A 56,817-nucleotide genomic window follows, 5' to 3' on the forward strand; every position below is an offset into this window, starting at 1 on the left:
CGACGCCGTCACCACCGCCGCCGACCCCAACACCATCGCAGGCGACCTCCTGGACTGGATCAACCAACGCTGACCCATTCCGAAACACGCCCTAGTCGGCCAGGAGGGCGATCTCCTCGTCGACGTACTCGTCGCTGGTGCCTAACGCTTCGTGCTCCGCCTTGAGCCGCTGCTGGATCTCAAGGGCTTCGGCGCGACGTCCGAGGTTGCGCAGAGCCCACGCCACCATCCACCTAGCGACGCGCGTGCGTCGGTCGTCACCGATCCGCTCCCGGGCGTCGAGGGCCTCCTCGAACGCAGCCAGTGCCTGGTCCCAGTTGCCTGCGTCGGCGTGGACCATGCCGATGTTGTTGAGGATTGAAGCGTCCCAGTCGCGGGCGGCTGGTTGTGTGGAGGAGCGCGCGAGATCGAGTGCGGCGTGGTTGGCGTCGAGCCGGTGTTCGTCCTGCACGACAAGCGCCACCATGTGCAAGGCGTCGACGGCAAGCGCGTCGAGCCCTGCGGCCCGAGCCGTCCTTGCCGCGGCTTCGAAGAACGATCTGGCCTCGTCTGGTCGCCCGGAGGACCGGATCACACGGCCGCGCTCCAAGCCTGTACGAACGACCGCCTCGGGTGTCCCGGGAGTCAGATCGTCGAGCACCGCGTGGGCTGTCGCGAATGCCTCCTGAAGCCCGAGCGCGCGCGCCACCTGCGTCAGCCAGATCACCCGCTCGTCATCGGTCGCGAGGCGGGCGGCCTCACGGAACCGTCGCCCGTCGTCGTGGTGAGCCTCGGTACCTCACCGAACGTTGTGCTCAGCCGGTCGCTGCCGGCGCCTGTCGAGCTAGAGCCGACGGCGCTTCCGCTGTCGCCCGCCACCAGACTCGGGAGGCCAGCGCGCCGAGGACGGCGCCGGACGTGTTGAGCAGCACGTCGTCCACGGACGACACCCGATCCAGTCGCAGCACGTACTGTGCCGTCTCGATCAGGATCGAACAGCCCAGCGCGAGTGCCAGGATCCGAGGCAGGGACGCCAGGGCTGTGAACCGCATCGGGGTGAAGAAGCCGAGGGCCGCCAAGATCAGTAGGTTGCCGATGATCCCCCCGGCGCCCATCGTCGCCAGGTCTTGCAGCGGTACCACGCTCAACCGACCTGGGACTGTGCCCGCACCGGAGCCTGGCATGAGGGTCAACCACACCAGCGGTACGGTCCCGTAGACCATGCCCACCTCGGCCAGCGACATCCGCCACGCGGAGGTGACACCTGCGGCGAGCCGACGACGCGCCAGGGCCCACACCGTCAGGGCGGCCAACGGCAAGGCGACCAACAACATGAGCATCACGCCGTTGAAGGTGTCGAAGCATCCGTGCCACCGGCCGGCCAGGCACGCCGGAGCGGACATCATGAGCGGGCGCCGCAGCGCGTACACGAAGCTCGCCAGGGCGAGGAGAGCGAGGCAGAAAAGCGCGATCCTCAGTGGGCGAGGAGGCGGTCGTGACGCAGAGAAGTGCATGCGCACATTGTGGACCGACGCCTGTAGCAGCGGCGTGAGTGGTTCTCGATACTTCCGCGCCTGGCCGAGGACCTGATCGAGGAGTTCTCGATCCGCTCGCACGCGATCAAACAGGCCAAAGACCGTGGCGGGCCGCCGGCAAGCCGACGGCAACCAGAGGGACCGATCGCACAGCGGATCGATCCCCGGCGAGCCCCCTATCCGGCTTGCGGGCGGTAGGCGCGCAGGAACGCCTCCGCCCCGGCAGTGGCGCGCTGCTCGACGCGCCGGACTGATGGCGGGGGCGCCCCGAACATGCCTCGGTCCAGGTCGGCGCCCATCACGAGGTACGCGAAGTGCTCCGCGGCGACGTCGGCGTCGGACACAATGAGCGTGCCCGTGGCGGCAAGGCGCGCGAGGAGGCGCGCGATCGCGCCGAGCATGCGTTCGGGGGCGCGACGGCGGTACTCGGCGACGAGCTCGGGGAACCGGTCGGCCTCGGCGATCAGCATGCGGCGTGTCGGGACCGCGGGGCCGGTGAGGACGGCCCGCGCCATGCGGCGCGCGAGGGCGGGAAGCTCCGCGACGTCGTCGTAGGAGGACAGCTCCTCGTCCAGGGCGGCCGCGAGCGCCTCGGCAACCTCGATGGAGCGGGCCACGACCTGGCGGAACAGGGTCTCCTTGTCGCCGAAGACGTTGAACACGGTGCGCTTGGCGACTCCGGCGCCGGCGGCGACGTCCTCCATGCTGGTGGCGGCGTAGCCCTGGGCGACGAATCGGGCCGCCGCCGCGTCCAGGACCGCGGCACGGGAGCGGAGCACACGGGGGTCGGGCTGCTGCCGGGGCATGCCGGATCTTAACCCGGCCGATGTACTAATGCACCGATGAGTGCAAGAGTGGTTGCTCGTCTACCGGGTGACGGCGCCCTGCAGAGGGGCGCCCCGGAACGAGGAGTACGAGATGCCTGAGAACGAGACGACACCGGCCGGCGACTTCGACACCGGCGCGGCAGTCACCCGATCACTGCTGGGCTGGGGTGTTGTCGCCGGCCCGTTCTACCTCGTCGTCGGACTCGTTTTTGCGCTGACCCGGCCCGGGTTCGATCTGGGCCGCCACGCGCTGAGCCACCTCATGCTCGGAGAGCACGGCTGGTTGCAGACCGCCAACCTCGCCCTCTCCGGGCTGATGACCCTCGCCGCCGCGTACGGGTTCCTCCGAGCGATCCGCTCCGGGCGTGGACTCGCGCTCGGTGCGCTCACCGGGGTCTACGGGCTGTGCCTGGTGCTCTCGGCGATCTTTCCTCCGGACCCCGTGCCTGGCTTCCCACCCGGGTCGGCCGGCGACACCTTCACCACGAGCGGCATCCTGCATCTGCTGTTCGGCGCGCTCGGGTTCGCCGCTCTGGGAGCGGCCGCGATCACCCACGGGCTATGGGCACGCCGCCAGGGCGACCGGCGCCGCGGGACGCTGTCGATCGTGCTCGGCATCCTGACCATCGTGACGTTCTTCGCGGGCGCGGGAACCGGCGCCGTCGGACTGATCTGGATCGGCGTCGTCATCGGATGGGCATGGCTCGCGCTTGCGTCGGCGCACGTGTACACCGTGGTGCCGCACCCCGTGCTGAGCCGCCGATAGCGGCTCAAGTGCTCATTGCGACATCCCGCCGCGACGAACGTCCGGTCCATCCCAGGACCGGTCGGGCGTCGCGTGCGGGCTGGAGCCCGCGGACACCGGACAGATCAGAACGCTCTCAGCTGATCCGGTAGAAGCGGAAGAACGAGAAGTCGTCGATCGGCAGGATCTCGAGCTCCTCGAAGCCGGCGGCCTGGGCGTACTCCTGCAGGCGGGACGGACGCATCACCGTCCCGGTGGCCATGCTCGGACGGCTGGAGCGACCGTCGGGCAGACAGACGAAAAGGCTGAAGCCGTACATCAGGCGTTCGACCTCGTCACCGTCCGGAGCGAACGAGTCGGCCACGGCCTCGTCCATCACGATCAACGGAGCGCCGGGCGCCAGCGACTTGCGGACGGCCGCGAGCACCTCGACCGGTCGGGGCATGTCGTGGACGCACTCAAAGGCGAAGGCCACGTCGTATTGGTCGGCCGGAAGGTCGGCGGCGTCACCGTGGGAGAACCGAATCTGGTCCGAGACGCCGGCGGCTCGGGCGTTGTCAGTGGCCATCGATACGGACGGTTGGTCGATGTCGATCCCGTGGACCGTGGCGGTGGGGTACGCACGGCTCAGCGCGATGCTCGACCAGCCGCCACCGCAGCCGACGTCGAGGATGCGGACGCCGGGACGGGAGAGCAGGGCGTGCAGGTCCCCGATGCCAGTGAGCGCGTCGGCCAGCTGGTGCTCGAACCACGGCCGGTTCGCGTCCGCCTGTCCCTGTCGTGCGTCATCGCCGAGCTCGTCCCAGCTCACTCCGCCACCGGTGCGGTAAGCCTCGAGCAACTGGGGGAGTGCGGGACCGACCGCGCCGAACATCCGGCCGATGGGAGCCAAGAAGTTGAGGCTGTTCTGATTGGTCAGCACCTCTGCGGTGCCCGGCGGGATGCTGAAGACGCGTTCGTCGGCGGAGCCATCCGAGTCGAGGTGCAGCAGGCCGGTGACAGCTTGCTGCTCCAGCCATTCGCGGGCGTAGCGAGCGTCCGTGCCGGTTCGTGTGGCTAGCTGGGGCGGCGTTGCCGGACCATCCTCGGCCAGTGAGCGGTACCAGCCCAGGCGATCTCCCAGGAACGTCGACAGCAGGTCGACAGTGCCGAGGACAGCGCCGACGAGGCGTTGGGCGACCGCATCGGCTGAAGCCGAGCCCATGCTGGGTTCCATCGTTCCACGGTCCACCTGCCTGGTCTGCCGCACCACCCCGAGAGCGGGGGATCTTTCGGACGGACCGCGGCGAGTTGGTCGGCTGTCGCGCCGAAACGGGGCCGGGCAGGCCGACTGGATCCTCCTGGATGACGTCGTCGTGATGTCCGCCGGTGGGCTTGTCATGTACTCGGCACGGAGCTCGCAGGCCGCCGCGGCGTTTCAGGAACGGTTCGCTGCGGACTGGTTTGACGGCTGAGGTCCGCCAGGCCCCTGCGCAGGACTGCAAGACAGAAATGGGCCATGGAGACCTGTCCTGCCCCTCTGGGTTCGGGTCGTGCGTGTTGATCGTGGCCTGCCATCGTCTGGGAGAGAGTCCCGCACGGAGAGCCGGGCGCTATCGTTCGGGCGTGACCGACGCCGAGCGCCCGCTGCTGTTTCTCGACGTCGACGGGACGTTGCTTCCGTTCGGTGGCACGGGGATGCTTCCGCTGCCGTGCAAGTACGACCCGTCCGAGACGGCGCGTCCCGAGCTGGACCTGATCGATCCGACTCTCGGGCCGCTGCTGATGGCCTTGCACTGTGATGTGGTGTGGGCGACGGCGTGGATGGGCGACGCGAACGACGTCGTCGCAACGCGCGCTGGGCTCCCCGTGTTGCCGGTGGCCGACCTGCCGGATTACGGCGACGGTGATCCGGACGGACTGGGCTGGAAGACTCGGGCCCTGGTCCGGGAGGCGGCGGGCCGCCCTTTCATCTGGGTCGACGACGACATCAGCGAGATGGACCGCTGGTGGATCGAGCTTGAGCACCCCGGACCGGCCCTGGCGTTCCGGGTCGAGCCCGCCGTCGGACTGACCGCCGCCGGTATCGAGCAGATCGCCGCCTGGATGCAGAGCCTGGGCAAGGCATGACCTCGTTCAGCAGCGGATGCGCGGAACTGGAGTGGGGTTCAGGATGACGATCGGCAGCGCTGGCTCGTCGGTGGTCCGGGTTCGTGGCTACTGGGACGAGGAGGACGAGTGGCACTGGCTTGAGCTCGACGGCGAGGGGTATGCCGTCCGGCATGCCGTCTTCCGGAACGGCGCTCCGGTCACCGCCGCGGTCCGAGCCGATCTGGAGAAGGCCTTCCAGCGTGCCGGGGTGCTCGGGTTCAGGTTTACGAGGCGTCCTACGGTGTGCTCGCAGAAGGCATCTGCACCCCGCATCAGCACGACCCGGCAGTCATCCCCGTGACCCGTCAGGAGTTCGACCAGGCCTTCCGCGCTGCCGTCAGGCACCTGAGCTTCCAGCCCGTGACGACCGGCCCTTACCCGGACGGACTGCGAGTCGAGGGCACACCATGACTGGTCGACACCATGAGCCCGCGTAGCCCGCAGCGGCCGTGGCTCGGCAGCGTCGAGATGCGGACCTTCCTGCCATCCGGCCAGGGTCACCTGACACCGATCGCGGAGGCCCGTCCGCCTCGCCACTGGAACCCCCACCAAGGCGGCAGCGTCGAGCTGGTCGTCAACGGCCGCACGCTGATCTCACGCGAGTGGTGGGACGACGTCGAGAACCTCTGGCTGCTTCTCGCCGGACTGATCGGCTCGCTAAATCAGGGCTGGGCGTACAGCACCATGTCCTACCCCGGTCAACCGATCCCGGTCGGACTGGCGCACCAGGCCGACGACATGGTCGTCCTCATTGCGGGAAGCGGCGAGGACCGCCGCCGGGCCGTGGCGGACAAGCACACGTTATTCGAAGCATTCTGCCGGGCCGGGATCGAAGCGTTCGACCACTTCGAGAGGCTCGGGGGCGGCTGGCACGCAGCAACCTCCAGACAAGCGCTCGTCGACTGCCTCGACGGCCTCTACCAGGGCGCATGGCCATCTTCCAGGCAGCATGCGTGCACGGGATCGGCACGCGAACGAGAGATGACGCAGCTCTTCGGGGTTCACCGTTTGGCCTGGTAGGCACGATGAGAGGATCGTCAAGCTACCGCACCACCCAGTGGGGCCGATGGAGGCGATCTTCGAGCTGAGGTGGGTGAGGCGCAGGATCTTGGCGACCTGCCGATGCTCGGGATCAGGGACCAGCCCGGTCCAGTCCCTGTTCATGCTGCCTACTCCTTCACGAAACGATCGGCGATGACGGCACCCAGTGGTCGGCTCAGATGGACACGGCGAGGCGCTGGTCGGGTGTGGAACCAGGGCCGAGCGGGATCCGGGACGCCACGAGGACGCCCCCGATCATGAGACTCACGGCGGCGCCGGCGACGGCGAGCGCCGGATAGCCGGCGGTCCCCGACACGGCGCTGGCGCCGAGCCCGCCAACGACGGCCGCCACGCCGGCGGCGATCTCTCCCACGCCCTCCCGGTGTGGCCGCGACGGCGCGGGGACTCCGTGCGTGAGCAGGGCGCTGCCGGAGACCAACCCGAGGTTCCATCCCACTCCCAGGCCGACCATCGCAACGCCCAGCGCCGGTCCGTCGGTGAGCAAGGCCGCCGACACGCAGGCCGCGACCAGCACGGCTCCGGCGATCAACCCGGTGTTGCCGGCCCCCAGCCTCGTTGCCAGCCAGCCACTGACCGGGCTGGGAGCGAACATGGCTGTGATGTGGGCGCTGACCACGGCGCCGATCGCCCCCAGGCTCGCCCCGTGGTGGTGCATCTGGATCGGCGCCATCGTCATCACTCCGACCATGACCAGGTTGGAGAGAGCCAGGGTCATCAATCCGCAGAAGGAGGTCCGGTCGGGTCGGCGCGACCGTGGCGAGCGGGGCTTCCGGTGTCGGTCCGGTGGAAGCGACCGACGCGTCCGCCAAGCGGCGATGCCCGCCAAGACGTAGGCCGTCCCACTTATCGCGTAGGCCCCCGTCACCGGCGCCACCCCATCGCCAGCCGCGAGCAGCGGGGTCAGTCGAGCGGCGGGCGCCAACAGGTTCGGTCCCAGGACGGCGCCGATGGTCGCGACCGCGAGGACCCTGGCCACGGCACGTGCCTGGTCGAGGTCCGGGCGAAGCTGCTGGCCGGCGTACCGCGCGAGCATCACCGCCGTGTTGCCGGCACCCAGCAGCAGGCTGCCGAGCAGCACACCGACGAGGGCCAGAGCCGGCACGGCACCCAGCGGCGTGGCAACCGCGCCGACGACCACGGCACAGCCGAGCGCCCCGACGACACACCCCCCGGTGAGCGACGCCGCCCGCCCGGCGCGTGCGGCCAGCCTCGCCAGGGGCAGGACCGAGGCCGCCGCCCCGATGACGAGCATCGTCTGGGGAGCTCCAGCCAGCACGGCGGAGCCGCTCACCTCTTCGGCAAGCAGGCTGCCCGCCGCACCGGCCAGCGATTGCGCGGTCGCTCCGAGGGCCACCGCGCCGAAGAGAGCCACCGTCGGAGGGTGCCCGCGTTGCAACATGAGGACTACGGTAGAGAGGCAAATGTCCGTATGGAATGGGCTATGAATGCCGTTGAGCCCCTCCCGCCTTCTGATCGGAAAGTAGACGTCGCGATGACCCTTTCGCCGACCGATCTCGACGAAACCGACTGGCTGATCCTCTCCGAGCTGCAGAGCGACGGCCGACTCTCGTTCAAGGAACTCGGGCGCCGCATCCACATGTCGGCACCCGCGGTGGCCGAACGAGTACGACGGCTGGAAGCCTCCGGCGTCATCACCGGATACGGCGCCCAGGTCGACGCGGCCGCCGCGGGCCTACCGATCCTTGCCTTCCTACAGCTGAGGTGCCGGCCCTCCGACTGTCTCCTCCGCACCACCTCGGCCGAGGACTACCCGGAGATCATCGAGGTTCACAAGCTCTCCGGAGAGTTCTGCACGATGCTCAAGGTGAGGGCGGCCTCCCTGCGCCACTTCGAAGGGCTCGTGGAGCGGCTCGGTCAGCACGGCGACATGCGAACCCACATCGTGATGTCGACCCAGTACGCCGGACGACCGGTTGCACCGGTCGTGGAAGACCGTCCAGTGACACGCCCCGAGGGCTGGGCGAGCCGCTGAATACCGGACCCCGGAGAACCGCTCGCGGCTCTGACCAGCCAGGATGCGCTTGACCTGGGCAGAAAAATCACCATGAGCGACCAGCGGGCGCGGGTCAGGGGCGAGGACTCCGCGTCGACAGGCACGGACGGACACTATGCGCCGGGCCGGGCGCGGTGACGTGCCCGTTCGTGGGGTGAGCGGTCAGGCGAAGCCGTCGATGGCCTCGACCATCAGGCGGACGGTCGTGGGGCCGCCGTGCCCCTCGTCCTCGACGATCGTCAGGCGGCTCGCGGGCCAGGCCTGGTGCACCTGCCACGCGGTCACCGCCGGACCGCTGACGTCACGACGACCGTGGAGCAGGACAGCAGGCAGCCGGGCGAGCCGGTCCATGCGGTCGAGGATGCCGTGGGGGCCGAGGAACGCGTCGTTCGACCAGTAGTGCGCCACGAGGGTCGCGAAGTCCAGCAGGCGTTGCGGGTCGGTGAACAAGGGTCCCGGCTCCCGCGCGAGATCGAGAGACACGTGCGTGGTCTCCCAGTCCCCCCACGCGGCGGCTGCGCGTTCCCGCTCGGCGCGGGTCCCGTTGCGCAGCACGCGGGCGTAGGCGTCGACGACGCGTTCGCCGTCGTGCCGTTCGACGGTAGCAGCGAACCTGTCCCAGGCTTCGGGGAAGATGCGCCCGACGTGCTCGGTGATCCAGTCCACCTCGGTCCGGCTCGTGGTCGTGACGGCGAACAGCGCGATCTCGCTCACCCGTTCGGGGTGCGCCTGGGCGTAGGCGAGGGCAAGGGTCGAACCCCACGAGGCGCCGGTGACGAGCCACCGTTCGACGCCGAGATGCTCGCGCAGCGCCTCGAGGTCGTCGATCTGAGCCTGGGTCGTGTTGGTGGCCAGCGTCTCGGGGTGGTCCGACACGAGCGGGCGCGAACGCCCGCAGCCGCGCTGATCGAGCCCGACGACGAGGTACTTCTCGCCCGAGCGTCGGGCGCCGAAGGTGGGTGAGCAGTGCGGGCGGTGCCGGCGGCCGATCCCCTGCCTACTCAGCCTGTCAGGGCGACTCGGAGCGGGTGGCAGTCCCGGGTGAAGCATGCGGGTGAAAAGGGGACAATGGGTTGGCTGTCCGGCAGTTGCCTCGGCCGATGCGCGTATCGTCGTGCGCGGACATTCACCGGACCCTGACCAGCGGAAAGCGGCTCAGACGCTGTGCGCAATTCCATGGCCGTGCGTCAGCGACGGATGTCCCGACAGCCAGGTCACCGTGGACGGGAGAGCGCCAGTGCACCACGACGGGGTCGTGCGCGACGACGATGCCGAGGTGACGGATCGGCTGCCATCACGGGACCAGATCAGGAACGCCTTTGACGTCCACGCTGCGGTTGCGCGAGCACTCGACGGCGTGTCGAAGGAGGAGTTGTGGACCGAGGTCGCGCGCCTCGACTCACACTTCAAGGATCACGTCCTTCAAGCGCTGAACCTAGCGCGTGGATCGAAGCTGTCGCGACAGCTTTCCGGACGGATTCTCGATGTACTCGTCCGAGGTGGGGCAGCGGGCGATCGTATGTTGGATGCAGTGACTCGTTACGGGGCCCCTGTCACCCAGCTCGGGCGTAGCACCGCCCTTGTGCTTCTCGGTGCCATGCCCTCAACCGATCTGGTGCCAACTGCCGACGAGCAAGAGCTCCTCGACGTGCTCGTGACCTACGAACCTGAGCGCTTTCAGCACCGCCTCTCCCTGATTCGTGCTGCCTGTGCATCGCAGGCGTCGAATGCTCTCCTCGCAATCGCACTGCTCGCCGCCGATGACGCGCCCGCGCGCATGGCGTACGCGAGCCTCGCCGCGGGCTGTGAGAGCTTGCCCGACGAGCCTGCGACGCTTGAGTCCGTGCGTGCGCTTGTGCCATGCACCATGTCCGACGCCGGGGAACGGGCCACCGGAGCCGAGTCCGCAGCTGCCCCGAGCAGTCCCGTGTCGGAAGTCGTCTATGCCGCGTGGGACGACGCCGATGCGACTCTGGAGGTGCTCGAGACCCTCATCACAGATGCCCCGCAGGTCGGAACGTCGCTTGCCACGGTTGCGGGTGACGTTGCGGCCGCAACTGTCGACCTTGCGATGTCGACCGTCCTTGCCCGAACTATTGAGTGGGTGAACAGTGCGTCCGCCTTCCTGCCAGACGGGGGAAGCCTTACGGACGTCGCGGCAGTCCTTCGCAGGGATGCCGAGGTTCGACGTGAGGAGGCTGCGCGGCGGGACGTCGAGCTGACTGAACTCCGGGAGCTTCTCGAGGCTGTGCGTTCGTTCGAGGACTCGGGCAAGTCGAATTTCGCGGATAACCTGCTGCGAGGCTCCGGCTTCGAGAGGGTTGAGGACCTCATCGCGCGTGTTGCCGAAGCAAGTGGTGAGGCACTCCCCGAGACCCAGCGTCCGATTGACGACCGCGTGGATGCTCAGGAAGACCAGGCGCTTGCGCAAGACGCGCCAGGACCCGAGGACGTGACGGCGCCCGCAGTTGGACCCGTGCCGGCTTCGGAGCCCGAGGGACAAGTCGTGCGCGAGTCGCAGCCCGGGCCGGAACCGGAACCGGATCCCGCACTTGAGGCCGAGGCGGACTTCGCGACGGAGCCGAGGCAGGACCCGGGTGACGGCGCTGTTGAGACACCTACCCGCGCCCGCCTTGAAGCCAGCGGTGCGGAGGCTGACCCGGCCGCTCTGAGTCCCTGGGACGACGGCACGATCGCCTCACTCATCATGCAGGGCAGGGACGCCCTGGCCGCGCTCGTCGCCGAGGCGGAGGGCGTGGAGCCCGAGAAGGCTGCCGCGCTCCGCCTCTTCACGGGCGCGTTCCAGTGCTCGGATGCGACGCTTCTTGACGGTGATCTCGCGTCCCTTGACCTGACGCCGGACCAGCGGGACGCGCTTGACCCGGACGGCGCGAGGGTCTTCCTGGCGGCGGTAGCCCGAATCGCGATGACCTTCGGGTTCTCCCCGTTTGGGCCGCTGGACGACCTGGTGATCCGGGCAAGGGTCACCGATCATCCGGCGGAGCAGGTCATGGGCGAGGTGGCGATGCTCGCCAAGACCGAGTACCGCCACCAGCAACTCTCCGACGACGCGTTCGTTACTCCCGATGACTGGGCGGCGCTTGCCGCCCGTGCTGAGGAGCTTCGACAGCAGCTTGGCAGCCCCAACGTCATCAACTACCAGCGCGCAGCGAGGATCTTGCGGCATCTCGTCCGTGACGAGAACGAGCTCGGCCGCGGCCTTTCGGCTGTGGCCCGTGGTGCCAAGGCAGCCGCTGACGAGGCTGGTGCTCGCCCGCAGGACTGGGCGGAGATCCGATCACTCCGGGACGAACTGCGGGATCCGGGTCGGACTGAGCGGATGGTTGCTGACGCTGACCGCGTTGTGCACACGCCGCAGAAGCACCGGGAGCCGATCAAGCACGCCGCCCAGCGGCGCCTTCGGGACCTCCTCGACACCGTCGCCGACACGCTGGACGACGCGCTTGGCCTGGCAGCCCGTACTTCGATACCGCCTCGCGGTGCTGGACAGGCGTCGACGAACAGGCTGATGGCTGCGTTGAACGCCTACTCGCAGACGCCGAACGAGCTGGTCGGTGACGCCGCGCTGGACCGCATCGTCCAATGGCTGTTGAACCCGTCGCCCGCGCGGGGCGGCGCTGACGTGCCGGTCCGCGTTCTAATCGAGAACGAGATGGATCCGATCTACGAGATCCCTCGGGACGCTGACGGGCACCCGATCCACGGGCCAACCCGTAAGGACCTCAAGACTCTGATCGCTGGCCGGAATCCAGCCGACATCATCGTCGGGTATGCGCGGCTGGGCAACGATGCGGCGTCCGCCGCCTTCCGAGTCCGAATGAATGTCACGCTAGACGCGGCGGCCGAGGAGGTCGCCGCGAGGGCCCGGGTTGACCTGCAGAGTCGTCGCCGGCAAGCGATTGATGACGTCGACCGCACCATCGGTCGTCTGCGCTCGCTCAACGACGACGACCGCGCGCGCCAGTTGCTCGCACGTCTCGGCAAGTTTCGGACCGAGCCCGAGAACAGAAGGTCTGATCTCGCCCTTGAGGCGATCCGCACGATCGCCGCGGAGGCCGAGTCCAGGCTCGAGGAGATTCGACGTAACCTGCGGACCCAGCTCGCTGAGGTTGGCGACGAGGAAGCGCGTGGCCGAATCGAGGCTCTCCTTGCGAGCGACAACGAGCCACTCGCGCTGGAGTTCATCAGCCGATACATGACCGGCAGGCCGCTTCCCGAGGTGCCAGCGCTCGGGGGTGACGACTTCGCCGAGTTCTACCCGCGAGTCGTCCAGCTTGCTGAGAAGGCCACGGCACCCGGGACCGACACGGTGCGAGTGGTGCGGAGAGCGCTCGGCACTGGCGGCGAGCCTGCGACGCCCGTGCTCGAGCGTGGCCTGCGCGCGTGGGAAGCCCTGGGCGCGCAGAAGCGGGGGCGCGGGTCAAGCTCAACGGACGACTATCTGTCTCAGGTGCTCCGGATGATCGGACTCGTCCCGCGACCGAACACCCAGCCGCGCGATATCACCAAGCGCAAGAACGCCGGCGTCGCGACGTGGGAGGTCGCGGCGACACCGATCGACCGGTCGTACGTGCCCGAGTTCGGAACACAGACCAACGGCCGGTTCTATGTCACAGTCATCTGGGACGCGCCATCGGCCAAGCGGGTCCTGGAGACCCTCGAACCTGCGTGGAGCACCCGCGCCAACGTCATCCTGTACTTCGGCACGCTCCCTGTTGAGCAGCGCCGCCTGCTGCGCCGCGCGTGCGCGGCCCAGCGCATGTCCCCGCTCGTGATCGATGACGCGGTCGTCGCGTGGCTCACGACCCGCTCCGAGCAAGGGTGGCGCATCACGCAGCGGGTAACGCTGCCATTCACGGCTGTGAACCCGTTCACGCCGTTCGCACGTGGCGAGGTACCTGACGAGATGTTCGTCGGCCGCGAGCAGGAGCAGGCTGACATCATTGATCCAACCGGACCGATGTTCGTCTACGGCGGGCGTCAGCTCGGAAAGTCCGCGCTGCTACGCAAGGTCGAGCGGCGCTGGCGCGCCGAGCGCACACGGCAGGGTGACGAAGGCAACGACAGCGCGCCCCTTGCGATCTATCTGGACCTGAACGCTGAGGGTGTAGCGGGGGTCCCGGACAACCTCTGGCCCGTGCTAGGCCGTCGGCTGGTCGATGACGGCATCGCAACGGCCTCCACCAGGTGGACGGCTGAAACGACAGTCCGGGCGATCTCCGCCTGGCTCTCTGGCGACACCGGCCGCCAGCTGCTGCTTCTCCTCGACGAGTCGGACGCGTTCCTCACGGCCGACTCGCTGTCGAGCCACGGCACGGGCGAGCCGTTCCCCGCACTCCAGCGGCTGAAGGGGCTGATGCAAGAGTCGGCCGGCCGGTTCAAGACCGTCTTCGCCGGCCTGCACCAGGTGCAGCGCTTCTACGGGATGCGCAACCACCCGACGGGACACGGCGGCCGCGAGATCTTGGTCGGGCCTCTCCAGCCGACGGACGCCGCCGATCTCCTACGCAACCCACTGCACGCGCTCGGTTACCGGTTTGAGAGCGATGAAGCCCTGTGGCGGCTGCTGCTTGTCACTAACTATCAGGCAAGCCTGATCCAGATCATGGGCGAGGCGCTGATCCGCCACATGCTCGAACGCTACAGAGCGCCAGAGGACGGTGTGCGGGTAACAGTCACAGACCGCGATGTGGACGATGTCTTCGCCAAGCGCGACGTTCGGACGAGCATCGAGGAACGGTTCCGGTGGACGATTCGTCTCGACAACCGGTACTTCGTCATCGCGCTCGTGATCGCACTCCGGACGCTCGATGGCGTGCCTGGTGAGGGCTTCTCCGCCGACCAGATCCGCGAGGACTGCGAGGTCTACTGGCCCGCTGGGTTCGACCGGAGCGTGCTCTCAGCGCCGGAGTACCGTCGCTACCTCAGTGAGATGGTCGGCCTCGGAGTACTTTACGAGAGTGGTGCTGGCGTGCGGGCCGAGTACGGACTCAGCAACCAGGCCATCCTCGGCCTCCTCGGTACGCGTGAGGACCTTGAGGCGGACCTCGCCGACTGTGAGTCGCTTGAGGTCGACGTCGAGGCCAACCAGACGATGAACAGGCGGCTCTTGAGGGCACGAGACGGTCACGACCTGCGTGCACCACTGTCGGACGGTGAGCTCGCTGCACTGGTGAATCCGTTGCCGGGCACCCCGAAGAAGCAGATTGTGATCGGTACCAAGGCGCTCGGTATCGACCGTGTGGCGCAGGCAGTAGCCAGAGCTACCGAGGATGTTGGTGTCGCCCTCGTCGCCATCCGTAGCGTCTCCGAGGTCGCCGAGGAGCTCGCTAAGAAGGGCGAGCGCCACGTCATCATCGACCTTGCCTCGAAGGACGTCGACGACGCGGCGATCCGGGCTGTGATCTCGGCCGTGCCCGCCGAGGTGGGTACTCAGGTCACAGTCGTTCTCGACTCAAGGAACTACGAGGGCGCCGCGTCAATCCTCGACGGATGGGGCCGGATCTTGCTCCGGCGGTGGAGCGAGTCGGGACTCAAGTGCTGGCAGGACACGCCGTTCGTCGGGCCGGTGGACCGGCGCGATCTTCGGGAAGCGACGAGCGGGTGGACCGAGTTCGTCGAAACCACGGTCGCGCACGTCAACGACGGCCTGCAAAAGAACGCGGCACTCCAGGAGGTCAGCCAGTCAATTGCTGATTTGGAGCGCGCTCAGACGTTCCTCGAGGCGGTCGGAATCGACCTCCACGTGGCACGGCGGTGGACGGAGATCGATATGCCCGGACCGTGGGGGCTGGCAGAGATCGCCGAGATCCTCGGGGTTGAGGACGCGGCACCGATCGTCGAGGACCTCGTCCGCATCGACGCTGTCGATGAGACTGCCGAGGGCTGGAGCCTGGACCCGCTCGTCTTCGCGGCAACGCAGGCATTAACTCGCCCATGATCGGGAACCTCTGGAAGCTCCCAGGGCCGAAGGGTTACATCGCTGACATCGCTGCGAACGTCGCTCGCGGTAGACACGTGGTCGCGGTGCTTCCGGAGTACCTGTGCGCGGAGAACGTCACGGCCGAGCTAGCCGACGAACTCGTCGAAGTGATGGACGATGCGGCCCACCTGGGCGTCGGCGCAGATCGAAGTTTGGTCGACCAGGCCTGTGCCGACATATCGGACGACTTCGATGTGCACCCTGTGTCGGTCCGAGAACTGCTGGCCTGGGGAAACCCGAGGGCTCGCACCTTCGTACTTGACGCATCCGATCTCTCCGGGCGACGCAGACCGGAACTTCAACAGTTCCTCGAGCGGCTGGCGCATGACTCGCGCGTCACGGCTGACGGCTCGATCCGACTGGTCATCATCGCTCAGGCGCGAGACCTCCCGCCAGCCCTGAACCCGGACGGAGACGTCACCGTCGTGACCAGGTGGTTCTGGAATCGAGTAGCGCGGTGGGACACCGTTGCACATGTGGCGCTCGTAGAAGGCGGGCTCGATGTGGACACCCTCGCCGACGAGATTCGGGTGGAGACGATCGTCGAGCTTGCACGCTGGGATCTTCCCTATGCGACCAATGTGGCGGAGCGCTGGGCTCGTGATGGAGCGCTGCCCTCCGGTTCCGGGCGGCGTGCCGAACTTTGCGCAGCAGCGTCCATCGATGGTGTGACGCCGGCGAAAGTGGGCGCGTGGCCGCCGCCGCGCCTCGTGGACGCATGGAACGTGGGAGCTATCGACGGCTGGCGCGGACGTGTTTGTATCGCTCCCACGGCCGAGGACGACGCTGATCGCACAATGGAGCGCCATGTTTGGGCTGCGCAGGCCCGCGTCCTTCTGCCGTTCATCGAGACCAAGCGCATCCGCCTGGAGATGCACCTTCGTGAAGAGCTCGGCGCCGCTCGCTTCGACCGGGAGGTGGCGAGCGGGATGCCCGTCTACAGAGACCCCAACTACATTCAGGCGTCAGTTCCTGAAATCGCACTGCTTCGCGAGATTGCGCGGGTGGCGCGGCGCGACGAGCGACGAGCGACGTCTCTCGACCTCCTTAGAGACGCGCGGAATCGGCTTTCCCATCTGGTGCCGCTCACTCACGACGAAGTCGTTGCCATTGAGAGGGCGTGCCTCTGGCTTGGATGAGTGGTCCGCGGGATCCCGCCCGCAGTCGGTCCGACGGGGCTCAAGGTTGCGGAGGTGCGAGCTCGTCGGGGCTTCGATTCCGCTCACCATGGCGTTGCACCACTCCAACGCCCGACTTCCGATTCCCGCCAGCGAACCCGGACAGGCCCTACCCTCGGTCTGGTGAGCATCCTGATCCGTGACGCCGCCCCTGCCGACCTTCCCGAGATCCTGCGTCTCGTCCACGCGCTCGCCGAGTACGAGCGCGAGCCGGATGCCGTCGAGGCCACCATCGACGACTTCGCGCGGGCGTTGTTCCCTCAAGACGGAACCCCGACCACGTACGCGCTGATCGTGGAGGACGACGGCGCCGTCGTCGGTATGGCTGTGTGGTTCGTGACGTTCTCCACCTGGACCGGGCGCAACGGGATCTGGCTGGAAGACCTCTTCGTGGACCCGGCCAACCGGGGTGCAGGTACGGGCAAGGCCCTGCTCACACGCCTCGCCCAGATCTGCGTCGAGCGTGGCTGGACCCGCCTGGAATGGACCGTCCTCACCTGGAACGAACCGGCCATCGCGTTCTACGAGGCGCTCGGTTCGATCTCGATGGACGAATGGCAGACACGGCGTCTGCAGGGCGACGCGCTACGTATCCTCGCGACCGCCTGACCCGCTAACGTCGAGGCCCCGCCCCCCGGAAGTCACACGGAGAAATACTTCGCCTCCGGGTGGTGAAACACAAACGCATCCGTCGACTGCTCCGGGTGCAGCTGCAGCTCCTCGCTGAGCACCACCCCGACCCGCCCGGGCCGCAGCAGCTCCACGACCTTGTGCCGGTCCTCCATCTCGGGACACGCCGGGTACCCGAGCGAGAACCGCGCGCCGCGGTACTCGAGCTTGAACATCCCGTCCACGTCCTCCGGATCCTCGTCTGCGAACCCCAGCTCCGACCGCACCCGGGTGTGCCACATCTCGGCGAGCGCCTCGGTGAGCTGCACCGACAGCCCGTGCAGCTCCATGTACTCGCGGTACTTGTTCGCCTCGAACAGCTTCGCGGTGTGCGCGGACACGGTGTCGCCGACGGTGACGAGCTGCACCGGCAGCACGTCGAACCGCCCCGTCTCCTCAACAAAGGAGCGCGGCTTCACGAAGTCCGCCAGGCACAGGTGCCGGTCGCGGCGCTGCCGCGGGAACGTGAACCGCAGCCGCTCGGTACCAACAGGACCACCGGAGCCGCCGTCGGGCCCCGAATGGTGGGCGACCACCACGTCGTCGCCCTCCGACCACACGGGGAAGTACCCGTAGATCACCGACGGGTCGAGGATGTGCTCGGTCCGGATGCGGTCCAGCCACTCCTTGAGGCGCGGCCGGCCCTCGCTCTCGACCAGCTCTTCATACGACAAACCATCAGATCCCCGCCCCGGCTTCAGCCCCCACTGCCCCATGAAGGTGGCGCGCTCGTCGAGGAACGCGGCGTAGTCGGCAAGCTGGAGGCCCTTGACGATGCGCGTGCCCCAGAACGGCGGCTCGGGCACGGGGTTGTCGGCGGCCACGTCGGACCGGGCGGGCAGGTCCTCCTCAGCGGTCTGCGTCACGGTCACCACGGCGTGCCGGCGCTTCTTCAGCGGCGGCAGCCCCACCTCCTCAGCAGAGGCCCCGCGCGCCACCCGGACCAGCGGCTCCATGAGCCGCAGCCCCTCGAACGCGTCCCGCGCGTACCGCACCACGCCGGGGAACGCGGAGGCCAGGTCGTCCTCCACGTACGTCCGCGTCAGGGCGGCCCCACCCAGCAGCACGGGCCACCTCCCGGCAAAGCCCCGGGACGTCAGCTCCTCCAGGTTCTCCCGCATCACCACGGTCGACTTCACGAGCAGCCCGGACATCCCGATCACATCGGCATCGTGCTCCTCCGCCGCCGCGATCATGGCGCTGATCGGCTGCTTGATGCCGATGTTCACCACCGTGTAGCCGTTGTTGGTGAGGATGATGTCCACGAGGTTCTTGCCGATGTCGTGCACGTCGCCGCGCACCGTCGCGAGCACGATCGTGCCCTTCGTCCCCTCGCCCTCGACACGCTCCATGTGCGGCTCCAGCAGCGCCACGGCGGTCTTCATCACCTCGGCCGACTGCAGCACGAACGGCAGCTGCATCTGCCCCGACCCGAACAGCTCGCCCACCACCTTCATGCCCTCGAGCAGGTGGTCGTTCACGATCTGCAGGGCGGGCAGTCCCGAGGCGAGCGCCTCGTCGATGTCGGGCTCCAGGCCCTTGCGGTTGCCGTCGATGATGCGGCGCGCGAGGCGCTCGCCCACGGGCAGCTCGGCCAGCTCGGCGGCACGGGCGTCGCGCAGGGCGGCGGAGTCCACGCCCTCGAAGAGGTCGAGCAGGTGGGAGAGGGGGTCGTGCACGAGGTTGCCCTCGTCGTCGTACCGTCGGCGGTCCCAGACCAGGTCGAGCGCGGCCTCGCGCTGCTCGTCCGAGATGGACGACAGCGGCAGGATCTTCGCCGCGTGCACGATCGCGGAGTCCAGCCCCGCCTGCACGGCCTCGTGCAGGAACACCGAGTTGAGCACGGTGCGCGCGGCCGGGTTGAGGCCGAACGACACGTTGGAGACGCCGAGCGTGGTGTGCACCTCGGGGTAGCGGCGCCGGATCTCGCGGATCGCCTCGATGGTCTCGATCGCGTCGCGCCGCGTCTCCTCCTGGCCGGTCGCGATCGGGAAGGTGAGGGCGTCGACGATGATGTCGTCCACCCGCATGCCCCAGTCGTTCACGAGCTGCTCGATGAGCCGCGTCGCGATCGCGACCTTGCCCTCGGCGGTGCGCGCCTGCCCCTCCTCGTCGATGGTCAGCGCCACCACGGCGGCGCCGTGCTCCATCACGAGCGGCATGATCCGCCCGAACCTCGACGTCGGCCCGTCGCCGTCCTCGAAGTTCACCGAGTTCACCACGGCCCGGCCGCCCACCAGCTCCAGGCCGGCCTGGATCACCGCGGGCTCGGTCGAGTCGATGACGAGCGGCAGGGTGGACGCGGACGCGAGCCGCGACACCACCTCGCGCACGTCGGCCACGCCGTCGCGCCCTACGTAGTCGACGCAGACGTCGAGCAGGTGCGCGCCGTCGCGGGTCTGGCCGCGGGCGATGTCGACGATGTCGTCCCAGCGGCCCTCCAGCAGCGCGTCGCGGAACGCCCGGGAGCCGTTCGCGTTGGTGCGCTCGCCGATGGCCAGCACCGACGCGTCCTGGTGCAGGTCCGTGTGCGAGTAGAGGGAGGCCACGCCGTTCTCCCGCACCGGCTTGCGCTCGGCGACGGGCCGGCCGCGCACCGCGTCGACCACGAGCCGCAGGTGCTCGGGCGTGGTGCCGCAGCAGCCGCCCACGAGCCCGAGCCCGAACTCGCCCGCGAACTGCGCGTGCCACGTCGCCAGCTCCTCGGGCGTCAGCGGGTACGACGCCCCCTTGGGTCCCAGCACCGGCAGCCCCGCGTTGGGCATGCAGGTGACGGGGATCTCGGCGTGGTTGGCGAGGTGGCGCAGGTGCTCGCTCATCTGGTCCGGGCCGGTGGCGCAGTTGAGGCCGATCGCGTCCACGCCCAGCGCCTGCAGCGTCGTGAGCGCCGCGCCGATCTCGGAGCCCATGAGCATGGTCCCCGTGGTCTCGACGGTCACGGACACGATCACCGGCACGCTGCGCCCGACGGCGGCCATCGCCGCCCGCGAGCCCGTCACCGCGGCCTTCGCCTGCAGCAGGTCCTGGCTGGTCTCGACGAGCACGGCGTCGATGCCGCCCTCCAGGAGGCCGACGGCCTGCTCCTGGAACGTGTCGCGCAGGTGCGCGTAGGGCACGTGGCCCAGCGACGGCAGCTTGGTGCCCGGGCCCATCGAGCCCAGCACCCATCGGGGGTGGTCGGGCGTGCTGAACGCGTCGGCCCGCTCGCGGGCGATGGCGGCACCCGCGCGGGCGAGCTCCCGGATCCGGTCGTCGATCCCGTAGTCGGACAGGTTGGACCAGTTGGCGCCGAACGTGTTCGTCTCGATCGCGTCCACACCCACCTCGAGATAGGCGTCGTGCACGCTCGCGATGATGTCGGGCCGCGACACGTTGAGGATCTCGTTGCAGCCCTCGTGCCCCTCGAAGTCGTCGAGGGTGGGCTCCTGGTCCTGGATCATGGTGCCCATGGCACCGTCGGCCACCACCACCCGGCTGCGCAGCGCTTCGGCGAGGGCCGTGGCGCGCGCGTCGTCGAGGGTGAAGTCCGGAGTGGTCTGGGGAGCGGAGCTGGTCACCTCGGAAGCGTAACCGCGCAGCCGTTCCGAGGTCGGCCGGGTCCGCCGACCGGACCGTCGGCGGGCGGTCAGGTGCGCCTTGCGCACAAATTCCGTGTGCCCGACGCCGGTCGCTCGCCTACCGTGATCGGCATGCCTCCCGTAGACCTCGCCCCGATCGCCGAGCGCGCGCACGCGCCCGCCCAGGCGCCCCTCCCGACCGCGGCCGGTCTCACCTGGCGCGCCCAGACCCTCGACGACGCCCCCACGCTCATCGGCCTCATCAACGCGATCGAGGAGGCCGACGGCCAGCCGTGGCGCTTCAGCCTCGAGGAGCTCGTCGAGGACCTGGCCAAGCCCTGGCTCGACCTCGACGCCGACACCGCCGTCGGCCTGGACGCCGACGGCACGCCCCGGGCGTGGGCGGCGGTGACCCTGCCGCCGGACGGCGAGACGCTCGTGCGGGCCATCGTCGAGGGCGGCGTGCACCCCGAGTGGCGCGGGCGCGGCATCGGCCGGGAGGTGCTCGCGTGGTCGCTGGCCCGCGCGCGGCAGCTCGTTGCCGCGGCGCCCCAGCAGGGGCTGCCGGGCCGCATCCTCGCCTACGTCCGCGACGAGGCTCCGGCGGCGCAGCACCACCTGCTCGAGCGGTCGGGCCTCACGGCGATCCGGTTCTGGTCCACACTCACGCGCGACCTGTCGGCGCCCGTCCCGGAGATGCCGCTCGACCCCGCGCTGCGCCTCGTCCCCTTCTCCGACGAGCTCGACGAGGCCGTCCGCCTCGCCCACAACGACGCGTTCCGCGACCACTGGGGCTCCCAGCCGTCCACGCCCGAGACGTGGACGGCGAACCGCGCCATGTTCGCGCCGGCCTGGACGTTCGCCGTCGTCGACCCGTCCGTGACGACGGAGGACGGCGCGCCGTTCGTCGTCGGCTACCACTGGGGCGAGCGGTACGAGCAGGACTGGGAGGTCCAGGGCTACTCCGCCGGGTACACGCACCTGCTGGGCGTGCGCCGCGACTACCGCGGGCGCGGCATCGGCCCGGCGGTCCTCGCCCACGCGATGCGCGTCTTCGCCGCCGACGGCATGGACCGTGCTGAGCTGAGCGTCGACACCGAGAACCCGACCGGCGCCTACGGCCTGTACGAGCGGCTCGGCTTCACCAAGGACGACGGCCAGCGGATGTACACGATCGAGCTCTGAGTCAGTCCCGGGCTCCCACGCCGAGATAGTGCCTTCGTCCGGCGGAACCTGGCATCTCGCCGGGTTCCGCCGGACGAAGGCACTATCTCGGCGTCCGCGCACAGCGCGCCCGAAGGGCTTAGGCTCCCCGCGTGACGACGACGTCCTCGTCCGCGCGCCCGACCGGCAGCCGCGGCCCCCTCAGCCTCCTGCCCACCCTCGCCTCCCGGACCGCCGCCCTCGCCTTCGTGGCGCTCGTCGGCGTCGACCTCGCCGCCGAGCTCACCGACGCGCAGACCCTCGCCCGGGTCGCCCAGTCCTGCCTCATGCCGGCGCTGGCGGCGACCCTCGCGCTGGCCGCGGGGCGGGATCCGGGCCGTCTCGTCCGGTGGGTCCTCGCCGGGCTCCTCCTGAGCTGGCTCGGCGACGCGCTGCCGGGGTTCGCCGGCGACAACGGGTTCCTCGTCATGGTGGCGTTCTTCCTCCTCGCCCAGGTGGCGTACATCGTGGCCCTCCTCCCGTACGCGCGTCGCAGCCCGGCGCTCCGCCTGCTGCCGCTCCTCGCGTACGCGGCGTTCGGCGTCGCGGTGGTACTCGTGTCGGCGAAGGAGGCGGGGCCGCTCACCGTGGCCCTCGTGGTCTACGCGGTCGCGCTGCTGCTCATGTCGATCTCGGCGTGGGGCCTCAACCGGACGGCCGGGATCGGCGGCCTGATCTTCCTGGCCTCCGACTCGCTGATCGCGCTCGAGCGGTTCACCGCCCTGGGCGACCACCTGCCCCAGGCGGGCTTCTGGGTGATGGCGAGCTACGCCGTCGGGCAGGCGCTGCTGGTCCTGGGGGCGCTGCGGGTGGTGCGCGGGACCGGCACCGCGGAGAGGTAGCCCCTCACCAGGGGCTTTGCCAAGTAGGCTCGCTCCTGTGACCCTCGATGCCCGGGCGCGGCTGACCTCGCTCCTGCCCACGCCGTACGCCCGGCTCGCCGCCCTCGCGTTCGTCGCGACGACCGTTGCGCACCTGCTGATGCAGCTGAACGGTCTGATCCTGCTCGTGTCGTTCTGGAACGCGCAGGTGCTGGCACAGATCACGTTCATGCTGCTCATGCCGACCCTGGGCCTGACCGTGTGGGCCGCGAGCCTGCCCGTCGAGGGCCGACGGCGCCCGCGGGCCGTCCGGTGGGTGCTGGCGGCGCTGGGCCTGAGCTGGATGGGTGACACGCTCCCGTTCCTGGCGGCGTCGTCGGGACTCGGCCTGTACCTGATGTTCTTCGTGCTGGTTCTCGCCTGCTACGCCGCCGCCTTCTGGCCGTACCGCAGCCGGAGCGCGCTGGCGAGCCCTGTCGGGCTCGTGCCGTACGGCGCGCTGGTGGTGGGCCTGGTCGTGGTGTGCGCGCCGGTGGCCGGGCCGTGGACCGTGCCGGTCGGGATCTTCGCCCTGGCGCTCGCCGCGATGTCGGTCCTGGCCTGGGGCGTGGGCCGGCTGGCGGGCATCGGCGGGTTGCTGCTCCTGGTCTCCGAGGTGCTCCGGATGCTGATGACCTTCACGACGCTGCTCAGCGTGGTGCCGGCCGACCTGTCGGGGTTCGCGCTCACGGCCTCGTACGTGGTGGGCCAGGCGCTGCTGGCGGTCGGGGTGCTGCGCGCCACTCGCTGAGCATCGGGTTCACCGTCGCCGGGCCGCCGCCATCGCCGCACGGGCGGGCTCCGAGGCGAACAGCTCCGACGACAGCGCCACCAGCCCGTCGGCCTGCTCGTCGAAGCGCCGCAGCACGTCGGCGTTGAGCACCTGCTTGGTCGCGGCGAGGCCCTGCGGGTGGCCGGCGGTGAGGTCGGCGAGGACGGCGGACAGGGCGTCGTCGAGCGACCCGGCCGGCACAGCACGCGTGACCAGGCCGCACGCCGCCGCCTCGGACGCCGGGAACGGCGCCGCCCCCAGGAATGACAGCGACGCCGACCGCGGCGTCATCCGCGGCAGCACCACCAGCGAGATCACCGCCGGGGCCAGCGCGAGGCGTGCCTCCGTGAACGCGTAGGAGACGGTGTCGGCGCTGATCGCGACGTCGCACGCCGCCACCAGCCCCACCCCGCCCGCCCGCACGGGCCCGTGCACGCGTGCCACCACCGGCTTGGGCAGCGCGAGGATCGCGCGCAGAACGTCCGCGAGGCGCCGGGAGGAGGCCGCGACGCCGTCGCGCAGCGCCTCGTCCAGGTCCAGGCCCGCGCAGAACGCCGGGCCGGACGCCTGGAGCAGGACGGCGCGGACGTAGTCGTCGGCGGCGCGGTCGAGGGCCGCCGCGAGGTCGTCCAGGAGGGCGAGGGAGAGCGCGTTGCGCCGCTCCGGCGCGTCCAGGGTGACCCGCGCGTACGGGCCGACGACGTCGTAGCTCACCTGGGGCATCGTGCGCTCCTTCTGGTCCGGCCGAGTTCTGCATCGGTTCGAGCCGCGTGGCTCTGGCGCTCCTAGGTTAACGGTGGTTAACCTAGGTCACATGCACACCATGCATACCGCCCAAGAGAGCGCGGAGCACACCCAGCTCCGCCAGACCATCCGTGAGTTCGCCGCGGCAGAGATCGCGCCGAACCTGAGCCAGTGGGACCGCGACCGGTACTTCCCGGTCGACGTGGTCCGCAAGATGGGGGAGCTGGGGCTGTTCGGCCTCACCGCCCCCGAGGAGTTCGGCGGGTCCGGCAAGGGACTTGCCGCGCTCTGTGTCGCGGTCGAGGAGCTCGGCCGCGTCGACCAGTCGATCGGCATCACGCTCGGCGCCGCCGTGGGGCTCGGGATCAACCCGCTCCTCGTGCACGGCACGCCCGAGCAGCAGGCCCGGTGGCTGCCCGACCTCGTCGCCGGACGCGCCCTCGGCGCCTTCGGCCTCACCGAGCCGGGAGCCGGCAGCGACGCCAGCGCCATGGCCACGACCGCCGAGCTCCTCGGCGGCGAGTGGGTCATCAACGGGGCCAAGCAGTTCATCACGAACTCCGGCACCGGCATCACCAGCATCTGCACCGTCGCAGCACGCACCGGGACCAAGCCGGACGGCACCGCCGAGATCAGCACCATCATCGTCCCGACCGACACCCCGGGGTTCGTCGTCGAGCCCCTGCACGACAAGATGAGCTGGCGCATCTGCGACACCCACCCCCTCACGTTCCGTGACGTGCGCGTGCCCGAGGAGAACCTGCTCGGCCCGCGCGGCGAGGGCTTCAAGCTCTGCGTCCAGTCCCTGAACAGCGGCCGGGTCGCCGTGGCGGCGCTCGCCGTGGGATGCATCCAGGCCATGCTCGACGCCGCCGTCGAGCGCGCGGGGGTGCGGCCCACCTTCGGCGGGCCCATCGGGCGCAAGCAGGGCGTCGCGTTCCAGATCGCCGACCTCGCCGTCATGCTCGAGGCCTCGCGGGCGCTCACCTACCGGGCGGCCGCGCTCAAGGACGACGACGCGCCGCTCGCCGAGTTCCGCCAGGCGGCGTCCATCGCCAAGCTGTACGCCACCGAGTCGGCCGTTACCGCGACGCGCATCGCCTCGCAGGTGTTCGGCGGGTACGGGGTGATGGAGGACGGGCCCATCGCCCGGTTCTACCGCGACGCCAAGGTGCTCGAGATCGGCGAGGGCACCTCCGAGCTGCAGCGCATGCTCATCGCGCGCGGGCTGGGGCTCCCGGTCGAATGAGGTCAGCCCACGAGGGCGGCGCGCGCCATGCGGGTCAGGAGGGCCCGCATGGCGTCGCGCCCGATCCGCGCGCTGTGCGGCGTCGAGTTCAGCAGCCCGAACACCGCCTGCACCGCCGCACGCGCCTCGGCCGGCTCGAGGTCCGGGCGCAGCGGGTGGAGCGCGTCCGTCCACACGCCGATGTAGGCGAGCTGGCGCTCGCGGACCTGCTCGCGCACGTCGGGGCCCAGGGTGCGCCACTCGCGCTCCTGGATCACGATGAGCGACGGGCGCTCCAGGGCGAACTCCGTGTGCCAGCCGATGAGGGCGTCGATGGTGCCCGCCCGGTCCTTCGCCCCGGCGAGGAGCTGCTCGGACGCGTGCAGCAGGCACTGGCCGAGGATGTCTTCCTTGCCGGAGAAGTGCTTGTACAGCGCGGGTCCGGAGACGCCGACGGCGGCGCCGATGTCGTGCACGGACACGCCGTGGAAGCCGCGTTCGGCGAACAGGTCGGCCGCGGTGTCGAGGATCTGCCGCCTGCGTGGAGTCACGCGGGAAGTTTATGGGGGGTTAACGATGACTAACCAGTCGGTGGTGGCGTCCGCGCCGTCGTCGGGCGCGACGTCGGGCGCGGCGCCCGGCCTGCGAGAGGCCACCGCGGAGCTCCGCGAGCGCCTCGCCCGGGTGCGCGAGGGCGGCACCGCCGAGGCGCGCGCCAAGCACACCGCGCGCGGGAAGCTGCTCGCGCGGGACCGCGTGGACCGCCTCCTCGACCCCGGCAGCGCGTTCCTGGAGATCGGCGCGCTCGCCGCCTACGACCTGTACGGGGGCGAGTGGGCAGTGCCGAGCGCGGGCGTGGTGGCCGGCGTGGGGCGGGTGTCGGGGCGCGAGTGCGTGATCGTCGCCAACGACGCCACGGTCAAGGGCGGCACCTACTACCCGATGACCGTGAAGAAGCACCTGCGCGCCCAGCAGGTCGCGGCGGAGAACCACCTGCCGTGCCTCTACCTCGTGGACTCGGGCGGCGCGTTCCTCCCGATGCAGGACGAGGTGTTCCCCGACCGGGAGCACTTCGGGCGCATCTTCTACAACCAGGCGCGGCTGTCGGCGGCGGGGATCCCGCAGGTCGCGGCGGTGATGGGGTCGTGCACCGCCGGGGGCGCGTACGTGCCCGCGATGAGCGACGAGTCCGTCATCGTCCGCGACCAGGGCACGATCTTCCTCGGCGGGCCGCCGCTCGTGCTGGCCGCCACGGGGGAGGTCGTCACGGCCGAGGAGCTGGGCGGCGGGCTGGTGCACGCCACGACGTCGGGCGTGGTGGACCACCTGGCCGACGACGACGCCCACGCCCTGCGCATCGTCCGCGACATCGTCGCCACCACGCACGCACCGGCGCCGTCGCTGGTCCGCGAGGTGCCCGAGGAGCCGGAGCTCGACCCGGACGGTCTCTACGACGTCCCCGCCGACCCCCGCACCCCCTACGACGTGCGCGACGTGGTCCGCCGCATCGTCGACGGCTCCCGCATGACGGAGTTCAAGGCCCGCTACGGCGAGACGCTGGTGTGCGCGTTCGCGCAGATCGACGGGTACCCGGTGGGGATCGTCGCCAACAACGGGATCCTGTTCTCCGAGTCCGCGCTCAAGGGCGCGCACTTCGTCCAGCTCTGCGACTCCCGCCGCATCCCGCTCGTGTTCCTGCAGAACATCGCCGGCTTCATGGTGGGCAAGGAGTACGAGAACCGGGGGATCGCGAAGGACGGCGCCAAGCTCGTCACCGCCGTCTCGTGCTCCACCGTGCCGCGGTTCACCGTCGTGATCGGCGGGTCGTTCGGCGCGGGCAACTACGGCATGTGCGGCCGCGCGTACGACCCTCGCTTCCTCTGGATGTGGCCCGGGGCCCGCATCTCCGTCATGGGGGGCGAGCAGGCGGCGTCGGTGCTGGCCGTGGTCCGAGGGCTCGAGGGGGAGGAGGCCGAGGCGTTCAAGGCCCCGATCCGCGCCCAGTACGAGACGCAGGGCAGCCCTTACTACGCCACCGCCCGGCTCTGGGACGACGGCATCATCGACCCCGCCGACACCCGCCGCGTCCTCGCCCTCGGGCTGGCCGCCGCCGCGAACGCGCCGCTGGCCGACCCCTCCTACGGCATCTTCCGGATGTGAGAGCTGTGCACACCCTGCTAGTCGCCAACCGCGGCGAGATCGCGCTCCGCGTGATCCGCACCGCCCGCAGCCTCGGGCTGCGGACCGTCGCCGTGTACTCCGACGCCGACCGCGCTGCCCCGCACGTCCGCGCCGCCGACGTCGCGATACGGCTCGGGCCCACCCACGCCGCAGCCTCCTACCTGAACGTCACGGCCCTGCTCGACGTCGCTGCGCGCACGGGGGCCGACGCCGTCCACCCCGGCTACGGCTTCCTCGCCGAGAACGCCGCGTTCGCTCGCGCCGTCCTCGACGCCGGGCTCACCTGGGTGGGCCCGCCCCCCGCGGCCATGGACACCATGGGCCGCAAGGACACAGCCCGCGACGTGGCGCTCGCGGCGGGCGTCCCGGTCCTGGAGCAGGTCGCGGTGGCGTCCGACGACGTCGGGGCCGGGCTGGTCCCGGGCCTCACCTTCCCTCTTCTCGTCAAGGCGGCGGCAGGCGGCGGCGGCAAGGGCATGCGGATCGTGCGCGACCCGGCCGACCTCGCGTCGTCGGTGGCCGCGGCCCGCCGCGAGGCCGCGGCGGCCTTCGGGGACGACACCGTGCTGCTGGAGCGATACGTCGAGCGCGGGCGGCACGTCGAGGTGCAGGTCCTCGCCGACGCCTACGGCCACGTGGTGCACCTGCACGAGCGCGACTGCTCCGCGCAGCGCCGGCACCAGAAGGTGCTCGAGGAGGCGCCTGCCCCCGGTCTCGACCCTGTGCTCCGCGACCGGCTGCACGCCTGGGCCGTGGACCTCGCCGCGAAGGTGGGCTACGTCGGTGCGGGGACCTGCGAGTTCCTCGTCGCGGACGGGCCGGGCGGACCCGAGGCCTGGTTCCTCGAGATGAACACGCGGCTGCAGGTGGAGCACGCGGTCACCGAGGAGGTGGTGCGGGTTCGCGGTCAGCGGCTCGACCTCGTCGCCGAGCAGCTCCGGGTCGCCGCCGGGGAGCCGCTGGGGTTCGCGCAGGAGGAGGTGTTCGTCGTCGGGCACGCCATGGAGGCCCGCGTGTGCGCCGAGGACGCCTACGCGGGGTTCCTGCCGCAGGCGGGGACCGCCCGGCGCGTGCTGTGGCCCGCCGGGGTGCGGGTGGAGGCAGGGATCGAGGACGGGAGCGTGGTGCCCGCCGCGTACGACTCGCTCGTGGCGAAGGTGGTGACGTCCGGGGCCTCCCGGGAGGCGGCGCGGCGCGCGCTCGTCGCCGCGCTGTCCGACACGGTGGTGCTCGGGCTCACGACGAATACCGGGTTCCTGCGGGAGCTCGCCGGCTCGGACGTGTTCCGGGACGGCGAGGTGCACACCGCGTGGCTCGACACGCACGCCGTGCCGGCGCCCGATCCCTGGTCCGCGCTGGTCGCGGCAGCGTGGGCGGTCGCCGGGTCGGGCGGGGACGGCTGGCGGTCCGGGGGGCCGCCAGGGCGGGTCTGGGTGGAGCTCGACGACGCCGTGCTCGTCGTTGCCCGGGCGACCGAGGGCGAGGGCGAGGTGCGCTCGGAGGGGGGAGTTGCGTCGTCGGGCGGAGCCGATGCTGACGAGCGCGTGGCGCGGGTTCGCGCCGCGGGCGAGGGGCTGCTGGAGGTCGACGGCGCGGTCGGACGGTTCGTGGTCGAGGTGCGGCAACGGGGGGTCGAGGTGGCGCACCTGGGGCACGTGTTCCGGTTCGTGCGGCCGGACGGGTCGACGTCGGGGCGAGCGGCGGACGCGTCCGACGGCGTGGTGCTCGCGGCCATGCCCGGGACCCTCGCGCGGGTGGACGTGGCGACCGGCGACCAGGTCACGCAGGGGCAGGCGCTGGGCGTCCTGGAGGCGATGAAGATGGAGCTCGCGCTCACGGCGCCGGTGGACGGTGTGGTGACCGTCGGGGCGTCGGCGGGGCAGCAGGTGGCTGCGCGGCAGGTGCTGTTCACCGTGTCGCCGCCTGGCGAGGCGGAAGGTGAGGGCCGAGGAACGAGGCACTCGCCTGGAGGCGAGCGGGGCGGAGATGCGGCAGACAATGCCGTGTCGCCGGAGAATGTTGTCGTTCCCGGGGAGGCAACAGATGCGTAGGCCGCAGGTGGTGCCGGACGCGAGCCTGCCGACGTCGGTCACGGTGTACGAGGTGGGGCCGCGCGACGGGCTGCAGAACGAGGACGCCGTGGTGCCCGCGGCGGTCAAGGTGGAGCTGGTCCGGCGCCTGCTCGACGCCGGGCTGCCCGTCGTGGAGGCGACCAGCCTGGTGCACCCGCGCTGGGTGCCGCAGCTAGCCGACGCCGAGGAGGTGCTGGGGCTGCTCGTCGACGGGCTGGGGGACCGGGCGCGCGACCTGCCCGTGCTCGTGCCGAACGCGCGAGGGCTCGACCGGGCGCTCGACCTCGGGCTGCGGCACGTCGCCGTGTTCGCGAGCGCCACCGAGACGTTCGCGCGGCGGAACCTCAACACGGGGCTGGACGAGCAGTGGGCGATGTTCGAGCCCGTCGTGTCTCGGGCGCTCGACGCGGGGATGCGTGTGCGGGGGTACGTGTCGATGTGCTTCGGCGACCCGTGGGAGGGGGCCGTCCCCCTTCCGCAGGTGGTGACGGCCGTGCGCCGGCTGGTCGACCTGGGGGTGTGGGAGGTGTCGCTCGGCGACACGATCGGCGTGGGGACGCCGGGGCACGTCGTGAGGCTGCTCGACTCGCTGAACGTCGCGGGCGTCCCGGACTCCGTGCTCGCCCTCCACGCCCACGACACGTACGGGCAGGCGCTCGCGAACGTGCTGGCCGCGCTGCGGCACGGGGTGTCCACGTTCGACGCGTCGGCCGGCGGGTTGGGCGGGTGCCCGTACGCGGAGTCGGCGACGGGGAACCTCGCGACCGAGGACCTCGTCTGGATGCTGGACGGGCTCGGGATCGCGACGGGCGTGTCGCTGGAACCGCTGGTCGCGACGAGCGTGTGGCTGGGGGAGCGTCTGGGCAAGCCGTCGCCGAGCCGGGTGGTGCGGGCGCTGAGCGGCGTCTCGGTGTGAGGATGGGGGCATGACCCTGAAGATCGGATACAAGGCGTCGGCGGAGCAGTTCGGACCCCGCGAGCTCGTGGAGCTCGCGGTGCGGGCGGAGGAGGCGGGGCTGGACAGCGCCCTCGTGTCGGACCACTTCCTGCCGTGGCGGCACGAGGGCGGGCACGCGCCGTCGGCCCTCGCGTGGCTCGCGGCGGCGGGCGAGCGGACCAGCCGCATCACGCTCGGCACCAGCGTGCTGACCCCCACGTTCCGCTACAACCCCGCCGTGATCGCGCAGACGTTCGCCACCCTCGGGCTCCTCACCGAGGGGCGCATCATGCTCGGTGTCGGGACCGGCGAGGCCCTCAACGAGATCGCCGTGAGCGGCCGCGAGTGGCCGGAGTTCAAGGAGCGGTTCGCGCGCCTGCGCGAGGCCGTCGACCTGATGCGACGGCTCTGGACCGAGGAGTCGGTGTCGGTGGAGGGCGAGTTCTACACGCTCGTCGACGCGCACATCTACGACCGGCCGTCCACGCCGGTCCCGGTCTACGTCGCCGCGGGCGGGCCCCTGGTGGCCAAGTACGCGGGGCGCGTGGGCGACGGGTTCATCTGCACGTCAGGCAAGGGCATGGACCTCTACACGGTGAAGCTGCTGCCCGCCGTGCGGGAGGGCGCCGAGAAGGCCGGGCGCCCGTTCGAGGACATCGACAGGATGATCGAGATCAAGATCTCCTACGACCGCAACGCTGACGCGGCGCTGGAGAACACCCGGTTCTGGGCGCCGCTGTCGCTCACGCCGGAGCAGAAGCACTCGGTGACGTCGGCCGAGGAGATGGAGCGCCTCGCCGACGAGCTGCCGATCGAGCAGGTGGCGCAGCGGTGGATCGTCGCCTCCGACCCCGCTGAGGCCGTCGCGATGATCCAGCCCTACCTCGACGCCGGGCTGAACCACCTCGTGGTCCACGGGCCGGGGAACGACCAGAACCGGTTCCTGGACCAGTTCGCCGAGGACGTGCTGCCGGCACTGCGGAAGCTGGACGCGTAGGGCGCGCATCCAGGGCGGCGGGCGGGTGTGGCACCCTCGTGGCGTGAGCTCTTCCACCCTCCCGCTGCCCCGCCGGATCACGCACGTCCTGCTCGACCTCGACGGCACCCTCACCGACTCCGCCCCCGGCATCGTGTCGTCCCTGCGCACGGGCTTCGCCGCTGCGGGCCTCGCGGTGCCGTCGGACGACGTGCTGCTCACCTTCGTGGGGCCCGCGCTGGGCACGAGCATGGCCCGGGTCGGGCTGTCCGACGACGACGCCACCGCCGTGATCGACGCCTACCGCCGGTCCTTCGAGGCGGGTGGCATGTTCGAGAACTCGCTGTTCCCGGGCATCCCCGAGGCGCTCACCGCCCTGCGTGAGGCGGGTGTCACGCTCGCGATCGCCACCGCCAAGCCCGAGGTGTACGCGCTGCGGATCGTCGAGCACTTCGGGCTGGACGTCTGGCTGGAGGGCGGGCTCGACGGCGTGTTCGGTGCTGAGCTCGAGGGTGCCGGCGTGTCGAGCGGCAAGGGGCCGATCATCGCGCGGGCGCTGGCGGCGCTCGGGGCGGGTGCGGGCGGCGCGGGCGGTTCCGGCGGAGCGTCCGCGGCAGGTCCCGCGGGCGTGGCCGGCCGCACCGTCATGGTGGGGGACCGCGAGCACGACGCGGAGGGCGCCGCCGAGAACGGCATCGCGACGATCGGTGCGCGGTGGGGCTACGCCGATCCGGGCGAGCTGGAAGCGGCGGGCGTCGCGGCGTTCGCCGACTCTCCGGAAGGTCTGGTCAAGCTGGTGCTCGGGTGAGCCTCAGGCGTTGAGGGCGCGCTCGAACGCTGCCAGGACCAGGTCTCCGAACAGGACGAACCGGACCACGTGGGGGCCCTCGGCGCCCGGGGGAGCGGACCAGGACCGGACGGCGGAGACCGCGGTGCGCGCGACGTCGTCGGGAGCCCAGCCGTAGGCGCCTGCGCCCACTGCCGGGAAGGCGACCGACGGGGCGCCCAGCTCGGCGGCGACGTCGAGCGACCGGGTGAAGCACGACGCCAGGAGGGCCGGGTCGTCGTGCCCGCGGTTCCGGTTGGGGCCCACCGTGTGGATCACCCACCGCGCGGGCAGGTCGAACCCCGGGGTGGCGACGGCGTCGCCGACGGCCAGGCCGTCCGGGTAGGTCGTCTTCCGCAGGCGGCGGCACGCCTCCAGCAGGCGGGGCCCGGCGGCGGCGTGGATCGCGCCGTCCACCCCGCCTCCGCCGAGGAGGTTCGAGTTGGCGGCGTTGACGATCGCGTCGGCTTCGACGGTCGTCAGGTCTCCCAGCTCTGCGGTGATCAGCACATCGTCAGGATGGCACGACGGAGCGACTGTGTGCGCACCAGCGTTGTCACGCTGAGTACACATCGTCACCACCCGTGACAACGCTGGAGGCACAACTGTTCCTTCGCGGCGCCCGCCCCGGCGTTGGCGCCGCGACCCGCCGGCTCGTCCGGGTCAGGACGGCAGCGTGGCCTTGCGCTCCATCCAGTGCATGTCCGGGTCCACCGGCCGGAAGCCGAAACGCTCGTAGAGGCCGTCGGCGTCCGCGGTGGTGAGCACCGTGCGCCGCAGGCCGAGCGGTTCGAGCACCGCGAGGACCTCGCCCACGAGCAGCTTGCCCAGGCCTCTGCCGCGGTGCGCGGGGTCGACGATGACGTCGCTCAGCCAGGCGAACGTCGCGCCGTCCGTGATGACGCGGGCGAACGCCGCCTGCTCGCCGGTCTCCCGGACGTAGACGCCGAAGGGCCGGGAGCCCGCGATGGCCGCGTCGGTGACCTCGCGGGTCCGGTCGCGCGCCCAGTAGGAGTGCTCGACGAGGAGCTCGTGGACGCGCTCGGCGTCCACCCGGCCGGGGTCGGCCGAGAACTCGTACTGCGGGTCCGGAAGCGTCGTCATCGAGCGATCAGAACACGATCTCGCGCCGCTCTGCGAGCGCATTCCGCCAGGTGGAGAGGCTCTACAGCAGGCGACGCGAGTCGGGCCGGCTGATCCGCAGCCACCGGTACCCGTACCCGTCGAGCACGACCTCGATCCCGCCGTCGTCCCCGACGGGGCACTCGCCGTCGTCGAGCAGGTCGACGAGCCGCGTGCCCGGGTCCAGGTCGTCGAAGGTCAGAGGCACGGTGCAGGCGTCGGCCGAGAGGTTGTGGAGAGTGACCATCGAGGCGTCGTCCCACGTGGTGCGCAGGGCGAGCACCGACGGGTGCGGCTGGTCGAGCACCTGCGGCGTACCCCAGCCGAGCTCCGGGCACTCGCGGTAGCGCCGGACGAGAAGCTGGACGAACGAGAGCAACGACCCGGGCTCCCGGCGCTGGACCGCGACGTTGACATGCTCGGGCGCGTAGCCGTCCTCGGGCACAGGGCCCGACAGCTTGCGCGCCGGCGCGCGCGAGAACCCGCCGTTCGGCGCAGACGTCCACTGCATCGGCGTGCGGACGGCGAGCCGACCCTTCGCGGCGAGGTTCTCGCCCATGCCGATCTCCTCGCCGTAGAAGAGGACGGGCGTGCCGGGCAGCGCGAAGAGCAACGAGTACGCCATGCGGATCCGGCGCGGGTCGCCGCCCAGCATGGTGGGCAGACGACGACGCAGCCCACGGCCGTAGATCTGCATGTCCGGCTCCGGGCCGAACGCGGCGAAGACCTCGTTCCGCTCCTCCTCGGTGAGCTTGTCGAGCGTGAGCTCGTCGTGGTTCCGGACGAAGGTGGCCCACTGCGCGTCGTTCGGGATCGGCGGCCGCTCGGAGATGCTGGCGGCGAGCGGCCCGGCGTCCTGGCGTGCCATCGACAGGTAGAGCGCCTGCATGCCGTTGAAGTCGAACTGCAGCGTGAGCTCCGTCGACGACGGTCCCACGTCGCCGCCGTCGCCCGTCCCGTCGTGGCCGAAGTACAGGCGCTGCTGGTCGAACGGGAGGTTCACCTCTCCCATGAGGATCGAGTCGCCCGCCCGGCGCGAGAGGAACGACCGGAGGCTGCGCAGGAAGTCGTGCGGGTCGTCGATCTCGTCGCCCGGCGTCCCGGCGGCGTCGGTGAGGAAGAACGGCACGGCGTCCACGCGGAAGCCGGACAGGCCGAGCTGGATCCAGTAGCTCATCGTCTTGGCGACGGCGTCGCGCACCTTCGGGTTCGCGGTGTTGAGGTCGGGCATGTGCCGGTAGAAGCGGTGCCGGTACCACTCCCCGGTGCGCTCGTCCTGCGTCCAGATGCCCCCCTCCTGGTCAGGGAAGATGACCTGGTCCTTGGTGGGCTCCGGCGGGTCGGCGCGCCAGACGTAGAAGTCCCGGTACGGGTTGTCGGTGCTGCGCCGGGCCGCCTGGAACCACGGGTGACGGTCGGACGTGTGGTTGACCACGAGGTCGGCGATGACCCGGATACCACGGTCCCGTGCGGTGCGGACCAGTTCCACGAGGTCGCCGACGTCCCCGAGGCGCGAGTCCACGCCGAGGAGGTCGGTGATGTCGTAGCCGTCGTCGCGGTCCGCCGTCGGGTAGAAGGGCATGAGCCACAGGCACGTCACGCCGAGGTCTGCCAGGTGGTCGATGCGCTGGACGAGCCCCGGGAAGTCGCCCACGCCGTCGTCGTTCCAGTCCATGTAGGTCTCGACGTCGAGGCAGTAGATGACGGCGTTCTTCCACCACAGGTCGCCGGTGTCGCGAATCTTCATACCGACATGCCTATCGGGGTGTGCGGGCACCCGCGCGCCGAAGCGTCGCCACCGCCGGGGCGGTGGCGACGCCATCCGACCTCAGCCGATCGTCGCGACCGGCGCCGCCAGCGGCGTGCCGGAGCCGTCGCGGCGCGGGTCCAGCGGGGGCAGCTCGACAGGCTGGCCCCCGGATCCCACGGCGCGCGGCGGCGCGACGCCCACCCACGCGAGGACCAGCCGGTCCTCGCCGCGGAGGAGCCGCTGCGACCGGACGCCGCCCGTGGCCCGTCCCTTGGGCGGGTAGAGCTCGAACGGCGACACCTTGCAGCCGCCCTGGTCGACGCCAGGCAGCGCGTCCGAGGAGCCGGCGATGGTGACGACGGCGCCCGCGTCCCGGGAGCCGGCGGGCACGGCGCCGAAGAACACGACCTGCTGACCGTCGGCCAGCTTGATGCCCGCCATGCCTCCGGCCGCGCGGCCCTGGGGGCGCACGGCGGACGCGGCGAACCGCAGCAGCGAGGTGTCGCTGGAGACGAACACGAGCTCGTCCTCGTCCGTGACGGTCGCGGCGCCCACGACGGTGTCGTCGTCCTTGAGCGCGATGACGACCCACTCGTCGCCGTTCTTGGGCACGTCACCTGCGGCGACGCGCTTAATCACGCCGGACGCGGTGCCGAGCGCCACCGTGGGGGCCTCGGCGTCGAGCGACGCCACTGCCAGAACCTTCTCGCCCGGCTGCAGCACCACGAGCTCGCTCACGGGGACGCCCCCGGAGAGGCTCGGCGCGCCGTCGGTGGGCGGGAGCGCCGGCAGGTCGAGGACGGAGATGCGCAGCGCACGCCCGGCCGAGGTGATGAGCGCGACCTCGCTGCGGGTCGTGGCCGAGCAGTCGCCCAGCATCGCGTCGTGGGCCGCGCGGCGGCCCTCGCGGGACACCGGCACGTCCTCCGGCAGGCGGGCGAGCAGCCCGGTGGCCGACAGCAGCACACGCGTGGGGGAGTCGGCGATCTCGAGCGAGATCGGCGCAGCCCCCCGGGCCGCCGCGCCACGGCCGGCGGGCGCCGCCGCGACCGACCCGACGGACCCTCCGGCCGAGTCCAGGAGGACCGTGCGGCGGGGCGTGCCGTAGACCTTCGCGACCTCCGTCATCTCGCCGGAGACGATCTTCCGCAGGAGGGCGTCGTCGGCCAGGATCGCCTCGAGCTCCGCGATCTCCTTGCGCAGCTGCTCCTGCTCCTTCTCCAGCTCGATCCGGGAGAACCGGGTCAGGCGGCGCAGCTGCAGGTCGAGGATGTAGGTGGCCTGCAGGTCGGACAGGTCGAAGACGCTGATGAGGCGCTCCTTGGCCCCCGTCGCGTCGTCCGACGTGCGGATCAGCTGAATCACCTCGTCGATGTCGACGATCGCGAGGAGCAGACCCTCGACCAGGTGCAGCCGCTCGCGGCGGCGCCGCAGCCGGAACGCCGACCGGCGGCGCACCACCGAGATGCGGTGGTTCACCCACACGCGCAGCAGCTCGAGCAGGCCGAGCGTGCGCGGCTGGCCCTCGACGAGCGCCACGTTGTTGATGCCGAACGAGTCCTCGAGCGGCGTGGTGCGGTACAGCTGCTCCAGCACGGCCTCGGGGTCGAACCCGGTCTTGACCTCGACGACGAGGCGCAGGCCGTGGGCGCGGTCGGTGAGGTCCTGGACGTTGACCACGCCCTGGATCTTCTTGTTCTTGACCCCCTCGGCGATCTTCTCGACCACCTTCTCGGGGCCCACCAGGTACGGCAGCTCCGTGACGACGATGCCGCGACGGCGGGGCGTGAGGTTCTCGATGCGCGCCGTGGCACGGGTGCGGAACGTCCCGCGGCCCGTGCGGTACGCGTCGCGGACGCCCTCGAGGCCGACGATCTTGCCACCCGTGGGCAGGTCCGGGCCCGGGACGAACCGCAGCATGTCCTCGAGCGTGGCGTCGGGGTGCTTGACCAGGTGCTGCGCCGCGGCGACCACCTCGACGAGGTTGTGCGGCGGCATGTTCGTGGCCATGCCCACCGCGATGCCGGAGGCACCGTTCACCAGCAGGTTCGGGATGGCGGACGGCAGGACCTCGGGCTGGGTCAGCTTGTTGTCGTAGTTCGGCACGAACTCGACGACGTCCTCGTCGAGCCCGGACGTCATCGCGACCGACGGCGGCGCGAGGCGTGCCTCGGTGTACCGGGGGGCGGCCGGGCCGTCGTCGAGCGAGCCGAAGTTTCCGTGCCCGTCCACGAGCGGCAGCCGCAGCGAGAAGTCCTGCGCCAGACGCACCAGCGCGTCGTAGATCGCCGTGTCGCCGTGCGGGTGCAGCTTGCCCATGACCTCGCCGACGACGCGCGAGGACTTCACGTGCGCGCGGTCGGGGCGCAGCCCCATGTCGGACATCATGTAGAGGATCCGGCGCTGCACCGGCTTCAGCCCGTCCCGCGCGTCAGGAAGCGCACGAGAGTAGATGACGGAGTAGGCGTACTCGAGGAACGAGGCCTCCATCTCCGCCGAGACGTCGATGTCCACGATCTTCTCGTGGATCTCGCTCGGATCGAGCGGCGGGGTCGACGGCTTGCGCGCCATGAGTGTGCGGTGCTCCTGAAAGTGGTGGGGATCGGACGGCCACACAGTACCGCCCACCACCCACATCCCCGTGGACGCTCGCGGGCTCGCTAGCCTGGTCCCGTGGACGAGACCGGGCAGGTGGTAGGGCACGTGGGCGTCCCGTACCCCGAGGAGTGGGAGGCGGACGTGGTGCTGCGCGACGGCACCACCACCCACCTGCGCCCCATCCGCCCCGACGACGCCGACGCGCTCCAGCGGTTCCAGATGGCCCAGTCCGAGCGGTCCACCTACTTCCGCTTCTTCGCCGCGCTGGAGCGCCTGCCGGAGCGGATGCTGCGGCAGTTCGTCACGGTCGACCACCAGCGGCGGGCGGCGATCGTCGCCGTGCGCCCGGCGCAGGCGCAGGCGCCCGTCGAGGCGGCGGGCGCGGAGCCGGAGGACGTCCTCGGCGTCGCGCGGTACGACGTCGTGGAGGACGGCACCGCCGAGGTGGCGTTCAACATCGCCGACTCCTTCCAGGGCCGTGGCCTCGGCTCCGTCCTCCTCGAGCACATCGCCGCCGCGGCCCGCGAGCGCGGGGTGCGCCGCTTCGTGGCCGAGGTGCTGCCCCAGAACCGCGCCATGCTGGCGGTCTTCCGGGACGCCGGGTACGTCGTGGACCAGCACCTCGACGACGGTGTGGTCACCGTCTCGATCGACCTCGACCCCACGGACCGGTCGCGCGAGGTCATGGCCGACCGGGAGCACCGGGCCGAGGCGCGGTCCATGCAGGGCCTCCTGAGCGCGCGCCGCGTCCTCCTCGTCGGCCCGGGCCCCGGCCCCCAGACCGTCGAGTCGCTCCTCGCCGCCCGCGTGGTCGGCTCCGTGTCCCAGGACCCGGGCGACACGGACCTGGTGGTCCTCGGGGCGCCCGACGCCGGAGAGCCGGGCCCCGCGGACCACGTCACCTTCGCGGACGGCTGGGACGAGGTGGGCGACGTCGACCTCGCCCTGCTCGCGCTCCGCCCGCCCGAGGCGATCGAGGCGGTCCGCAACCTGGCGGGCCGAGGTACGCGGGGCGTCGTCGTGCTCTCTGCGGGTTATGCCGAGGAAGGGCCCGAGGGCCTGGCCCGCCAGCGCGAGCTGCTGCGCGTGGCGCACGCCGCGGGGATGCGCGTGGTGGGCCCCGCGAGCTTCGGCCTCCTGACCACGACGCCGGGGGCGCAGCTGCGCGCGAGCCTCGCCACCAGCGCCCCCGCACCGGGGACGATCGGCCTGTTCTGCCAGTCCGCCCCCGCCGCCGTGACCCTCGCCGCCACCGTCCGGCGCCGCGGCCTCGGCGTCTCGGCGCTCGTGTCGGCGGGCCACCGCGCCGACGTGTCGGGCAACGACCTGATGCAGTACTGGCAGGACGACCCGGCCACCGGCGTCGTCTGCCTCTACCTCGAGTCGCTGGGCAACCCGCGCAAGTTCTCCCGCATCGCCCGCCGCCTCGCCACCGTGAAGCCGGTCGTCGTGGTCGTCGCCGGGCGCTCCGGGCACGTGGTGCCGCCCGGGCACGCCGTGCGCGCCACCCGCGCCCCGCGGCGGATGCTCGACGAGGTGCTGCGGCAGTCGGGCGTGATCCGTGCCGAGAACACCCACCAGCTCATGGACGTGGCGCAGGTGCTCGCGCACCAGCCGCTGCCCGCGGGAGCCCGCGTCGGCATCCTGGCCAGCTCCCCGTCGGTGCTCACCCTCGTCTCGGAGGCGTGCAGCGCGGCAGGCCTGACGGTCGGCCCCGCCGTCGTGCTGGCCTCGGAGTCCCCGGACGTGGACGTGGCCGGCGCCGTCGACGCCGTCTACGCACCCGGCGCCTGCGACGCCGTGGTCGTCGTGGACGTGCCCGTGGTGCTGCCCCGCGGCGACCGCATCGCCCACGCCGTCGCCGACGCCGCCGCCCGGACCGGCCGCACCACCGTGGCGAGCATGCTCGGCCTGCACGGCATGCCCGACGAGCTCGCCGCCACCGCGCCCCTGCCCGACGGCGGCGAGCGCACCGTCCGCATCCCCGCCTTCTCCACACCCGAGGACGCCGTGTGGGCCCTCGGCGCGGTCACCCGCTACGCGACCTGGCGCACCCAGGACCACGGCGCCCCGGTACGGCCCACCCTCCAGGAGGGGGCGCCGCGCTCCCGGGGTCCCCGCGAGGACCCGCAGCGCAGCGAGGACGCCTCGTGGGGTGGGGGCGGCGCCTCCCGGGCCCGGGCACGGGCGCTCGCGGAGGCGGCGCTGGCCAGGGCCGGGCTCGTGGAGACTGCGGGGCACGGTGCACCCGGGCGGGCCGACGGCGCCGTCGGGCACGAGGTCGAGCTGGACCCGGCGGCCGCTGCCGAGCTGCTCGCCTGCTACGGGCTGCGCCTCTGGGAGACGCGACGGGTGAACGGCGCGGACGAGGCCGTCGCCGCGGCCGAGGAGCTGGGCTGGCCGGTGGCGCTGAAGATCGCGTCACCGGTGCTGCGGCACCGCACCGACCTCGGGGGAGTGCGGCTCGACATCTCCGACGCGGACGAGCTGCGCGACGACGTGGCGCGTATGGAGGAGGCGGCGTCGACCCTGATCCCGACCGCGCGACCGGTCCTGGAGGTGCAGCGCATGGCCCCGGCCGGGGTGGCCTGCGTGGTGCGGTCCGTGGAGGACGAGCTGTTCGGCCCGGTGGTGTCGTTCGGGCTGGCGGGAGACGCCGTGGACCTCCTCGACGACGTGTCCCACGGGGTGCCGCCGCTCACTGACGTGGACGTGGCGCGCATGGTGCGAGGGGTCCGCGCCGCGCCCCGGCTGTTCGGCTACCAGGGCGCTCCCGCCGCCGACGTCGCCGCGCTCGAGGACGTGCTCGCGCGCGTGTCGCTGCTGGCCGACGACCTGCCGGAGCTCGCGTCGCTCGACCTGTACCCGGTGGTCGTGTCGGACCGGGACGCGTCGATCCTGCACGCGACGGTGCGGCTGCGCCCCGCGGAGCGGCGCACAGACGCGTTGCTGCGGGCGCTGCCGGGGTAGACGGTCGATCGGAGCAGACACTGTGGATATTCATGCGATGTCGGAACGCCAGTTCATCGAGCAGTTCACCAAGCGGCCAGGGATGTGGGTGGGTCTTCCGACGTGGGGCCGAGTCGTCGGCTGGCTGCTGGGCTATGAAGCCAACGAGGCGCGCCACGGCGGTCCTGGCTTCGACGGGTTCAGGGAGTGGCTGCTTGTGCGGTCCGGCGGTCGGGGTTCAAACCTCGGGTGGCCCTCCATCGCGTGGCTCATCGCGTTTCCCGACCCGGACCTCGAGCACGGCGAGCTCGGCGACTTCGACCAGGAGCACGCGAAGAAGGTCCTGTTCGAGCTGCTGGACGAGTTCCTTGCCGAACGCGAGGGCGGTGCGGGGCCGTTGGGTACTTCGCCGGCCGCGTAGGGCCGGCACGAGAGACTGCGACCCATGCTGCGATGCCGCCCTGGGTGAGCGATCAGTCGAGGCAGAACTCGTTGCCCTCGACGTCCTGCATCACGAGGCACGACTCGTTCTCCTCGTCAGCGAGGAGGAGCCGAACCCGGACCGCCCCGAGCGCAACCAGCCGCGCGCACTCGGCCTCGAGCGCGGCGACGCGCTCCTCGCCGACGAGCCCGGTGCCGACCCGCACGTCGAGGTGCACGCGGTTCTTGACGACCTTGCCCTCGGGGACGCGCTGGAAGTACAGCCGCGGGCCCACCCCGGTGGGGTCGGAGGCCGAGGCCTCGTCCTGGACGTATCCGAGTGCCTCGCTCCAGAAGCGGGCGACGCGCTCGGGCTCTGCGCAGTCGAAGGTGACCTGGACCTGTCTGACCGATGCCATCGGACCACCATAAGGGCTGGTGGGATGCCGTTGCTGCGCGGCGCCCCGCGCGCGGCTGGGTCAGAGCAGAGAAACCGGGAAGAGTTCCGTCCGTGCGACGACCCGGTCGCGCTCCTCTGCGAGCGCGAGACGGCGAGGGTCGGCGACGTAGGCGTCGAGCGCGGGCTGTCCCGGGAACCGGAACACCTGGATCTCGTGCGGGCGCCCGGTGTCGCCGTCGGTCCGCAGCCGCTGGACGACCTCGCCTCCGTGCTCGGGGACGAGCGCGAGGACGGCGTCCTCGTAGGCGGTGAGGTCGTCGTCCAGGCCCTCGGTGGCCCAGAGGAAGCAGCCGAGGAGCAGCACGCCGTCGTCAGTCACAGGTCGAGGGTAGCGGCGGGCCGCCCGCTCCGGGCCGCTGGGCCCCTCGTCCGCGACCAGGTAGCTGTTCCCCGTCTGGCAGCGAGACGGGGAACAGCTACCTGTTCGCGCCGCCAGCACCCCCCGGAGTCGAACCGCCCGTCCAGGGGCGAGACCTCGTGGGTCTCCCCGTGGGACAATGTCGCCGTGCCACACGCTGTTTCCGACGCCCGCCATGACCTGACCGCGCGCCTCCACCGGGCCGGCTACTACCCGGAGCTGGTCGCGGACGTCCTCGACGTCGCGCTCGCCGACGAGGCGGTGGTGGCGCACCTGGTGCAGGCCGAGACCACCTTCGACTCCGAGGTGCGCCGCCACCTGACGGTCATGGTCCTCACGCCCACGCGCCTGGTGACTGCCCACGTCGACGACCAGCCGTCGGACGGCGAGCAGGTCAAGGTCACGCAGGCCGCGGCCACCACGGAGGCCGTCCCGCTGCGGGAGGTCCGCTCGGTGGCGCTCACCCACGTGGTGTCGGAGCCCGAGAAGCACCCGCGCGGCGAGGGCACGCGCGAGGTCACGCTGGCGATCGGGTGGGGCGCGGTGTCGCGCATCGACCTGGAGCCGGCGTCGTGCCCCGACCCGTCGTGCGACGCGGACCACGGCCTGACCGGCCAGCTCACCCCGGACGACGTGGTGGTGCGCGTCTCCAGCGCCGCCGAGGGTGCGGACGCCGTGCGGTCGGCTGTCGCCTTCGCCCGCGCGCTGTCGCGGGCCACCTCTGCATGACCCAGGTGCTTCCCGAGGGGCTCGTCGCCCCCGCCTACGACCTGTCGAGCCTCGCGGCGGTGCTGCCCGCGGCCGCAGGAGCGCTGGGCCACGAGCTCACCACCGCCACCGGGATCGAGTCGATCACCGCGCGGCAGGCCCTCGGGCTGCCCGAGGCAGATCGTGTCGTGGTGGTCCTGGTCGACGGTCTGGGCCTGCACAACCTGGCCGAGCGCGGCGGGCACGCGCCCTTCCTGCGCGGCCTGCTCGCGGGCGGGCAGTCGCTGACGTCGAGCTTCCCGAGCACCACGGCGGCAGGTCTGGCGACCCTGGGGACGGGGACCGCGCCGGGCCTCACCAACATGCTCGGGTACACGCAGCGGAACCCGGAGACGGGCCGGCTCGCGGCGATGGTGCAGTGGCGCGAGCTCGGCGACCCCGTGGACGTCCAGCGCGAGCCCACCGTCTTCGAGACGCTGACCGCGCGTGGCGTGCCCGTGACGAGCCCCGGCCCGGCCAAGTTCGCGGGCTCCGGCATGACGCTCGCCGCGCTGCGTGGACCTCGGTACGAGACCGCCGAGTCGTTCGAGGCGCGCGTCGACGCCACGGCCCGCGTGCTCCGCGCCGCCCCGGGCCTGGTCTACCTGTACCAGGGCGACGTGGACAAGACGGGCCACAAGCACGGCTGGCAGTCCTGGCAGTGGGGCGACGCCCTGGAGGCCACCGACCGCGAGCTGCGCCGCCTGTCCCGGTCGGTGCCGCGCGGCACGCTCATCCTGGTGACCGCCGACCACGGCCAGATCATGTCCGACGCCACCCTCCAGTGGGACGCGGCCACCGACCCCGCCCTGTCCGCTGGAGTGGCGATGATCGGTGGCGAGCCCCGTGCCATGCACGTCTACGCGGCGCCCGGCGCCGACTCCGCGGCCGTGGCCGCCCGCTGGCGGGACCGCCTCGGCGAGAACGCCGTGGTCCTCGACCGCGCGGAGTCCGTGGCCGCCGGCTGGTTCGGTCCCGTCGCGGAGCACGTGCTCCCGGGCATCGGCGACGTGGTCGTCGCGATGACCGGGCGCGCCACCGTGGTCGACTCGCGCGTCCACTCCGCCGAAGCGCGGGCCCTGCCCGGCGTGCATGGCTCCCTCACCCCGCACGAGATGATCGTGCCGCTCCTGACCGCCGTCGCCTGAGGAGGAACCGTGGCCGAGCTCGTCTTCTTCTCCGGGACCATGGATTCCGGCAAGTCCACCCTTGCCCTCCAGATGGACCACAACTACGGCGCGCGAGGCCGTGCCGGGCTGATCTACACCCGTGGTGACCGCGCCGGGTCGGCGCGCATCTCGTCGCGCCTCGGGCTCGAGGCCGGCGCGCGGGAGGTGACGGACGACACCGACTTCTGGTCCGAGGTGGCCGACGAGCACCGCGACGGCCGCGCCGTGGACCACGTGGTCTGCGACGAGGCGCAGTTCTACTCGCCGGAGCAGGTGGAGCAGCTCGCGCGCCTGGTCGACGAGATGGAGGTCGACGTCTTCGCGTTCGGCATCACCACCGACTTCCGCACCCGCCTCTTCCCGGGCTCGGCACGGCTCATCGAGCTCGCGGACCGCATCGAGGTGCTGCAGGTGCAGTCCCTCTGCTGGTGCGGCGCGCGTGCCACGCACAACGCCCGCACGGTGGGCGGGATCATGGTGGTCGAGGGCGAGCAGGTGGTCATCGGCGACGTCGCGAACGGCGCGGCCGGCGAGGTGGCGTACGAGGTGCTGTGCCGCCGCCACCACATGCGCCGCATGACGGCCGACACGTCCCGCCGCCGTGCCAGCTCCGCCCAGGTGCTCTGGGGCTAGCCCCGCTCAGACCACCCAGGCGCCGTCCCGCATGATCGTCCGGCCGGCGATCTCGTCGGCCTCGCGCCAGGCCTGGATCCGTCGCGGCGCCAGCACGAGGTACTGGTAGGTGCCGCCGCTCGCCCGCGGGTCCCAGTCGGCCTGGGCGGCGTACGCCTCGCCGACCTCTCCTGCGTCCGCGACGGGGAGGGTGGCCTCCAGGACGACGTCGGCCACCACGACGTCGCGCGTGGGGCCGACGGCGACCCGGGCGCGCACCGTGGCGGCGAGGTTGCGGGCCGTGACCGACGTACCGTCGAGGGCGATGACCAGGCGTTCGTCCACCCAGGCGATCGACAGGGGGACGAGGTGCGCCGCCCCGCCGTCGGCCGTGGCCACCCAGGCGTCCTGGTGACGGGTCGACAGCCGGGCGAGCGCGTCAGCCTTGCGCTGAGCGGTGGGACGGATCGTCAGGTCTGGCATGTGCGCCATCGTAGGACGCGCTACCGACACGCCCGGGGATCACCCCTCGGGGCGTGCCCCGAAGACGATCTCGTCCCAGCTCGGCACCTGCGCACGCCCCTTGCGGGCGGGACGACGGCCCTGTGCCGTCTTGGGGCTCGCCTTGGGCTTGACCGGCTCCTCGGCCGACGGCGCCGGGGCTCGCGCGGCCGCGGCCGTCGCCGCCGCACGGGCGGGCTCGGGCTCCGGGATCTCCCAGCGGCTCGGACCCTCCCAGTCGAGGTCGGCGGCCTCGGGGGTCACCGGGCCGTTCGACTCGTCCGACAGCCCGGTGCCGCGACCGCGGTCGGGACCCGGGCCGTCGTCGGGCGGAGGTCCGGGGTGGCCGGTGCCGGCCGGGTGGCCCGAACGGCCGAGGGCCGCGCCGCCGTCCTGCCGGGGACCGACGCCGGGCATGGACGGGCGTCCGGCGCCGCGCCGGGACCCGAGGTCGACCACGCTCGCCGCGGGCGCCGGAGCGTCGGCGGCGTCGTCGTCCGTGCCCGGGTGCCCGCCCGGGCCGCCGGACCCGCCGGACCCGGACGACCTGCCGGACCCGCTGCTCGGTCCACCGCCCGTGTCACCGGGCTGCCCGCCCCCGCCGCTCGGAGGCCGGCCGCCGCCCGCCCCGCGGCGGGGAGCCAGCTCGGCGAGCGTGAGCTCACCGAGCTCGAGCTCGTCGGGCCCGTCGGAGGGGTGCGCCGTGCCCGGGCGGCGTGAGGGCCGCTGGCCCCGGCGCTCGGACAGGTCGTCGAGGAGGAGGTCGGTGTCGTCGGACTCCGGGGCGGGCGGGCGCGTACGAGAGCGCCCCTCGGGCAGGGCGGAGACGCTGGAGAGGTGCTGCCCGCCGTCGTCGGGCAGCGCGAGCCAGCGTGCCTCGTCGTCGAGCGTGGTCACGACCATGCCGCGCGGGTCGAAGGTCCACCGGCCCACGCGGGCCTTGCCCGCCGTCTCGAACGAGACCTGGACCACCCAGGGCGCCATGCCGTCGCGCCGTGCCGTCCAGATGGCGTCCTCCGGGCGCACGCCTCGCGAGGCGAGGCGCGCGTCGACGAGCTCGCCGAGCGTCGTGGACGACCGGCTGTCGCCCTCCTCGCCGGCCACGGCCCGGGTCCGGACCCGGCGGATGGCGTGCTCACGCTCGGCCATCACGGGGTACTCGAAGCGCCGCACGTGCTCCACCGGGAGACCGGAGGCCTCTGCCAGCTCCTCGCACGTGGACCCGGCGCGGAGCCGGGCCTGGATCTCCCGCGGGCGCAGCGTCGACTCCTCCTGGGCCCGGATGCTCTCGAGCCGAGGACGGTCGCCGCGGATGGCCGCGCGCAGGGCGTCGGTGATCGGCAGGGTGCTCTGGGTGCCGTCGGGTGCGGTGAGGACGAGGCGCTCACCGTCCTCGTGCAACCTCACGAGCTCCAGCTCGTCCATGCCGTCCTCCTTGCGAAAGGGATCACGCCCGAGACTGCCACCATGGCGCAAGATGACGGCGGAGGCGCGTCGGTGTGCCGCGTTGTCCGGCCCACTCCCGCGCATTTTGTCGTACTTCCTGGGTTCCTGCCCGCACGTGGGCTCCCGAGGGCCGATGATTGCCGCGTGGCGATCGACTCCGTCCTCGAGATCATCGGGGTGTTCTTCGCGGCCCTCTCCGGAGGGCTCGCGGCCGTGCGCAAGAGCTTTGACGTCTTCGGGGTGGTGGTCCTGGCCTGGGCCGCGGGGCTCGGCGGAGGGATCCTGCGCGACGTCCTGATCGGCGACACGCCGCCGGTCGGCATCTCGGACCCCCGGCTCGTCGGGACGGCGCTCCTGGCCGGGGTCGTCATCTTCTTCCTCCACCCGGGACTGGCCCGGATGCGCCCGGCGGTGGTGGCGCTCGACGCCGGGGCCCTGGCCTTCTTCGTGCTCCAGGGAACCACCAAGGGCCTGGAGCACGGTGCGGGCCTGCTCGCGTCGGTGGTCGTGGGCGTGCTGACCGGCATCGGCGGGGGAGTGCTGCGCGACATGCTCGTGGGCGAGATCCCCCTCGTCTTCGCCGACCGCCAGCTCTACGCGATCCCCGCTGTCGTGGGCGCGGGCCTCACGGCCACGCTCTGGCACTTCGACGCACTGACGGTCCTCACCCAGGCGGGCGTGGTGGTCGTGGTGCTCGGCTTCCGCCTCCTCTCGCTGTGGCGCGGCTGGGTCGCGCCGCAGGCCTCCCAGGGCTGGACGGGCAGGTGGGGTCGATTCGGGTCGGGCAGGATGTGAGCGTGACCGCTATCCCGCCCCTGCCCGACATCCCGCCCCTGCCCGACGACGTCTCCGTCACCTCCCTGCGCAAGCTCGCCGAGCGCCTGGCCACCACGGCCGGCGCGTACGTGCGTGAGCACCGGCCCGAGCACGTGGTCGTGGCCGACACGAAGTCGAGCGAGGTGGACCCGGTCACCGCGATGGACCGCGCGGTCGAGGAGCTGCTCCGGTCGATGATCGCCGCGGAGCGGCCGGACGACGCGATCCTCGGCGAGGAGGGCGACGACGTGGCCGGCACCAGCGGTCTCACGTGGGTGGTCGACCCGATCGACGGCACGGTGAACTACCTGTACGGGGTGGCGGGGTTCGCGGTGTCCGTCGCGGTCGTGGCGGGACCGCCCCGGCCGGGGGAGTGGACGCAGCTCGCCGGGTGCGTGCACTCGGTGCCCGACGGCCGCACGTGGACCGCCGGCCTGGGGGAGGGCGCCACCCGTGACGGCGTGCCGGTACGGGTCAGCACGCCCGCCTCCCTGGCGACGTCCCTGGTCGGCACCGGGTTCGGCTACGACGCGCGGCGGCGCACGCACCAGGCGCAGGTCCTGACCAGGCTGATCGGTCACGTCCGCGACATCCGCCGGCTGGGGGCCGCCTCGATCGACCTCTGCCTCCTCGCCGAGGGCGCCCTGGACCTCTACTACGAGCGTGGTCTCAACCCGTGGGACGTCGCCGCAGGCTCGCTCGTGGCGAGCGAGGCGGGCGCGGTGGTCACCGGGCTGCACGGCCGGCCCGAGGGGATCGACATGACGGTCGTGGGCGGGCCGGGTCTTGTGCGGGAGCTCGTGGCGCTCCTCGAGGAGGCCGGGGCTGACGGCGACGGAGACCCTTCCGACAGGGTCGTGTGACACCAGCGTGAGCAGGATCACCCGGTCGATTTCTTGCCGATCCGATCGGGTGAGCCCGAGCTCGGCGAGAACACGTCATTGGGTCATTACCTAATGCATCGTTGCAGGTCAGGGCGGCGTGATGTGGCTAACACGCTCACATGTCGCATGCCTCCCGGATTTGGTGCACAATCCGGGGGCCGACTTGGGAACAAAACCGGGGCCGCGTGCATTATCAGCGCGTACCCCCATACCGCGGCACAGCCGATCGGCTGTTGTCAAGGGTATGGCGCTCCGGCCCGGGGCGGCGTCAGTCCCTGGGACATCCCGACGTTCCGACGCGACGACCGAACCATTGGAGAACCACCACATGGCAACTGACTACGACGCCCCCCGCAAGACCGACGAGGACGTCGAGCAGGACTCGATCCAGGAGCTGCAGGCTCGCCGCTCGGACAAGTCCTCTGGTGTTGTGGACGAGGACGAGACCGAGGCGGCGGAAGGCTTCGAGCTGCCCGGCGCCGACCTCTCCGGCGAAGAGCTCTCCGTCCGCGTGCTCCCGCGCCAGGCGGACGAGTTCACCTGCTCGAGCTGCTTCCTGGTGCACCACCGGAGCCAGCTCGCCTACGAGCGCAACGGGCAGCAGATCTGCACCGAGTGCGCCGCCTGAGGCCGGAGCGAACCGCAGGGTGGGGGCCGAGGAACGAGGCACCCGCCCGGAGGTGAGTGCAGGGCTCAGGTGGCAGAAGGTGCGGCCTGAGGCTGGACGGCTCTGCCTGAGACCGGACCCTCGACGACCAGGCTGTCACGGGAACGTGGCAGCCTTTGTCGTTCCTCGGGTCGGCCGACCGGCGGCCCCCGGGTCGGCGACGCCCCCGGGCCCGGTGGTGAGCTACCGGGCGCCCGAGATCGCGGCGACCAGGCGGTCGGGCCGGCGGGTGGAGACGAGCCAGTAGGGCGCCGGGTCGGACGGGTCGTCCAGGGCCACCTTGACGCCGGTACGGGCCCATGCGCGCAGGCAGACGTATGCGCGGCCGTCGAGGCCGGGCCCCAGCTCGTGGCGCATCGCCTCGACGTCCAGCGGCACCGGGTCCCCGAGCAGCCGGACCGGGACACGTGCCGAGCCGGCCCGCAGCTCGCCGTCGGCCACCTCCACCACGGGTGACGTCAGGGCGAGGGCGACCACGCACGCGACGCACACCGCGATCCCCGCGATCCCGCCCAGCAGATGGTCCACGGGCCAGAGGGCGATCGCGGCGATCGCGCCGAGGCCGACCGTCCCGAGCCAGCCGCCCGGTCCGGGCAGCAGTCGCTCACGGAAGTCGGAGGTGGTCGGGGTGGCGCCGCTCATGAGGACATCATCCCAGCCCGCGGCGGGTCGGAGGACGTCCGCGGCGCTTGTCGCGCCTGGTTGGCGTACAGTTCCCGCGTGCCTCACGACGACGGCAGCACGGTTGACGTGCTCCTCCGCCTGCTCGACGACGGCGTCCCCGTCCCCTCCTACGCCCACCCGGGCGACGCGGGCGCGGACCTGGTGACCACCGTGGACGTCGAGATCCCGCCCCAGGGCCGGGTGACCGTCCCCACGGGCGTCGCCATCGCCCTGCCCGACGGCTATGCGGCCTTCGTGCATCCTCGGTCGGGCCTCGCCGCGCGGCACGGGATCACGATCGTGAACGCGCCGGGCACCGTCGACGCCGGGTACCGCGGCGAGATCAAGGTGACGCTCCTCAACACCGACCCCGGCGAGCCCGTCCGGCTCTCGCGTGGCGACCGCGTCGCCCAGCTCGTGATCCAGAAGGTCGAGCGGGCGCGGTTCCTGCAGGCCGAGACGCTCCCCGGGTCGCACCGCGGCGACGGCGGCTTCGGGTCGAGCGGAGGCTGGGCCACGTCCGGCGTGGCGCCGAGCGCGGACTAGTGTTGAAACCGGCGGCACGTGCCGCCGGGAGCGAGCGTCGCACGGGACGTGCGGCGCCATGAGCGATGTGACGAGAGAAGGAGTCGGACTGTGGGTCTGTTCCGCCGGAGTGCAGCGAACGAGCCTGCCCAGGACGAGGCTGCCGAGAGCGAGAGCCGCCCGGCCTGGGACTCGGTGGCGTCCGAGCGGGAGCGTCCCGCTCAGGGACCGTTCGACCGGTCGCAGGTGGACCAGACCGGCCCGCGCGTGGACCTCGGCGCCATCTGGCTGCCCGTGCTGCCCGGCCTCGAGCTGCGCATGGAGATCGACAAGAAGACGCAGAAGGTCACGGGGGTGACGGCCGCGCTCGCGGGTTCCACCCTCCAGGTGCAGGCGTTCGCCGCTCCCCGCACCGACGGCATCTGGGACGAGATCCGGGCCGAGCTGGCCACGTCCGTGGCGCAGCAGGGCGGCACCGTGGACGACGTGCCGGGCGTGTTCGGGCGCGAGCTCCTCGTGCGCCTGCCCGCGACGGACCAGGAGGGCAAGCCCGCCGTCCGCCCGGCCCGCTTCGTCGGTGTCGACGGGCCCCGCTGGTTCCTCCGCGGCGTGCTCTCGGGCAAGGCGGCGCTGGACCACGAGGCGGCCCGGCAGCTCGAGTCGGTGTTCGCCAACATCGTCGTGGTGCGCGACCAGAGCCCCCGCCCCCCGCGGGACCTGCTCACGCTGACCCTTCCGAAGGCTCCCGGCCAGCGCGGCGAGGCCGGCGCTCCGGCGGCCACTGCGGGGCTCGAGGGCGTCACCCCGCAGGTGCCGTTCGACCCGCTGAAGCGCGGCCCGGAGATCACCGAGATCCGCTGAGGCAGCGGAGGAACGGGGAGAGCCATGACGCTGAGAGCCGTCGTGAAGAACGTGCTGGCCTCCAACGAGGAGGTCCGCGCGGAGGAGGAGCGCACCGACGCGGCCACCAACCGTGGTTGCTCCGCCGTCGCGAGCCTGACGGAACGTCGGCGGGGCAAGGCCGCCGGCGTTCTCCGCTCCGTGGTGCTGCGCCCGCGTGAGGGCGTGCCCACCGTGGAGGCCGAGCTCTACGACGGCTCGGGCTCCCTGGACCTCGTATGGCTCGGCCGCCGCACCATCGCCGGGATCGACCCCGGGCGCCGCATCCGTGTCGAGGGCATGGTCTGCGACGTCGGCGGGCGACGCACCATGTTCAACCCGCGCTACGAGCTGCGCCCGCGCCAGGACGAGTGACGCGCGCTCCAGCCTGTGGGGCGCGTCGGGCAGAATGGGCAGCATGACTGACACGCCTGGTCCTGAGTCCGCCGGCAGCGAGACCACCCGTACGGGCGTGCGCGCCGTGACGGCCGACTCCTTCTCCCTGGCCGACGCCGTAGGCGGGGTGCGCGGGCTCGCGGAGTCGGTGGCGCCGGGCCTCGTCTTCGTGGTCGCGTACGTGACGACGCGCGACCTGATGATCTCGATCGTGGCCTCCGCCGGGGTGGCCGTGCTGGCCACCGTGGTGCGTCTGCTGCAGCGCACCCCGGTGACGCAGGCGGTCGGTGGGCTGCTGGGCATCGTCGTCGGCGTGATCTGGGCGTGGACCTCCGGCGAGGCCGAGGACTTCTACCTTCCCGGTCTGTGGACCAACGCGATCTACGGCGTGGTGCTCCTCGTGACCGTCCTCATCCGGTGGCCCGCGGTCGGCTTCGTCGTCGAGGCCCTCCGCACGGGGTGGAGCCCCGACGCGCTGAAGACCGAGGCGAGCGACGCGCCCGGGGCGACCGGTCCGGCGTCGGGCAGCGACGACGACGCACCCCGCGACGACGCGGCCGGCGACGACGCGGCCGACGACGACCAGCCCAGCCCGTTCGCGGGCCTCACCGCCTGGCGTGACGACCCGGCGAAGGTGCGCCGCTACTCGATCGCGACGTGGCTGTGGGTGGGCATGTTCGCGCTGCGCCTGGCGGTCAAGGTGCCCCTCTACTTCGCGGGCGACGTCGCCTGGCTGGGCACGTTCCACCTGGTCCTGGGCGTGCCGCTGTGGGCGCTCGTGCTGTTCCTCACCTGGGTCGTGGTGCGCGCGCCGCGCACCGCCTGAGCCCCGGCGCCGGGGCTCAGGGGCCAGGCTCAGGGAGCCGGCGACGCCTCAGGCGACGTCTTAGGCGACGCCTCGGGCGACGCCTCGGGCGACGCCTCGGGCGACGCCTCGGGCGACGTCTCGGGCGACGCCTCCGGCGTGAGCAGCCGCTGCAGCGCCTCCTCGTCCACGTCGCGGCCGGTGACGAGCAGCAGCTCGTCGCCCGCCTCGAGCGTGTCGTCGCTGCTGGGCGCGATGGGGCGCCCGTCGCGGACGATGGCCGCGAGCGCCGTGTCGACGGGCCAGGCGACCTGGCCCACGCGGGTGCCTGCCAGGGGTGAGCCGGCGGGGAGCGTCAGCTCGAGGATGTCCGCGCCGGACTGGTGGAAGGTGAAGATCCGCACCAGGTCGCCGACGGCCACGGCCTCCTCGACCATGGCCGTCATGATGCGCGGCGTGGACACCGCCACGTCCACGCCCCAGGACTGGTCGAACATCCACTCGTTCTTGGGGTTGTTCACCCGGGCGACGGTGCGCGGCACGCCGAACTCCGTCTTGGCGAGCAGCGACACCACGAGGTTGACCTTGTCGTCGCCGGTGGCGGCGACCACCACGTCGCAGCTCTCCAGCTCGGCGCTCTCCAGGGACGAGAGCTCGCAGGCGTCCGCGAGGATCCAGTCGGCCTCGGGCACCTGGGCCACACGCATGGCGGCCGGGCTCTTGTCGACGAGCAGGACGTCGTGGTCGTGACCGATGAGCTCCCGGGCGATCGAGCGCCCCACCGATCCGGCGCCGACGATGACGACGCGCATCAGTCCTCCTTGGTGTGGGGTGCGTGGGTGAGCGCGCGCTCGACGGCGTCGGCGTCCGCGGCCTGGAGCAGGACGTGCAGCTCGTCGTTCTCCTGGAGCACGGTGTCCGGCCGGGCGAGGACACCTTCGGCGAAGCGGGCCAGGTAGGCGACGCGGCAGCCGGTGACCTCCTCGATCCGCCGCACGCTGCGGCCCACCCAACCCGGGTGGTAGTCGATCTGCACCAGGCGCACGTGCCCGGACGGGTCGCGGTACTCGTCGGTGGCGCCGAGGGGCAGCATGCGGCGCAGCACCTGGTCGGCGGTCCAGCGGACCGTCGCGACCGTGGGGATCCCGAGGCGCTGGTAGATCTCCGCGCGGTGCGGGTCGTAGATCCGCGCCACCACGTTCTCCACCCCGTACGTCTCGCGGACCACGCGGGCCGCGAGGATGTTCGAGTTGTCGCCGTCGCTCACCGCAGCGAACGCGTAGGTGTCCTCGATGCCCGCCTGGACGAGGGTGTCGCGGTCGAAACCGACGCCGGTGACCTTCTTGCCGTCGAAGTCCGCAGGGAGCCTGCGGAACGCGTCGGGGTTCTGGTCGATCACCGCGACGGAGTGCCCGCGGGCCTCGATCGTCTGAGCGAGCGTGGAGCCTACGCGGCCGCAACCCATGATCACGAAGTGCACGATCGGAACGCTACCCCTTCGGCCGGTGCGCCGTCGGCCACGAGCAGGCATAGCATGGGCCGACGTGTCGGACATCGCAGATGCAGCCAAAAGATTGCTGCTCGGTCGCCCCGTTCGGAGCGAGAACCTGGGGCACACGCTCCTTCCCAAGCGCATCGCGCTGCCGGTGTTCGCCTCGGACGCGTTGTCGTCGGTCGCGTACGCGCCGGACGAGATCCTCCTGACCCTCGCGGTGGCCGGTCTGGCCGCCACCACGGTCTCGCCATGGGTCGGCCTCGCGGTGGTCGTCGTGTTCCTCGTGGTCGTGGCGTCGTACCGGCAGAACGTGCACGCCTACCCCTCGGGTGGTGGCGACTACGAGGTCGCCACGACGAACCTCGGGCCGGCTGCCGGCGTGGGGGTCGCGTCGGCCCTGCTCCTGGACTACGTGCTGACGGTGGCGGTGTCCATCTCGGCCGCGTCGCAGTACGCGGCGTCGGCGCTCCCGGCGTTGCGGGGGCACGAGGCGCTGGCGGCCGTGACCGCGGTGACGGTGCTCATGCTGATCAATCTCCGGGGCGTCAAGGAGTCCGGGTCGTTCTTCGCGATCCCGACCTACCTGTTCATGTTCCTCATCGGCGCCCTCGCGCTGACCGGGACGTTCCGGCACTTCGCCGGGAACCTTCCGCGCGCGGAGAGCGCTGACCTGCAGCTCATCGCCGACTCGTCGTTCGACCAGGGGCTCACCGGCCTCGCCGGGGCGTTCCTGCTGGCCCGTGCGTTCGCGTCCGGTTGTGCCGCGCTCACCGGCGTGGAGTCGATCAGCAACGGCGTGCCCGCCTTCCGCAAGCCGAAGTCGCGCAACGCCGCGACGACCCTGGCGATGCTGGGCCTCATCTCGTCGACGATGATCATGGCGATCCTGTTCCTGGCCCAGGCCACCGGCGTCCAGTACGCCGAGGACCCGCACACGCAGTTCGCGCTGGACGGGCAGCCCTTGCCCGAGGGCTATGACCAGCACCCGGTCATCGGCCAGCTCGCCGAGGCGGTGTTCCAGGGCTTCCCGCCGGCGTTCTACGCCGTGTCGGCGGTGACCGGGCTGATCCTGGTGCTGGCGGCGAACACCGCGTTCAACGGGTTCCCGGTGCTGGGCTCGATCCTGGCGCGCGACGGCTACCTCCCGCGCCAGCTGCACACCCGTGGCGACCGCCTCGCCTTCTCGAACGGCATCGTGACGCTCGCCGTCACCGCCATCGTGCTGATCCTGGTGTTCGACGCCGAGGTGACCCGCCTCATCCAGCTCTACATCGTGGGCGTCTTCGTGTCGTTCACGCTGTCGCAGCTGGGCATGCTGCGGCACTGGTCGCGGCTCCTGAGGACGGAGCCGGACCCCGCCGCCCGCGCGCGGATGCGGCGCTCGCGTGTGGTGAACGGCGTGGGCTTCGCCATGACGGGCAGCGTGCTGGTCATCGTGCTGGTCACCAAGTTCACGCACGGGGCCTGGATCACGATCCTGGCCCTGGGCGTCCTCTTCCTGCTGATGCGGACCATCCGCAAGCACTACGACCGCGTCCGTGACGAGCTTGCCCTCGGCGACGACACGTCCGCCGCCCGGGCGCTGCCCAGCCGCGTCCACGCCATCGTGCTGGTCTCCAAGGTGCACAAGCCGACCCTGCGTGCCGTCTCCTACGCCCGCGCCTCGCGGCCGTCCGTCCTGGAGGCCGTCACGGTCGGCGTCGACAAGGCGGACGTCGCCGAGATGACGGCGGAGTGGGAGGCGCTCGACCTCCCGGTCCCGCTGCGCGTCCTCGACTCACCGTTCCGCGAGATCACGCGGCCCATCCTCAACTACGTGCGCTCGATCCGCCGGGAGTCGCCGCGCGACCTCATCGTCGTCTACATCCCCGAGTACGTGGTGGGGCACTGGTGGGAGCAGCTGCTGCACAACCAGAGCGCGCTGCGCCTCAAGGGCCGCCTCCTGTTCACGCCGGGCGTGGTCGTGGCGTCCGTGCCGTGGCAGCTCTCGTCCACGGAGGGCCAGACCGGCCTCGAGGGCGACACCTTCATGCAGGGGCGCCGCTTCTGAGACGTGACCCGCCTAACGGCGGCGTTGCCGGGAGGGGATGGGAGACTTGACCCATGCCCCGTACCCCGCGCACGACCACCCGTCATCGTCCCGCCGACCCCGCCGTGGGTCTGGAGGTCGAGCTCGAGGTCGGTCCCGTCGCCCACGGCGGGCACTGCGTCGCCCGCCACGAGGGCCGCGTGATCTTCGTGCGGCACACCCTGCCCGGTGAGCGTGTGCGCGCGGTCGTCACCGAGGGCGGGACCAACTTCTGGCGCGCCGACGCCGTCGAGGTGCTCGACGCCTCGGCCGACCGCGTGGAGCCCGCCTGGCCGGCCGCCGGCCCGGGTGGCGTGGGCGGCGGGGAGCTCTCCCACGTCGCGCTGCCGGCCCAGCGGCGCTGGAAGGCCGACGTGCTGGCCGAGCAGCTGCAACGCCTCGCCAAGATCGAGTGGGACGTCACCGTCGAGGCCGCCCCCGGCGACGAAGAGCGCGGTGGCCTCGCCTACCGCACCCGCATCGAGCTCGTAGCCGGCGCGGACGGGCGCCTCGGGATGCGCAAGCACCGCTCCCACGAGGTCGTCCCGATCAAGCCGCTGCCCAAGGGGATGCCGCTCGCCACCGCCGAGGTCGCGTCCCTCGCCTCCGACGAGGGCGTGCTGGACCGGTCCTGGGACCCGGACACGCGGGTCGAGCTCGTGGCGCCCGTCGGCGGCGAGCCCCTCGTGCTCGTCGACGGCGAGCCGTGGCACAAGGGGCACACCGACACCCGCCCCAACGCGCGCCGCGCCGTGACCGAGACGGTGGGCGACCACCGGTTCCGCCTCGCGGCCGAGGGGTTCTGGCAGGTCCACCGCGAGGCGCCTGCCCTGCTGACGCAGGCGGTCCTGGAGGCCGCAGGCGACCTCACCGAGGCGACGGTGCTCGACCTGTACTCCGGCGCGGGCCTCTTCACGGTGCCGCTCGCGACCGCGGTCGGGGAGCACGGCCGCGTCCTGGCCGTCGAGGGCGACGCGCGCGCCGTGAAG

General features: G+C 71.7%; 51 protein-coding genes (1 of these 51 only partly in view). 31 read left to right on the forward strand and 20 right to left on the reverse strand.

What is annotated here, in order from left to right; translation table 11 throughout:
- Window positions 1-91: 91 nt before the first annotated feature.
- The 3 genes from D1350_RS19540 to D1350_RS19550 all read right to left on the reverse strand — a co-directional run bounded on the left by D1350_RS19540 (window position 92) and on the right by D1350_RS19550 (window position 2,320).
- Window positions 92-706: a tetratricopeptide repeat protein gene (locus D1350_RS19540; RefSeq protein ID WP_125777729.1), complete on the reverse strand. Its 615-nt coding sequence runs from the start codon at window positions 704-706 to the stop codon at window positions 92-94.
- 88 nt (window positions 707-794) lie between these two features.
- On the reverse strand, window positions 795-1,595 hold the full coding sequence (locus D1350_RS19545; protein WP_206074611.1) for a VanZ family protein: 801 nt from the start codon (window positions 1,593-1,595) through the stop codon (window positions 795-797).
- Window positions 1,596-1,690: 95 nt separating this feature from the next.
- Window positions 1,691-2,320 carry a TetR/AcrR family transcriptional regulator gene (locus D1350_RS19550; RefSeq protein ID WP_125777730.1) on the reverse strand — a complete coding sequence of 210 codons (630 nt, stop codon included), beginning with the start codon at window positions 2,318-2,320 and terminating at the stop codon, window positions 1,691-1,693.
- A gap of 112 nt (window positions 2,321-2,432) precedes the next feature.
- Between D1350_RS19550 and D1350_RS19555 the strand changes: the two genes are divergently transcribed.
- Window positions 2,433-3,107: a DUF998 domain-containing protein gene (locus tag D1350_RS19555; RefSeq protein WP_125777731.1), complete on the forward strand. Its 675-nt coding sequence runs from the start codon at window positions 2,433-2,435 to the stop codon at window positions 3,105-3,107.
- 115 nt (window positions 3,108-3,222) lie between these two features.
- Here D1350_RS19555 and D1350_RS19560 read toward each other — a convergent pair whose 3' ends face one another.
- Window positions 3,223-4,302 carry a class I SAM-dependent methyltransferase gene (locus D1350_RS19560; RefSeq protein WP_125777732.1) on the reverse strand — a complete coding sequence of 360 codons (1,080 nt, stop codon included), beginning with the start codon at window positions 4,300-4,302 and terminating at the stop codon, window positions 3,223-3,225.
- 389 nt (window positions 4,303-4,691) lie between these two features.
- On the opposite strand from D1350_RS19560, the gene D1350_RS19565 reads away from it, so the two are divergent.
- The 3 genes from D1350_RS19565 (at window position 4,692) to D1350_RS19575 (ending at window position 6,236) form a co-directional block, all read left to right on the forward strand.
- Complete coding sequence (locus D1350_RS19565; protein ID WP_125777733.1) at window positions 4,692-5,195, forward strand: HAD domain-containing protein; 504 nt, start codon at window positions 4,692-4,694, stop codon at window positions 5,193-5,195.
- Window positions 5,196-5,238: 43 nt separating this feature from the next.
- Entirely contained in the window at window positions 5,239-5,517 is a 279-nt protein-coding gene (locus D1350_RS19570; protein ID WP_125777734.1) for a hypothetical protein, read from the forward strand.
- Window positions 5,518-5,639: 122 nt separating this feature from the next.
- On the forward strand, window positions 5,640-6,236 hold the full coding sequence (locus D1350_RS19575) for a hypothetical protein (protein WP_125777735.1): 597 nt from the start codon (window positions 5,640-5,642) through the stop codon (window positions 6,234-6,236).
- A gap of 196 nt (window positions 6,237-6,432) precedes the next feature.
- On the opposite strand, the gene D1350_RS19580 is transcribed toward D1350_RS19575, so the two are convergent.
- Window positions 6,433-7,650, reverse strand: coding sequence for an MFS transporter (locus tag D1350_RS19580; protein ID WP_125777736.1), 1,218 nt, complete (start codon window positions 7,648-7,650; stop codon window positions 6,433-6,435).
- 69 nt (window positions 7,651-7,719) lie between these two features.
- Between D1350_RS19580 and D1350_RS19585 the strand changes: the two genes are divergently transcribed.
- Window positions 7,720-8,271 (forward strand): Lrp/AsnC family transcriptional regulator, encoded by a 552-nt coding sequence (locus D1350_RS19585; protein ID WP_240644228.1) that lies wholly within the window; start codon window positions 7,720-7,722, stop codon window positions 8,269-8,271.
- A 183-nt stretch (window positions 8,272-8,454) separates the two neighbouring features.
- Here the strand turns inward: D1350_RS19585 and D1350_RS19590 are convergent, their stop codons facing one another.
- A complete protein-coding gene (locus D1350_RS19590; RefSeq protein ID WP_125777738.1) occupies window positions 8,455-9,342 on the reverse strand; it encodes an alpha/beta fold hydrolase in 888 nt (295 codons plus the stop codon).
- A gap of 205 nt (window positions 9,343-9,547) precedes the next feature.
- On the opposite strand from D1350_RS19590, the gene D1350_RS19595 reads away from it, so the two are divergent.
- From D1350_RS19595 to D1350_RS19605, 3 genes are all read left to right on the forward strand, one after another.
- On the forward strand, window positions 9,548-15,253 hold the full coding sequence (locus tag D1350_RS19595) for a hypothetical protein (protein WP_125777739.1): 5,706 nt from the start codon (window positions 9,548-9,550) through the stop codon (window positions 15,251-15,253).
- Entirely contained in the window at window positions 15,250-16,434 is a 1,185-nt protein-coding gene (locus D1350_RS19600; RefSeq protein ID WP_125777740.1) for a hypothetical protein, read from the forward strand. Before D1350_RS19595 ends, D1350_RS19600 begins: the two co-directional genes overlap by 4 nt.
- 171 nt (window positions 16,435-16,605) lie before the next feature.
- Window positions 16,606-17,082 carry a GNAT family N-acetyltransferase gene (locus tag D1350_RS19605; RefSeq protein WP_420807828.1) on the forward strand — a complete coding sequence of 159 codons (477 nt, stop codon included), beginning with the start codon at window positions 16,606-16,608 and terminating at the stop codon, window positions 17,080-17,082.
- A gap of 32 nt (window positions 17,083-17,114) precedes the next feature.
- Here the strand turns inward: D1350_RS19605 and metH are convergent, their stop codons facing one another.
- The gene (metH, locus tag D1350_RS19610; RefSeq protein WP_125777742.1) at window positions 17,115-20,699 is read right to left on the reverse strand and encodes a methionine synthase; all 3,585 of its coding nucleotides are present in this window, start codon (window positions 20,697-20,699) and stop codon (window positions 17,115-17,117) included.
- Window positions 20,700-20,831: 132 nt separating this feature from the next.
- Between metH and D1350_RS19615 the strand changes: the two genes are divergently transcribed.
- The 3 genes from D1350_RS19615 to D1350_RS19625 all read left to right on the forward strand — a co-directional run bounded on the left by D1350_RS19615 (window position 20,832) and on the right by D1350_RS19625 (window position 23,513).
- A complete protein-coding gene (locus D1350_RS19615; RefSeq protein WP_125777743.1) occupies window positions 20,832-21,884 on the forward strand; it encodes a GNAT family N-acetyltransferase in 1,053 nt (350 codons plus the stop codon).
- A gap of 131 nt (window positions 21,885-22,015) precedes the next feature.
- On the forward strand, window positions 22,016-22,744 hold the full coding sequence (locus tag D1350_RS19620; RefSeq protein ID WP_125777744.1) for a lysoplasmalogenase: 729 nt from the start codon (window positions 22,016-22,018) through the stop codon (window positions 22,742-22,744).
- Window positions 22,745-22,781: 37 nt separating this feature from the next.
- Window positions 22,782-23,513 (forward strand): lysoplasmalogenase, encoded by a 732-nt coding sequence (locus D1350_RS19625; RefSeq protein ID WP_125777745.1) that lies wholly within the window; start codon window positions 22,782-22,784, stop codon window positions 23,511-23,513.
- Between the two features lie 9 nt (window positions 23,514-23,522).
- On the opposite strand, the gene D1350_RS19630 is transcribed toward D1350_RS19625, so the two are convergent.
- On the reverse strand, window positions 23,523-24,257 hold the full coding sequence (locus D1350_RS19630) for an enoyl-CoA hydratase-related protein (RefSeq protein ID WP_125777746.1): 735 nt from the start codon (window positions 24,255-24,257) through the stop codon (window positions 23,523-23,525).
- A 91-nt stretch (window positions 24,258-24,348) separates the two neighbouring features.
- Between D1350_RS19630 and D1350_RS19635 the strand changes: the two genes are divergently transcribed.
- Window positions 24,349-25,527, forward strand: coding sequence for an acyl-CoA dehydrogenase family protein (locus tag D1350_RS19635; protein WP_206074612.1), 1,179 nt, complete (start codon window positions 24,349-24,351; stop codon window positions 25,525-25,527).
- 2 nt (window positions 25,528-25,529) lie between these two features.
- Here D1350_RS19635 and D1350_RS19640 read toward each other — a convergent pair whose 3' ends face one another.
- On the reverse strand, window positions 25,530-26,057 hold the full coding sequence (locus D1350_RS19640; RefSeq protein WP_125777747.1) for a TetR/AcrR family transcriptional regulator: 528 nt from the start codon (window positions 26,055-26,057) through the stop codon (window positions 25,530-25,532).
- A 25-nt stretch (window positions 26,058-26,082) separates the two neighbouring features.
- Here D1350_RS19640 and D1350_RS19645 point away from each other — a divergent pair, with 25 nt between their 5' ends.
- From D1350_RS19645 to D1350_RS19665, 5 genes are read left to right on the forward strand one after another with little or no spacing between them, the layout of a single operon-like run.
- Window positions 26,083-27,666, forward strand: a complete 1,584-nt coding sequence (locus D1350_RS19645) for a carboxyl transferase domain-containing protein (RefSeq protein ID WP_125777748.1) — start codon at window positions 26,083-26,085, stop codon at window positions 27,664-27,666.
- 5 nt (window positions 27,667-27,671) lie between these two features.
- Complete coding sequence (locus D1350_RS19650; RefSeq protein WP_240644230.1) at window positions 27,672-29,738, forward strand: ATP-binding protein; 2,067 nt, start codon at window positions 27,672-27,674, stop codon at window positions 29,736-29,738.
- Entirely contained in the window at window positions 29,731-30,675 is a 945-nt protein-coding gene (locus D1350_RS19655) for a hydroxymethylglutaryl-CoA lyase (protein WP_125777750.1), read from the forward strand. The genes D1350_RS19650 and D1350_RS19655 overlap by 8 nt, the downstream gene beginning before the upstream one ends.
- A gap of 10 nt (window positions 30,676-30,685) precedes the next feature.
- Window positions 30,686-31,693 (forward strand): glucose-6-phosphate dehydrogenase (coenzyme-F420), encoded by a 1,008-nt coding sequence (gene fgd, locus D1350_RS19660; protein WP_125777751.1) that lies wholly within the window; start codon window positions 30,686-30,688, stop codon window positions 31,691-31,693.
- 43 nt (window positions 31,694-31,736) lie between these two features.
- Window positions 31,737-32,480 carry an HAD hydrolase-like protein gene (locus D1350_RS19665; RefSeq protein WP_164545240.1) on the forward strand — a complete coding sequence of 248 codons (744 nt, stop codon included), beginning with the start codon at window positions 31,737-31,739 and terminating at the stop codon, window positions 32,478-32,480.
- A gap of 3 nt (window positions 32,481-32,483) precedes the next feature.
- Here D1350_RS19665 and D1350_RS19670 read toward each other — a convergent pair whose 3' ends face one another.
- The 4 genes from D1350_RS19670 to D1350_RS19685 all read right to left on the reverse strand — a co-directional run bounded on the left by D1350_RS19670 (window position 32,484) and on the right by D1350_RS19685 (window position 37,941).
- Complete coding sequence (locus D1350_RS19670) at window positions 32,484-33,008, reverse strand: O-acetyl-ADP-ribose deacetylase (protein ID WP_125777753.1); 525 nt, start codon at window positions 33,006-33,008, stop codon at window positions 32,484-32,486.
- Window positions 33,009-33,161: 153 nt separating this feature from the next.
- Complete coding sequence (locus D1350_RS19675; RefSeq protein WP_125777754.1) at window positions 33,162-33,602, reverse strand: GNAT family N-acetyltransferase; 441 nt, start codon at window positions 33,600-33,602, stop codon at window positions 33,162-33,164.
- A gap of 61 nt (window positions 33,603-33,663) precedes the next feature.
- On the reverse strand, window positions 33,664-35,367 hold the full coding sequence (locus D1350_RS19680; RefSeq protein WP_125777755.1) for an alpha-amylase family protein: 1,704 nt from the start codon (window positions 35,365-35,367) through the stop codon (window positions 33,664-33,666).
- Window positions 35,368-35,448: 81 nt separating this feature from the next.
- The gene (locus D1350_RS19685) at window positions 35,449-37,941 is read right to left on the reverse strand and encodes a DNA gyrase/topoisomerase IV subunit A (RefSeq protein WP_125777756.1); all 2,493 of its coding nucleotides are present in this window, start codon (window positions 37,939-37,941) and stop codon (window positions 35,449-35,451) included.
- Window positions 37,942-38,043: 102 nt separating this feature from the next.
- On the opposite strand from D1350_RS19685, the gene D1350_RS19690 reads away from it, so the two are divergent.
- Together D1350_RS19690 and D1350_RS19695 are read left to right on the forward strand one after the other, a co-directional pair.
- Window positions 38,044-40,938, forward strand: a complete 2,895-nt coding sequence (locus D1350_RS19690) for a GNAT family N-acetyltransferase (protein WP_240644231.1) — start codon at window positions 38,044-38,046, stop codon at window positions 40,936-40,938.
- 37 nt (window positions 40,939-40,975) lie between these two features.
- Complete coding sequence (locus D1350_RS19695) at window positions 40,976-41,338, forward strand: hypothetical protein (protein WP_125777757.1); 363 nt, start codon at window positions 40,976-40,978, stop codon at window positions 41,336-41,338.
- 52 nt (window positions 41,339-41,390) lie between these two features.
- Here the strand turns inward: D1350_RS19695 and D1350_RS19700 are convergent, their stop codons facing one another.
- Complete coding sequence (locus D1350_RS19700; protein WP_125777758.1) at window positions 41,391-41,756, reverse strand: VOC family protein; 366 nt, start codon at window positions 41,754-41,756, stop codon at window positions 41,391-41,393.
- A gap of 60 nt (window positions 41,757-41,816) precedes the next feature.
- Window positions 41,817-42,116, reverse strand: a complete 300-nt coding sequence (locus D1350_RS19705; RefSeq protein WP_125777759.1) for a hypothetical protein — start codon at window positions 42,114-42,116, stop codon at window positions 41,817-41,819.
- A 186-nt stretch (window positions 42,117-42,302) separates the two neighbouring features.
- Here D1350_RS19705 and D1350_RS19710 point away from each other — a divergent pair, with 186 nt between their 5' ends.
- From D1350_RS19710 to D1350_RS19720, 3 genes are read left to right on the forward strand one after another with little or no spacing between them, the layout of a single operon-like run.
- Window positions 42,303-42,884, forward strand: coding sequence for a DUF5998 family protein (locus D1350_RS19710; protein WP_125777760.1), 582 nt, complete (start codon window positions 42,303-42,305; stop codon window positions 42,882-42,884).
- Window positions 42,881-44,050: an alkaline phosphatase family protein gene (locus D1350_RS19715; RefSeq protein WP_125777761.1), complete on the forward strand. Its 1,170-nt coding sequence runs from the start codon at window positions 42,881-42,883 to the stop codon at window positions 44,048-44,050. The genes D1350_RS19710 and D1350_RS19715 overlap by 4 nt, the downstream gene beginning before the upstream one ends.
- Window positions 44,051-44,059: 9 nt before the next feature.
- Window positions 44,060-44,704: a thymidine kinase gene (locus D1350_RS19720; protein ID WP_125777762.1), complete on the forward strand. Its 645-nt coding sequence runs from the start codon at window positions 44,060-44,062 to the stop codon at window positions 44,702-44,704.
- 6 nt (window positions 44,705-44,710) lie between these two features.
- Here the strand turns inward: D1350_RS19720 and D1350_RS19725 are convergent, their stop codons facing one another.
- Both D1350_RS19725 and sepH read right to left on the reverse strand, forming a co-directional pair.
- A complete protein-coding gene (locus D1350_RS19725) occupies window positions 44,711-45,166 on the reverse strand; it encodes a pyridoxamine 5'-phosphate oxidase family protein (RefSeq protein ID WP_125777763.1) in 456 nt (151 codons plus the stop codon).
- A gap of 39 nt (window positions 45,167-45,205) precedes the next feature.
- Complete coding sequence (sepH, locus tag D1350_RS19730; protein WP_164545241.1) at window positions 45,206-46,609, reverse strand: septation protein SepH; 1,404 nt, start codon at window positions 46,607-46,609, stop codon at window positions 45,206-45,208.
- Window positions 46,610-46,774: 165 nt separating this feature from the next.
- Here sepH and D1350_RS19735 point away from each other — a divergent pair, with 165 nt between their 5' ends.
- From D1350_RS19735 to D1350_RS19745, 3 genes are all read left to right on the forward strand, one after another.
- A complete protein-coding gene (locus tag D1350_RS19735) occupies window positions 46,775-47,425 on the forward strand; it encodes a trimeric intracellular cation channel family protein (protein ID WP_240644232.1) in 651 nt (216 codons plus the stop codon).
- 2 nt (window positions 47,426-47,427) lie between these two features.
- Complete coding sequence (locus D1350_RS19740; protein ID WP_240644233.1) at window positions 47,428-48,309, forward strand: inositol monophosphatase family protein; 882 nt, start codon at window positions 47,428-47,430, stop codon at window positions 48,307-48,309.
- Between the two features lie 349 nt (window positions 48,310-48,658).
- Window positions 48,659-48,958: a DUF4193 domain-containing protein gene (locus D1350_RS19745; RefSeq protein ID WP_125777766.1), complete on the forward strand. Its 300-nt coding sequence runs from the start codon at window positions 48,659-48,661 to the stop codon at window positions 48,956-48,958.
- A 222-nt stretch (window positions 48,959-49,180) separates the two neighbouring features.
- Here the strand turns inward: D1350_RS19745 and D1350_RS19750 are convergent, their stop codons facing one another.
- Window positions 49,181-49,639, reverse strand: coding sequence for a DUF3093 domain-containing protein (locus D1350_RS19750; RefSeq protein ID WP_125777767.1), 459 nt, complete (start codon window positions 49,637-49,639; stop codon window positions 49,181-49,183).
- A 78-nt stretch (window positions 49,640-49,717) separates the two neighbouring features.
- Here D1350_RS19750 and dut point away from each other — a divergent pair, with 78 nt between their 5' ends.
- The 4 genes from dut to D1350_RS19770 all read left to right on the forward strand — a co-directional run bounded on the left by dut (window position 49,718) and on the right by D1350_RS19770 (window position 52,286).
- On the forward strand, window positions 49,718-50,206 hold the full coding sequence (gene dut, locus D1350_RS19755; RefSeq protein WP_125777768.1) for a dUTP diphosphatase: 489 nt from the start codon (window positions 49,718-49,720) through the stop codon (window positions 50,204-50,206).
- Between the two features lie 90 nt (window positions 50,207-50,296).
- On the forward strand, window positions 50,297-51,046 hold the full coding sequence (locus D1350_RS19760; protein ID WP_125777769.1) for a DUF3710 domain-containing protein: 750 nt from the start codon (window positions 50,297-50,299) through the stop codon (window positions 51,044-51,046).
- 24 nt (window positions 51,047-51,070) lie between these two features.
- Window positions 51,071-51,439 carry an OB-fold nucleic acid binding domain-containing protein gene (locus D1350_RS19765; protein WP_125777770.1) on the forward strand — a complete coding sequence of 123 codons (369 nt, stop codon included), beginning with the start codon at window positions 51,071-51,073 and terminating at the stop codon, window positions 51,437-51,439.
- Window positions 51,440-51,482: 43 nt separating this feature from the next.
- The gene (locus D1350_RS19770; protein WP_125777771.1) at window positions 51,483-52,286 is read left to right on the forward strand and encodes a DUF3159 domain-containing protein; all 804 of its coding nucleotides are present in this window, start codon (window positions 51,483-51,485) and stop codon (window positions 52,284-52,286) included.
- A 29-nt stretch (window positions 52,287-52,315) separates the two neighbouring features.
- On the opposite strand, the gene D1350_RS19775 is transcribed toward D1350_RS19770, so the two are convergent.
- Together D1350_RS19775 and D1350_RS19780 are read right to left on the reverse strand one after the other, a co-directional pair.
- Window positions 52,316-53,077, reverse strand: a complete 762-nt coding sequence (locus tag D1350_RS19775) for a potassium channel family protein (RefSeq protein WP_125777772.1) — start codon at window positions 53,075-53,077, stop codon at window positions 52,316-52,318.
- Complete coding sequence (locus D1350_RS19780) at window positions 53,077-53,730, reverse strand: potassium channel family protein (RefSeq protein ID WP_125777841.1); 654 nt, start codon at window positions 53,728-53,730, stop codon at window positions 53,077-53,079. The genes D1350_RS19775 and D1350_RS19780 overlap by 1 nt, the downstream gene beginning before the upstream one ends.
- A 79-nt stretch (window positions 53,731-53,809) precedes the next feature.
- Here D1350_RS19780 and D1350_RS19785 point away from each other — a divergent pair, with 79 nt between their 5' ends.
- Window positions 53,810-55,810 carry an APC family permease gene (locus tag D1350_RS19785; protein WP_125777773.1) on the forward strand — a complete coding sequence of 667 codons (2,001 nt, stop codon included), beginning with the start codon at window positions 53,810-53,812 and terminating at the stop codon, window positions 55,808-55,810.
- 53 nt (window positions 55,811-55,863) lie between these two features.
- Window positions 55,864-56,817 carry the 5' portion of a class I SAM-dependent RNA methyltransferase gene (locus D1350_RS19790; RefSeq protein WP_125777774.1) on the forward strand. It continues 321 nt past the right edge of the window, so only the first 954 of its 1,275 coding nucleotides appear in the window; the start codon lies at window positions 55,864-55,866; its stop codon lies beyond the right edge, outside the window.

It is taken from the genome of Antribacter gilvus (genome assembly GCF_003946865.1).
GTDB lineage: Bacteria > Actinomycetota > Actinomycetes > Actinomycetales > Cellulomonadaceae > Antribacter > Antribacter gilvus.

Excerpts from the sequence above, each read along its gene's own strand:
- sepH (WP_164545241.1), bottom strand. The coding sequence starts at position 46,609 with ATGGACGAGCTGGAGCTCGTGAGGTTGCACGAGGACGGTGAGCGCCTC.
- D1350_RS19725 (WP_125777763.1), bottom strand. The coding sequence starts at position 45,166 with ATGCCAGACCTGACGATCCGTCCCACCGCTCAGCGCAAGGCTGACGCG.
- D1350_RS19765 (WP_125777770.1), top strand. The coding sequence starts at position 51,071 with ATGACGCTGAGAGCCGTCGTGAAGAACGTGCTGGCCTCCAACGAGGAG.
- D1350_RS19635 (WP_206074612.1), top strand. The coding sequence starts at position 24,349 with ATGCACACCATGCATACCGCCCAAGAGAGCGCGGAGCACACCCAGCTC.
- D1350_RS19715 (WP_125777761.1), top strand. The coding sequence starts at position 42,881 with ATGACCCAGGTGCTTCCCGAGGGGCTCGTCGCCCCCGCCTACGACCTG.
- D1350_RS19645 (WP_125777748.1), top strand. The coding sequence starts at position 26,083 with ATGACTAACCAGTCGGTGGTGGCGTCCGCGCCGTCGTCGGGCGCGACG.
- D1350_RS19555 (WP_125777731.1), top strand. The coding sequence starts at position 2,433 with ATGCCTGAGAACGAGACGACACCGGCCGGCGACTTCGACACCGGCGCG.
- D1350_RS19550 (WP_125777730.1), bottom strand. The coding sequence starts at position 2,320 with ATGCCCCGGCAGCAGCCCGACCCCCGTGTGCTCCGCTCCCGTGCCGCG.
- D1350_RS19685 (WP_125777756.1), bottom strand. The coding sequence starts at position 37,941 with ATGGCGCGCAAGCCGTCGACCCCGCCGCTCGATCCGAGCGAGATCCAC.
- D1350_RS19615 (WP_125777743.1), top strand. The coding sequence starts at position 20,832 with ATGCCTCCCGTAGACCTCGCCCCGATCGCCGAGCGCGCGCACGCGCCC.
- D1350_RS19560 (WP_125777732.1), bottom strand. The coding sequence starts at position 4,302 with ATGGAACCCAGCATGGGCTCGGCTTCAGCCGATGCGGTCGCCCAACGC.
- D1350_RS19600 (WP_125777740.1), top strand. The coding sequence starts at position 15,250 with ATGATCGGGAACCTCTGGAAGCTCCCAGGGCCGAAGGGTTACATCGCT.
- fgd (WP_125777751.1), top strand. The coding sequence starts at position 30,686 with ATGACCCTGAAGATCGGATACAAGGCGTCGGCGGAGCAGTTCGGACCC.
- D1350_RS19700 (WP_125777758.1), bottom strand. The coding sequence starts at position 41,756 with ATGGCATCGGTCAGACAGGTCCAGGTCACCTTCGACTGCGCAGAGCCC.
- D1350_RS19775 (WP_125777772.1), bottom strand. The coding sequence starts at position 53,077 with ATGCGCGTCGTCATCGTCGGCGCCGGATCGGTGGGGCGCTCGATCGCC.
- D1350_RS19590 (WP_125777738.1), bottom strand. The coding sequence starts at position 9,342 with ATGCTTCACCCGGGACTGCCACCCGCTCCGAGTCGCCCTGACAGGCTG.
- D1350_RS19585 (WP_240644228.1), top strand. The coding sequence starts at position 7,720 with ATGAATGCCGTTGAGCCCCTCCCGCCTTCTGATCGGAAAGTAGACGTC.
- D1350_RS19695 (WP_125777757.1), top strand. The coding sequence starts at position 40,976 with ATGTCGGAACGCCAGTTCATCGAGCAGTTCACCAAGCGGCCAGGGATG.
- D1350_RS19750 (WP_125777767.1), bottom strand. The coding sequence starts at position 49,639 with ATGAGCGGCGCCACCCCGACCACCTCCGACTTCCGTGAGCGACTGCTG.
- D1350_RS19570 (WP_125777734.1), top strand. The coding sequence starts at position 5,239 with ATGACGATCGGCAGCGCTGGCTCGTCGGTGGTCCGGGTTCGTGGCTAC.
- D1350_RS19780 (WP_125777841.1), bottom strand. The coding sequence starts at position 53,730 with ATGGGTTGCGGCCGCGTAGGCTCCACGCTCGCTCAGACGATCGAGGCC.
- D1350_RS19655 (WP_125777750.1), top strand. The coding sequence starts at position 29,731 with ATGCGTAGGCCGCAGGTGGTGCCGGACGCGAGCCTGCCGACGTCGGTC.
- D1350_RS19680 (WP_125777755.1), bottom strand. The coding sequence starts at position 35,367 with ATGAAGATTCGCGACACCGGCGACCTGTGGTGGAAGAACGCCGTCATC.
- D1350_RS19675 (WP_125777754.1), bottom strand. The coding sequence starts at position 33,602 with ATGACGACGCTTCCGGACCCGCAGTACGAGTTCTCGGCCGACCCCGGC.
- D1350_RS19575 (WP_125777735.1), top strand. The coding sequence starts at position 5,640 with ATGAGCCCGCGTAGCCCGCAGCGGCCGTGGCTCGGCAGCGTCGAGATG.
- D1350_RS19770 (WP_125777771.1), top strand. The coding sequence starts at position 51,483 with ATGACTGACACGCCTGGTCCTGAGTCCGCCGGCAGCGAGACCACCCGT.
- D1350_RS19745 (WP_125777766.1), top strand. The coding sequence starts at position 48,659 with ATGGCAACTGACTACGACGCCCCCCGCAAGACCGACGAGGACGTCGAG.
- D1350_RS19630 (WP_125777746.1), bottom strand. The coding sequence starts at position 24,257 with ATGCCCCAGGTGAGCTACGACGTCGTCGGCCCGTACGCGCGGGTCACC.